This is a genomic window from Photorhabdus tasmaniensis (assembly GCF_011189505.1).
GTDB lineage: Bacteria > Pseudomonadota > Gammaproteobacteria > Enterobacterales > Enterobacteriaceae > Photorhabdus > Photorhabdus tasmaniensis.
The window spans coordinates 1-57,671 of the sequence record NZ_PUJU01000019.1 but is presented as its reverse complement, the minus strand read 5'-3'; the positions used below and the strand labels follow the sequence as shown (position 1 = coordinate 57,671).

Here is a 57,671-nt window from a genome sequence, read left to right as displayed (position 1 = left end):
ATGCCTTCAGACCGCAGACGGTCTGCCTCCGCAGCCTCCTCAAACACTCTTGGATTTAAGACAGGAATGGAGTTCAGTTTTATACCATTGAGATCATAGGCATATACTCGGTTCAGGTACATTGTCGTCAATTCGACACTCGACAACGCACCAGCCTCCATCGCTTGCTGCATCTGTTTGATGGTTGCTTCTTGCAGCGAAAAAATCCGCGTGTTGGATGCATCAGCAGTTGGCATGAATACCATGTTCATGAATAATGAGCCCATCACTACTAGTACGTTGTTAGGTATGCTCCCGGTGAACTTCCTTAACCAGAATAGCCATGCATTACATGTAATAGGTTGACCTGACTGAATGGCAGTTATACTTTCTAAATCCATAATTAATCTCCAATAATGGATAAACGTAAGGATTCGTTAATTTTTTAATAGATAAATAAGTTATGTTTTATTTAATTTATATAACCATTAGTTGTCTTTTTTTGCTAAGGGCACATACTTGATGATGCCGCGCACGATAAATTTCACCTATCCGCTCGATAAATGAAGCGACAATTGCATTTCATCTATTGAAAAATTTTCACACAACTAGCGCCATAAATTACGGCTGCAATTTACCCATTTTTCCTTTGAATCTGTAGCACGGTAACCAATTCTGCACAGTTAGACGGTATATTTTGCACTTATTAAACGGGGTTAACACTTCTATCATAATGCACAGTACAGAATAAAATGCCTAATTAGATGAAAATGATTGGAATACATGCAGCTATGATTTTAGCTGAACTTGTACCTACTTGGGTGACCGGGTAGGTCTACTCACCTTAGACCCCTTAAGGATTACGAAGAATGGCTCAATATTGTTAAGGATAAAGCGTTTCGGGCTGGCGTTCCTCTCAGGGCAGAACTGCTCGCGTTAGTTTATAATTCTGGTGACAATCTCGGTCTTGAAGCCGAAGCAGAAAGTTTGGGGTTCAATTCTTCACGTATTCATCCAGATATTTATATGAACGAACTTCTGGTCGGTATGCGTATGATTCACCAGGTTCTTCCTGCGATATTGAAGAAGCTGGAAATTGACAAAGAATTTGAACTGGATCCATCTGCTTTTCATATAGGATGATTCCGTTATTGAACACCAGTTCATCTGGCAGCCATCTAAAACCGGGATGTTTTGCCAGATGTATAACGAGTGTATAAGACAGAACTTTAACTGAAATAGCAATTATTCTTAAGTGCATCTTTCGTTATGAAAGCATACTGAAATCTGATGCCAGACAGCTGCGTATACAATTACACATGACTGTAAGAAAGTTTCGGTACAGTTAGAACGATTTTGCAGGCGAAGATGTATTGACATGCCCAGAATTCTCTTCTCAGTTAGCCACTAACACTTTATTAACGAATAATCCTACTCCTGCACAAAAGTCACAACGCCTGCGCACACGCCCAGGCGGAACTCCATGCCCACTGGAAATTGTAGCCACCAAGCCAGCCAGTGACGTCTACCACCTCACCGATAAAATAGAGTCCTTTTACCTGATTAGCCTCCATTGTTTTGGATGAAAGCTGATGAGTGTCCACGCCGCCCATCGTCACTTCAGCAGTACGATAGCCTTCAGTACCATTGGGTTGTACTTGCCATGATTGAAGATTTGTCATCAATTGTTTTTGCTGAACTGAGTTCAATTGCTTAAGAGAAACATCTGGGAGTTGACCGAGTGTTTGCAGACATTCTGTCAGCCTCTTCGGTAATAATTTTGCCAAGGTATTCTTTACGCTTTGGTTTGGGTGAGCACTCCGTTCTTTCTCCAGAAACGTTTCCAGATCAATATTTGGAAGTAAGTTAATACTCACAAACTCTCCCGGCTGCCAATAACTGGAAATTTGTAAAATTGCCGGGCCGGAAAGTCCTCGGTGGGTAAACAGGATATTTTCTTTGAATAGCGTACCATTTTCAGCGGTGGCAATGGCGGGAACGGACACACCGGAAAGCATATGAAGTTGCTCCAGTAATGGTTTATGCAGAGTAAAAGGCACGAGAGCGGCGCGGGTTGACAAGACTTTCAGGCCAAACTGTTCTGCAACCCGATAACCAAAAGGGGTTGCGCCAAGGCCTGGCATAGATAACCCACCGGAAGCGATGACTAGTGAGCGTGTACTTACTTCTTTTCCATTAACAGTGATAACGAAACCCAGCTCTTTTTTTTCTACGTGGTTAACTTCGCTACGCAGACGAACAGTGACCTGACCAGCCTCACACTCTTTTAGCAACATATCAACTATCTGTTGAGCTGAATCATCGCAAAAAAGCTGTCCCAGGGTTTTTTCGTAGTAAGCAATGCCATGGCTCTGGACCAGCTCAATAAAATCCCACTGTGTATAGCGGGCCAGGGCAGATTTGCAGAAATGGGGATTAGCGGAAAGATAAGCTGATGGCTCCGTGTACATATTAGTGAAGTTACAACGCCCACCGCCGGACATCAAAATCTTACGCCCGGTTTTTTTGCCATTGTCTAGAACCAGCACCCGTAAACCACGTTGTCCGGCTTGAGCTGCGCAAAACAGACCGGCTGCACCGGCACCCACAATAACTACATCAAATCTTTCCACTATTTCTCTCTTTATAACCGAATAATTTAGCGGGAACTTCCCTTAAAGTGTTGCATTTTTGATAATTTTGCGGGAAAAAGTTCCCGTATGACCTGAATTTGTCAGATAAACTTATTTTTTGTCTTAAAATTGTCAATTTTTTAAAAGATATGCAATTTTATGATATATAAGGAATATTCTCATTTCTTATTGTTATCTGGTTGTCATGAAATCAAAAAAAGTTCATATTTCACTTTCCCCGCTAGCATTTGTCACTGATAATGCGCCGCGTTCATGTCCAACTAACTGGCTTAACGTTTATGCTACATCTTTTTACTGGCCTGGATTTTCACACCAGCCTAATGTTAGTACTGGCACTGCTGTTTGTGCTGTTTTATGAAGCCATTAATGGCTTTCATGATACCGCGAATGCGGTAGCAACAGTTATTTATACCCGTGCTATGCGAGCACAGTTCGCAGTTGTCATGGCTGGGGTATTTAACTTTTTTGGTGTTCTTCTTGGTGGATTAAGTGTCGCCTACGCGATTGTACATTTACTCCCTACCGATCTTCTGCTCAATGTCAGTTCTGCTCATGGTCTTGCCATGGTGTTTTCCATGCTGCTGGCTGCCATTGTCTGGAATCTTGGTACCTGGTATTTCGGTTTACCTGCATCCAGTTCTCATACCCTGATTGGTTCCATTATTGGTATCGGCTTGACCAATGCCATCGTGACCAACTCTTCTGTGGTTGATGCACTGAATGTGCCGAAGATGATACAGATTTTCCTGTCGTTGATCCTCTCTCCTTTCATCGGATTGATCATTGCTGGGGCAATCGTGTTTCTGCTGCGCCGTTACTGGAGTAGCACCAAGAAACGCAAACGTATTCATCTGACACCCGCTGAACGTGAGAAGAAAGACGGTAAACGTAAACCACCTTTCTGGACGCGTACTGCGCTAATTTTGTCTGCGGTAGGAGTAAGTTTCTCTCATGGGGCGAATGATGGTCAGAAAGGCATTGGTTTAATTATGCTGGTGCTGATCGGCGTAGCTCCGGCGGGATTTGTCGTAAACATGAATGCTAATGGCTATGACATTGCCCGTACTTACGATGCAGTTACTCACCTGCAACAATATTATCAGCAGCATGGTACCGCGTTATCTCATGCCATTGAACTGACGCCATTGGTTGCTGTTGTTGAAGATGAGCCGGAAGGGCGATTCCATTGTGACAGTACTCGCGCTGTAGTTGTTCTTAATCAGACAGAAAGCATATTGAAGGGCATTCAGAGCTATAGTGGGCTGGATCCTGAACAGCGTAACAATATGCGCCGTATGTTGATGTGTATTGCCGATACTGCGGAATCTGTGGCTAAACTGCCGGAAACCAGTGCTGAAGATGCCCGTTTTCTGAATAAACTGCGTAAAGACTTATTGCATACTGTTGAGTATGCACCTGTCTGGATCATCATTGCGGTGGCACTGGCACTGTCCTTGGGAACTATGGTTGGCTGGCAACGCGTTGCGGTGACTATCGGCGAGAAGATTGGTAAGAAAGGTATGACCTACGCACAGGGTGTTTCAGCGCAGATGACTGCGGCTGTTTCAATTGGTGTTGCGAGTTATACCGGGATGCCGGTTTCGACTACACAGGTTCTTTCCTCTGCGGTAGCGGGGACGATGTTGGTTGATGGTGGTGGTGTTCAGGGTAAAACAATCAAGAACATCATGTTGGCTTGGATACTGACGCTACCGGTTTCAATTGGGTTATCTGGTATTTTTTACTGGTACGCTTTGAAACTGATTTAATTGTTTTGATGAAAAATTTGAAGGCGGTATGGGTTAACTATACCGCCTTCTTGTTTTAGTACCAAATCAACATAGAAATCAGACAAACAACAACTAATCCACTCAGCGCGCTCGTCAGAATAAATTGCCTTCTCAGCCGTTCACAGCGGAGCACCACTTCTGGATCATGATGATCCAGGTAACGTTGTGAATTGATATAGTGCACGAGCCTTATCTGCTTATTGAGCTGTCCATGAGCAGTAAAAAAACCGTTACCGTCTACTGATTGATAAAGCAAGGGATCGGACTGGCGAAGAATAGACAACAATGCCCGCAGTGAAGAGAAGTAGCGCATCATATTCATAATGCAGACAAGACACAGCGCCCAAAACAGTACAATTGAACTGAACATAATCCCCCTCCTTAGAATGGTTTAGCCAAAGCTGTCACAAAAGGAAAAAAATCAAAATTGCAGGCGGTGATGCCTTATATTTATTGTAGGAAAGATAGTCAGATAGTACAAAAAACCCTTCTTTGGAGCAAAGTTATTGTCTTTCTTTAGCGTGGCGGTTAAGTCGTGGTGATTGTAGTATATGAGCATTTTTGGGTGGAAGTGGAGAAGCATAATTATTACATTAAATACGCCTGAAAAAGGATTATTAACATAATCGATAATAAAGAAAAATTAATTAAGATTTCTCTTTAAAGGCAAATTTTTTAAAAATAGATTGCTGTCATTACTCATTATAGATTTTTTTGCGCGCCTATCCAAAACACAAAATCAACGGTATTTGTTGAATCAACTGTTAATGAGGTGATAGCAAAGCGAATGGCAAAGAAACAGCAAATGCAATGACTGCGTAAAAAATACACATATTTTTATGCTCTCCTAAGCGCTCTGGAGACGCAGCCAGCGCTACGGTCAATGAATCGGCTGATAACTCGCATTAAGACGTTTAGCCAATCTCTCAAGTTGCTTATCCAATGTCCAAAGTCTTGCTCCTGGCGTTATCAGGGTCGATGCCAGCAACGTAATATCAACCAAACCACATCCAAGCCCGTACAGTTTTTCGTTTTCAATAAACGCCATCACTTCGGCAATACTGGCCTGATGGCTCGGAGGTAAGAGACCTAGATCACCAAGTGTTCGCAGTCTTGGAGCCGGAGGGGTACCACAGGCTATCTCTGCCAATATCATTGGATGAATCAGAACCAGATCCCAGCTCAGCAACTGAATCAACCCGTCATTCCGGTTTTTGAAATGGTCAACCCAGACGGACGTATCAACCAAAATAGTCATTGTGCGGATGGCTCCTCGCGGCGGGGAATCATCTGCATTTCAGGCGATGCACCGCCGAGCGAAGCCAGCCTTTTTGCCGCCTGCACCCGAACAAACGTTTTCACCGCTTCCCGGAAAATATCAGCTTTGTCCATGCTAGGATCGGCCATTTCCAGCGCCTGTGCATACAGTACATCATCAATCGTGACAGTAGTTCGCATTTGATTACCTCATTGGTTCAGATATTGATGTAATATTGCATCAATATCTGAACCAATGCAAGAGCATAAATCATCGAGTGCAATTGCTGTTAACCTGTTGCCATTTTAGGTGATTTGGCAATAGCTTTTTGCAATGGATAAGCCACTGACCTACTGGTTTGCAAAATAGGATCCCATGCAAAAAACTCGATTTGAGCATGGAAAAACATAGATTGGAACATGGATTGGATAAGAAAGACTATAAACCCAAGGCTTGATTTTGTTCTCTATCAAGTGGAAGGAATAGCGATTGTGGTATATGTTGTTTGTTTGGTGAATGTTCTTTGCTTGCGATAAGTTGTGATCGAAACGCATCTTAAGGGCATTCTAAATAGGCATAAGATAGTGGCAATTTGCCCTGCCAACTCATTAATCGGCATTATGGAAGGAGCTCGCTTATGGCTTATGAACATATTCTTGTTGCGGTTGATTTATCCCCGGAAAGTCAGGTATTGGTACAAAAAGCTATTTCCATGGCAAAACCGTACAATGCCAAAGTTTCCCTGATCCATGTTGATGTTAACTATTCCGATCTCTACACCGGTTTGATTGATGTTAATCTCGGTGATATGCAGCAACGCATTACTGACGAGACTCGCAATGCGTTGAAAGATCTCTCCGCAGGGACAGATTATGGCATTCAGGAAACCCTGAGCGGTAGCGGTGATCTGGCTCAGGTATTAGTTGATGCGATTAAGAAATATGACATAGATCTGGTTGTTTGTGGTCATCATCAGGATTTTTGGAGCAAACTGATGTCTTCTGCCCGTCAGCTGATTAACACGGTTCATGTTGATATGCTGATCGTTCCTTTACGTAACGATGAATAGCCATAGACTGAAAATTTATTCGATAAAATCGCCTGCTTATGCAGGCGTTTTTTTTGATGAAATGGGGTGTTGTTTGGTTTATGCCCGATGCAATCAAGAAATTTTTTTTACCTTTCTATAAAAAAACTTCTTGAAAGATGAATATAAAACAGTGATATATTTAAAGGGCAAACACAACTTACCTCACATTTTCGACAAAAATAATTATTAGAGAATTGCTGAGGAGACATTACAACCAAAGTAGAAATAAGGAATAACTATGAGCTGTTTACTCTCTTTGTCTTCATTTCTTGGATCGATTCAACGCAGGGATGAATATCAACCAGAATATCTTCAGGCTGTCCGGGAAGTATTCACCTCTCTTTGGCCGTTCCTTGAACAAAATCAGAAATATCGTGAACAAAGTTTGCTGGAGCGTATGATAGAACCGGAAAGGGTTATCCAGTTTCGAGTTTGCTGGGTAGATGATCAAGGTAAGGTTCAAGTGAACCGTGCATGGCGAGTGCAGTTCAACTCAGCTATTGGTCCGTATAAAGGTGGTATGCGTTTTCATCCATCGGTGAATCTCTCTATTCTAAAATTCCTTGGCTTCGAACAAACCTTGAAAAATGCGCTGACGACTTTACCGATGGGTGGTGGTAAAGGGGGTTCAGATTTTGATCCCAAAGGAAAAAGTCAGGGTGAAGTGATGCGTTTCTGTCAGGCGTTAATGACAGAATTGTACCGCCATTTGGGGCCCGATACCGACGTTCCTGCGGGGGATATTGGTGTAGGTGGCCGTGAAGTGGCTTTTATGTCAGGTATGATGAAAAAGCTCTCTAATAACACCGCTTGTGTATTTACTGGCAAAGGTCTCTCTTTCGGTGGTAGTTTGATTCGTCCGGAAGCAACCGGTTATGGTCTGGTTTATTTCACCAATGCCATGCTAAAACGTCATGGTATGAGCTTTGACGGTATGCGGGTGTCGGTTTCCGGTGCAGGTAACGTCGCACAGTATACTATTGAGAAATGCATGGCGCTGGGGGCGAAAGTGATCACTGCTTCTGATTCCGGTGGCACAGTGGTTGATGAAGAAGGTTTCACGCTGGAGAAATTGGCTCACCTTGAAGAGATTAAAAATCAGCACTATGGTCGAGTGGAAGAGTATGCCAAAGAGCGGGGGCTGACGTTCCTGAAAGGGTTACAACCCTGGTCTGTGCCGGTTGATATCGCTTTGCCATGCGCTACTCAGAACGAGTTGGATTTGGATGCGGCTAAGGTCCTTATCAAGAATGGCGTTAAAGCCGTAGCTGAAGGGGCGAATATGCCAGCAACCATTTCAGCGACTGAAGCCTTTATTGAAGCAGGCGTGCTATTCGCACCAGGTAAAGCAGCCAACGCGGGCGGCGTGGCAACATCGGGTTTGGAAATGGCGCAAAACGCAGCACGTTTAGGCTGGAAGGCTGAGAAAGTGGATGCACGTTTGCATCACATTATGCTGGATATTCATCACGCCTGTGTTGAGTATGGTGGCGAGAGCAAACAGACCAATTATGTTCAGGGTGCGAATATTGCCGGATTTGTAAAAGTGGCTGACGCTATGCTCTCTCAGGGTATCTTGTAAATTAAAGTGATCAGCCGCAATATGCGGCTGATATTTTAACAAGGATAGATATCAAAACGGTGGTTTTTTGTGGTGATAGCCGCTGATGCAGCTATTCCAGCTAAAGGTTCTGCATAATCAGGTCGCTTTACCACGACACGGCGTTTTGCCAGAGCTCGTGCAGGGGATAGCAAATTATCAGCATCTTCATCGGCACCAACCAGAGACTGAAACACCCGCATCTCTTTCTTCACCAGTGCACTTTTCTGTTTATGTGGATACATAGGATCAAGATAAACCACATCAGGCTGCGGTGTAATATCGGTCAGTGCTGTGATGCTGGAGGCATGGAGTAATGTCATGCGTTCTCTCAGCCAGCCGCCGATTTCTTCATCCTGATAACCACGTTGAAGCCCATCATCCAGCAATGCTGCGACCACAGGATGGCGTTCCAGCATTCTTACATGACAACCCAGTGATGCCAGTACAAAGGCGTCACGTCCCAGACCTGCGGTAGCATCCACGACGGTTGGCAGATAATCTTTTTTGATTCCTACGGCTTTCGCAACGGCTTCACCTCGTCCGCCACCAAAGCGGCGGCGATGTGCCATGGTGCCTGAGATAAAATCCACATAGATGCCGCCTAGTTTGGGCTCATCCCTTTTGCGGAGTTCGAGATGTTGAGGTGTAAGAACCAATGCCATGACAGCACTTTCGTCATGCACCAGCCGCCAGCGTTTCGCCAGTTGAGATAAGGCGCTGCTATCAGCGCCTTGTTCACAGATTAAACAGATACCCACCCTGATTATCCCTTGATACCAGAACTACGCAGCATTGCATCCAGTTTGGGTTCACGGCCCCGGAAACGTTTGAACAGTTCCATTGGATCTTCAGAACCACCACGGGACAGAAGATTATCAAGGAAAGATTGCCCGGTTTCACGGTTGAAAATCCCTTCTTCTTCGAAGCGTGAAAAGGCATCAGCTGCCAGCACTTCAGCCCACAGATAGCTGTAGTAACCTGCGGCATAACCACCGGAGAAGATATGACTGAATGAGTGTGGGAAGCGGCCCCATTTAGGTGAAGGCACTACGGAAACCAATTTTTTCACTTTCTTTAAGGTTTGCATGATCTGAGCACCTTTTGCTGGATCATACTCAACATGCAAACGGAAATCGAACTGACCAAACTCAAGCTGACGTAGCATAGCCATTGCAGCTTGATAGTTTTTCGCTGCTAAAAGATTATCCAGCATAGATTGTGGCAGGGGCTCTTTAGTTTCATAGTGACCAGAAATAAATGCCAGTGCTTCTGGTTTCCAGCACCAATTTTCCATGAACTGGCTTGGCATCTCAACCGCATCCCATGGCACGCCATTAATACCGGAAACAGCAGCAGTTTCAATCTGGGTCAGCATCAGGTGCAGACAGTGACCGAACTCGTGGAACAGCGTGTTTACTTCACTGTGGGTGAACAGAGCTGGTTTACCACCAACAGGTTTGTTGAAGTTGCAGTTCAGATAAGCGACTGGTTTTTGCAGCTCGCCGTTGGAATGGCGCATCTTGCTGATACATTCATCCATCCAGGCACCGCCCCGTTTATGTTCGCGCGCATAGAGATCCATATAGAAACTGCCGTGCAGCTCATTTTTGTCATCATATAGATCGAAGAAACGGACATCTGGGTGCCAGGTTTCTACATCATGGCGCTCTTTGGCAGTAATGCCATAGATACGGCGAACAACTTCAAATAGTCCTTCAACAGCTCGCTGTTCAGGGAAATAAGGACGTAATTGTTCGTCATTAATAGAAAACTTATGCTGTTTTTGTTTTTCGGCATAATAAGCCATATCCCAAGCTTCCAGCTCGTGGGCGCAATGATGCCATTTCGCAAAACATGTTAACTCATCTACTTCTTCTTCACCTTGTGGATGAGCGCGTTTTGTCAAATCATTCAGAAAATCCAAAACTTCCTTAGGCGTTTTTGCCATTTTGGTTGCAAGAGATTGTTCAGCATAATTTTTGAAGCCAAGCAATTGGGCTTGCTCATGACGTAGTGCAAGGAGTTCAGCCATCACTTCGCTGTTATCCCATTTACCGGCATTTGGGCCTTGATCAGAAGCACGAGTTTGATAAGCGTGATAAATTTCCCGACGTAATTCACGATCTTCTGCATAGGTAATAACCGGCTGATAACTTGGCGCTTCCAAAGTCAGCAGCCAGCCTTTTTTTCCTCTCGCTTCTGCCTGAGCTTTAGCTGCGGCAATCGCACTTTCAGGCAGACCAGACAAATCTTCCACATCAGTAATTAACTTGGTCCAGCCCATAGTGGCATCAAGCACGTTATTGCTGAATTGAGAACTTAAATCTGACAAACGTGCGCTGATCTCGCCATAACGTTTCTGTTTCGCCTCAGGCAGACCGATACCTGACAGTTTAAAATCGCGCAATGAATTTTCGACAGCTTGGCGTTGAGGTTGAGAGAGTTTCTCAAACTCAGCACTCTCACGTAATGACTTATATGCTTGATACAGGCCCTTGTGTTGACCTAACCAGGTACTGAATTCAGACAGCAATGGTAAACTTTCTTCGTAGACTGCACGCAGCTCCGGACTGTTTTTAACTGAATTCAGATGATTGACTGGTGACCATGCACGTGACTGTTTATCATTTGCTTCAGCCAGTGGCTGACACAGATTGTCCCAGGTAAAAACGGTATTCTCGGCTAGGATCTTTTCGACAGTTTGGCGGTAATTTGCAATGACTTCTTTTACAGCAGGAACAACATGTTCTGGTTTAATAGAAGAAAATTTTGGTAAACCGGATGGAACGAGTAACGGATTAGTCATATAGGGTCCTGTTTGTGTTTGGGATACATGGCTGAATGAGCAGTGTATCGTAATGGGTATCGGCTAATAAGATGTAGGTAAAATTCGGCAAACTCAACGCGAATATCAAGTTTTTTAACAACAAAATTTAATGCTTTTTAGGAAATTGATGAATTGTTTCCGCAGATCGGTTCAGAAGCCTTACAGCACGCGCTATAATCGGCATGTTTTCATAATTCTTTCGTATTGATATGGAAGATCATCGTCCCCGGTGGGGCGGCTGGACTTCAAATCCAGATGGGGCCGCCAGTGGTCTCTGGCAGGTTCGACTCCTGTGATCTTCCGCCAAAGCTTGTCTGGGGTTATCTCACCAAATCTGTGGCAAGGATGTATAATAACGGGTATAGATTTTTACTATGCACTTTTGAGCTATATACAGATGCCGTTAACTAATTATCCAGAATACCGCATTAATAACTACGGAAGATGTTATTGATCTTCTGGAGCAGTTATCTGATAGATTTGCTAAAGATTTTCGATTTGGCCTAGGCCTTCTTTGGGAATATCGATATATTTGCGAAATAATGGCAAGTTTAGAAGGTATTAGTACATTAATTATCCACAAGGGAAAAGATGCAAAGATAGATCCTCCATCCTCCATCCTCCATCCTTTATTCTTGGTATAAATAGATTCCATGCATTGCGTAAAGAGATAAACCGTATCACCTCTCGCTATCAACGAGACGCACGTAAGGAAAAACAATTTCACATTTACCAAAATCTCCTACAATTTTTTGATAAAAACAAGACACTATTAAATCCAAAATATCGTTTTGATGGTGAAAAACTTATTTTAACCCGGTAACAACATGAAAAAAGAGGGTTTAACCCTCTTTGAACAGTAGATAATCTATTATTTTGTAATCAATTTAAATAAATAAAGAAAAAAGGGCTGTCCTAAATAATGATAAATTCTTCAAAATAACGCCAGAGCAGTATGCTGTTTTTAACAATAAAAATTATAATGATTAAACGGGTATTTAAGCGTTAACAGATCGCGAAAATAGCTTGTAAAAATAACGATATGAGTTGATTTTAGCGTTAAATCACATTAAAGGTATAAAAAGAGGCGTGATTTAAATAAAACCGTATAAAAGCAATGCTATTGGGTAGGGTAAAATAGTGTAAAGCAAGTTTAAGTGAGCGTATTTAATGTATCTTGGTGTTGTATAATAACACTGAAAGTAACCCAGTTCGTATTCGGTTAAATCGTGTGTTTGAGGATTTTGTTATTCTTATTTGTCCTTTTTTTACTGGGTATATAAGCATTAATATAGTACGGGCACGTCAACATAGCTCTGGCGTGGTTTCAGAGGAAAAGCAATCAATATGATGCAAGTACTGATTCTGTTTATATGCTGGTTTTTTGGTGCCAGAAGGAAGCAGGTTACTGATGAACTTCTGGTTGCCAGTTCTGGGAATCAGAGAAGGTTGGAGATATTCTTCCTTATTCCAACCCTAACTCTTTTAACTTCCGCGTAATGGTATTACGCCCCCAACCTAGTAGCCGTGCAGCATCCTGCTTATGTCCTTGGCTATGTTTAAGTGCACAGTTAAGTAAAGTACGTTCCAGCAATGGTAAGGCTTCAGATAGCAGATCCTGCTGACCATTTTCCAACGCATTTGTTGCCCAGTGAGCGAGTAGCTGCGGCCAGTTTTCCGGCATTGTTGTTGCCAATGTTGTCATGCTGGTTTCAGGGTGATGAGTTTCAAATAATTCAGGCGGCAAATCTTGTACTAATACTTCCTGACTCGCCGCCATCACAGTTAGCCAGCGGCAGATGTTTTCCAACTGGCGAACATTGCCCGGCCAGGGTAAGCGCATTAAAGCAATTTCTGCGTCAGGGTGGAGAATTTTTGCTTCTACCCCCAGCTCTTTGGCAGTTTGTTGCAGGAAATGACGGGTCAGACGAGGGATATCCTCCACTCTGTCACGCAGGGGGGGTAATTGCATACGAATAACATTCAGGCGGTGATACAGATCTTCACGGAATTGGCCTTTTTCTACCAGGCGTTCTATATCCTGGTGGGTTGCAGCAATAATCCGCACATCCACTTTCACGGGGGCATAGCCACCAACCCGGTAAAACTGGCCTTCGGCCAATACCCGTAACAGGCGGGTCTGAATGTCTAATGGCATATCGCCAATTTCATCAAGAAATAGCGAACCGCGATTGGCCTGTTCAAATCGGCCATGACGTACTTGATTGGCGCCAGTAAAAGCCCCTTTCTCATGACCAAACAGCTCTGATTCAATCAGATCTTTGGGAATCGCTGCCATATTAAGTGCAATAAATGGTTCATTTGCTCTTGGACTGTGGCGGTGCAGGGCATGGGCTACCAATTCTTTCCCTGTACCGGATTCGCCATTAATCAGCACACTGATCGAGGAACGGGAAAGGCGGCCAATAATGCGGTAAACATCTTGCATAGCAGGCGCTTCACCTATCATGTCGGAAACCGGTGTAACGACCTGTGGATTTTTAGCGGGTTGATTCTGTTCGCGGGAGTGGCTAAGTGCCCGTTCCAGCAGTGCGACGGCTTCATCAATATCAAAGGGTTTTGGTAAGTAATCAAAAGCGCCTTGTTGATAGGCACTGACTGCGGCATCCAGATCAGAATGGGCTGTCATAATAATGACCGGCAGCAACGGGTGACTTTGCTTGATATTGTTCAGCAGGTGCAAGCCGTTCATTCCCGGCATACGGATGTCAGAAATCAGGACATCCGGTGTGTTTTGGGCCAGCGCGGTCAGTACACTGTCAGCGTCTGCGAAACTGATGCATTCCATCCCCGCGCTACTTAGCGCCCGTTCAAGTACCCAGCGGATTGAGTTGTCATCATCCACGATCCAGATTTTTCCTCGTTGCATAGTTATCCTTTATTGCTTGATCGGTAAGTAGATAGAAAATTCTGTGTGCCCCGGCCAGCTGGTAAATTCTATTTTACCGGAGTGCTGATCTATTAAATTGCGGGCAATGGATAGACCAAGACCGGTTCCGCCTTCATGAGCACTGACCATCGGGTAGAACAGTGTGTCCTGAATCTGTGGCGGGATACCTGGCCCGTTGTCTTCCACATCTATTCTGGCAGCCAGACGATAGCGCTTACCATGCAGGGTGATTTGGAAAGCAGTCCGGGTGCGCAGGGTAATGGTGCCACCCTGTGTGCCCAGAGCTTGCAAGGCGTTACGGGTGATGTTCAGCAGCACCTGCTCAATCTGATCCGGGTAGTGAGCCAGTTCTGGCAGACTCGGATCGTAATCTTTTATCAGTGTGACGTTATCCGGCATCTCCAGCGAGACTAATTGATAGACTCGTTCAGCAACATAATGAATGCTTTGTTTAATTTGTTCGCCCGGATGTTGTGGGCCAAGTAATCTGTCTACCAGATGACGTAACCGGTCCGCCTGTTCAATAATCACCTGGGTGTATTCCTGCAAAGCAGGATCAGGCAGTGCTCTTGAAAGTAATTGTGCGGCTCCCCTCAGCCCGCCGAGGGGATTTTTGATTTCATGTGCCAGCCCCCGAACCAATTCCCGTGCCGCTATCTGCTGGGCTTGTTGTACCTGCTCTTGGCTTAACCGGCGTTGACTATCCATAGGCGCCAGTTCCAGCAAAATAAACTGCCCGGAAATGGGTTGGGCACTGAGCGACATAATATGAGAGCGGTTATTAACCACTAACGTCACTTCGTTGTCAGTAAAACTCTGACCACTGACTAAACTGGATCGCATTAGTTCTGTATCCAGTGAAAAGTAACTGAACAGCACCGGAAGAGGTGTACCTAATAGTTTACGGGCACTCTGAGCTAATAGTTGCAGCGCTGCATGGTTGGCATAGCGGATCACGAGATCGGTATCCAGCACCAGTACGCTGTTAATCAGTGAGTTTAATATTTGCCCGGTATCGGGTAGATTTTCCGTTTTCATTTACACTCCCGCCACATCCCCGCACCTTTTTGGTGCACTGTATCATATTCGAACGTAAAACCCAGTCAAAGTCTGAGCTCAGGGAGCAGGAAAAAGGCCCATCCGAAGATGGGCTAAAGGTTTCACGGCAACAAAAAATGATCAGCAGGAACGGCGCTGGTAATTACACACTGTAATACAGTTCAAACTCCAGTGGATGTGGTGTCAGGCGGACACGTTCCATTTCACTGTTTTTCAATTCAATATAAGCATCAATGGCGTCATCAGTGAAGACACTACCACGGGTCAGGAACTCACGGTCGGTATCCAATGCTGCCAGTGCTTCATCCAGAGAAGAAGCGACGGTTGGGATCTCTTTGGCTTCTTCCGGTGGCAGGTCATACAGGTTTTTATCCATCGCATCACCCGGATGGATTTTATTGATGATACCGTCAAGGCCAGCCATCAACTGAGCGGCAAAGGCCAAATAAGGGTTAGCTGCCGGGTCAGGGAAACGTATTTCAATACGGCGGGCTTTGGTGCTGGCGACAACCGGAATACGGATGGATGCAGAACGGTTACGGGCAGAGTAGGCCAGCATAACCGGTGCTTCATAGCCGGGAACCAGACGTTTATAGGAGTTGGTTGTCGGGTTGGTAAATGCGTTCAATGCACGGGCATGTTTGATAATACCGCCGATGTAGAACAACGCCAGTTCGGACAGACCACCGTATTTGTCACCGGCAAACAGGTTGGTGCCGTTTTTGGACAGGGACATATGACAGTGCATGCCGGAGCCGTTATCACCAACCAGTGGTTTTGGCATGAAGGTGGCGGTTTTGCCAAAATTGTGCGCCACATTATGTACGACGTATTTGTAAATCTGGGTTTCGTCAGCCTTTTTGGTCATGGTGTTGAAGCGAGTAGCAATTTCATTTTGACCAGCAGTGCCAACTTCATGATGGTGAGCTTCCACAACCAGTCCCATTGCTTCCATCGTCAGGCACATGGCTGAACGTAAATCCTGAGAAGAATCAACCGGAGGCAGCGGGGCGTAACCGCCTTTTACCGCAGGTCGGTGGCCTTTGTTACCGCCTTCGTATCGAGTTCCAGAGTTCCATGCTGCTTCAATATCATCAATATGGTAGTAGGAACCGGACATAGAACTGCCGAAACGTATGTCGTCAAACAGGAAAAACTCAGGTTCAGGCCCACACAGGACGGTATCTGCAATGCTGCTTGAGCGCAAAAAATCTTCAGCGCGTTTGCAGATGGAGCGTGGATCGCGTTCATAGCCTTGCATGGTGCCGGGTTCCAGAATGTCACAACGGAGGATCAGAGTGGCATCATCAAAGAACGGATCAAGCATCGCTGTACTTGAGTCTGGCATCAGCACCATGTCGGATTCGTTAATACCTTTCCAACCGTGAATTGAAGAGCCATCGAACATTTTGCCATCTTCAAAGAAGTCCGCATTAACCTGATGAGCCGGAATGGTCATATGTTGTTCTTTGCCTTTGGTATCAGTGAAACGCAAATCGATAAACTTCACCTGATGCTCTTCAATCATGGTTAAAACATGTTCAGCGGACATACTCGGTTTCTCCTGGTTTGTGTCGGTCTTGGTAAAATGGTTTTAGATTAAGACTTAAAGAAAACACAATTACATTGTTTTACCTTAACAAGGCTATTTACGCGTTTGCAAACTTATAGTTGTGAAAAACAATCTTATTAGATGAGAAAAACAATTGCGAAAAGCGTGCCAACTTTCTGACACCTTGCAATATACTGTGTTATGGGTATCCCTATGATGAGATGCCTTAATATTCAGGAAGATTGCACTATATTGGTGCGATTATGTTACTATCCTGCACCCTGTCGGTGCATTTTTATCAATAGTGCATCTTTTATAGGCGTGAAAGGGATCACAATTCCATTGGTATCAAGTTGTTAAGAACAGATTCTTGTGATCCTGTTTAGTCCCTCGACCAATGTGTGTACAATAGCGCGCTATTTCTAAATGCCTGAGGCAAAGTTTGTGATCGAAAAATTGCGTAATATCGCCATTATCGCGCATGTTGACCATGGTAAAACTACCTTGGTTGACAAGCTGCTGCAACAATCCGGTACTTTCGGTGACCGTGCGACAGCAACAGAACGTGTGATGGACTCCAATGATCTGGAGAAAGAGCGTGGAATTACTATCCTCGCAAAAAATACCGCCATTAAATGGAATGACTACCGTATTAATATCGTAGACACTCCGGGACATGCTGATTTCGGCGGTGAAGTAGAACGTGTTATGTCTATGGTTGACAGCGTACTGTTGCTAGTCGATGCCATGGATGGGCCTATGCCTCAGACCCGTTTTGTAACGCAGAAAGCGTTTGCTCATGGTTTAAAACCTATTGTCGTTATCAACAAAGTTGACCGTCCTGGCGCACGTCCTGATTGGGTTGTCGATCAGGTGTTTGACCTGTTTGTAAACCTGGGTGCGACTGACGAGCAACTGGACTTCCCAATTATCTATGCATCTGCACTGATGGGCATTGCCGGTACTGAGCATACTGATATGGCCGAAGATATGACTCCGTTATATCAGGCGATTGTCGATCATGTAGAGCCACCGAAAGTTGATCTTAATGGTTCATTCCAGATGCAGATTTCTCAGCTGGATTACAACAACTATGTTGGTGTTATCGGTATTGGTCGTATCAAGCGTGGTACGGTTAAACCAAACCAGAACGTCACGATTATTGATAGTGAAGGTAAAACCCGGAACGGCAAAATTGGTAAAGTTCTGGGCCATTTGGGCCTGGAGCGTATTGAGAGTGAGCAAGCGGAAGCGGGTGACATCGTTGCGATTACCGGTTTGGGCGAGCTGAATATCTCCGATACCCTGTGTGACATCAATGCAGTTGAAGCACTGCCGCCACTGGCTGTTGATGAGCCGACGGTAAGCATGTTCTTCTGTGTTAACACCTCTCCTTTCTGTGGTCGTGAAGGTAAATATGTCACTTCACGTCAGATCCTTGAGCGCCTGAAGAAAGAGCTGGTTCACAACGTCGCACTGCGTGTCGACGAAACCGAAGATCCAGATGCGTTCTGTGTTTCTGGCCGTGGTGAACTGCATTTATCTGTGCTGATTGAGAACATGCGTCGTGAAGGTTTTGAACTGGCGGTATCCCGTCCGAAAGTTATCTTCCGTGAGATCGAAGGCCGCAAACAAGAGCCATTCGAGCAGGTGACTCTGGATATTGAAGAGCAGCATCAGGGTAATGTGATGCAGGCGCTGGGTGAGCGTAAAGCTGATCTGCGTGATATGTTGCCAGACGGTAAAGGCCGTGTGCGCCTTGATTACATCATTCCAAGCCGTGGTTTGATTGGCTTTCGGACTGAGTTCCTGACCATGACCTCGGGTACTGGCCTGTTGTATGCAACATTCAGCCACTATGATGATATTCGTGTGGGTGAAATCGGTCGCCGTCAGAACGGTGTCATGATTTCCAATGGTCAGGGTAAAGCGGTTGCTTATGCGCTTTACAGCTTGCAGGATCGTGGTAAGTTGTTCCTCGGTCATGGTGCGGAAGTGTATGAAGGCCAGGTAATCGGCATTCACTCCCGTTCCAATGACTTGACAGTTAACTGCCTGACAGGTAAGAAACTGACAAACGTCCGTGCGTCTGGTACTGACGAAGCGACAACCTTGTCTCCACATATTAAGAAAACCCTGGAACAGGCTCTGGAGTTTATTGATGATGACGAGCTGGTAGAAGTGACTCCTGTGTCGATTCGCCTGCGTAAACGCCATCTGACAGAAAACGACCGTCGTCGTGCGCATCGCAGTAAAGAGGCGTAATCTTTCCTGCCATGCAAATGCTTAGGGCGCCAATGGCGCCCTAAGTTTTTTGGGATTTATTTATTCAGTTAAATATATCTGAGATTATTTACCCAGCAATTGATAATACGTTGGGTTGTCATCACATTGCCCGCCGCCACACTCCAAAATGGTAGAGATCAAATTTGCGGTAATTAATACGACAAATATGCCAATAATAATCTGACCGAAAACAGACTTGCTTTCCTTTTCTTCGGTCTTTTTCTCCAGGCTTTTCAATATCAGCATGACTGATATGGCAATAATGGCAATAATGGAGCAAAGGAGGGCCCAAGTATAAAAATGCAGACCAAAAAGGGCAGAACCATAGCCAATATCGCCGGGTGTTATGTGTAAAAACACTTGTCGGATTGCAATAATTCCGGTCACGATACTGCCGATAAGCGCGATGCCATAGTGTGCGCTTTTTATACCAAAACGGAGATTAAACAGGAAACCAAATCCTATCATAATCATGCCTGTTCGCTGTAGCAAACATAATGGGCAAGGGAGTTCGGAAAGGACCAGTTGATAATAGAAGGCAACGGTAAGCGCGGCACTGATACCAAGTAACCCAATGATGTTGAATATTATGCCGTAGTTGATCGTCTGTTTTGCTGCTAATACCTGATTCATCAAATTGTCTCCTGTTAAAAAGATAGATTTAGCGAATCAGTCGCATGATGAATAAACCAGGCTATGGTTGTCACCAAGAGAAGACCCCATAGAGCATAGCTAGTTTTATTCTTTCCAACCAAGGTGGTTATGACCGCAAATAATGCGATCAAAAACGGTAAAAACATGTACATGGTTCACTCTCCTATAATGTTAAAAACATTCAAACCCTTCACCTGAGCAGATAGTCTTCTTCAGGGGAGGAATTCATAATACCAAGCTTGATACTGCTTGCTTTGATATAAGCGATCAATCATCCAAAGACCGGTTGACCATAAAGAAACACTTTGATGCCATTAATCAGGTCAACTATCTGTTGGTCTATTCGTACCGTGCTGCAAATAATAATTGTAGTCAATTTTTATTGTATTTGCCATCACTTGGGATAATGAGTGTAATTCCATTTGAAGGGGCTGTTTATGCTTTAATGAGCTGTTTTTTATTTAATAGTTAAGCAGGCAATGATTATGGGAGGTGAATTGCATCCCTGCTTTAAGGTTTTCCCATTTATTATCATTATTGATGGTGTTGTATTTAAACGGCTCAATTTATCCAATTTTCTACAATTAACCCATCTACGCGGTTGAATTCCTTTTCATTGTTAGTGACTACAATGAGTCCTGAACTTCTGGCGTGGCTTGCAATATGTAAGTCATTAATACCTATTGGATTGCCTTTCTTCTCAAGGCTTGCACGAATAGCGCCGTAGTGATAAGCCGCCTTTTCATCGTAAGTGACTACTGTGAGGCGGGATATAAAATCTTCAACAGTTTTTAAATTTTTTTCAGGAAAAACGCTTTTTTCTGCTCCGTGGATCAGTTCGGCAAGTGTAATATTTGACACAACCATACGTCCTGCATTGATATTAAATTTTTCTAATACCTCAACAGGGCGACGTTTAATGACATAGATAGCGATATTAGTGTCTAACATATACTTAAACATTAAAACGCCTCACGTTCTGACTGGTGTTGAGATGCCCTTTCAGGTAGGAAATCATCGGTTGGGCGTTCATCACTCATGAAGAAACTATCCCAGACATTTTCTATCGGGGAAATGATTCTTTCTTTACCGATTGCTCTGACCGTAACGTTTTTAACATTATCAGGGAATCTAACATCAGCGGGTATCCTGACATTTTGTGTGCGGTTGCTTATGAAAACTTTACTTGAGTACATATTTTTATTACCTCAGTCATATTGAATTAAAATAATTATAATCTGATTTATGTATATAGCAATGCTATATTGCATAAAATGGTGGTAAATTCTTCTTGGTAAAAAATTCCTTTAGCATCAATTCCCTTCGAGAGCTATGAGTAGCTGATAGATAGTATTTTTCTCTTGAGAAGGCTGAAATACGAGTGGTGGTTGGCTTTTAATCGACTTGGGCCATTTATACCTTGTGGCGAATACTTGATAACGGGAATAAAAACCCCTCGATGTTTTACCGTGAGGGGCTGTTATTGATATTTAATGTTTTCTTTAGTTTTTACTCATTTAATGCTTCGGCTTCTGTATTATCAGAAGCTGATTTAGAGCGGACTTTCGCAAAGAAGACAATCGTTACAATCACCATTGCCGCCAGGCCGATAATGACAGAGATATTCCAATCCAGGGCAAAACCTTCTGGCGCGAATGCTAGATAGGTGAAGCATACTGCGGTCATAAACATGGCCGGCAGGGTGGTGATCCAGTGGAATTTATCGCGGCGCAGCAGCCATGCTGATGCAGCCCACAACATAACCATTGCTGTGGTTTGGTTCGCCCAACCGAAGTAGCGCCAGATAATATTAAAATCGGTTTTGGTAATCAGATAACCGACAATAAACATGGGCACACTTAATAACAGACGCTTGGTCATTTCTTGCTGAGAAATATTCAGAAATTCAGCAATGATAAGGCGGGCAGAACGGAATGCCGTATCGCCGGAAGTAATTGGCAGGATCACTACACCCAGGATGGCCAGAATACCGCCAACCGTGCCCAGCAGCGAAGTGGAAACTTCATGAACCACCAGAGAGACAGTACCCTGATCAATCACCGCCTGTAGTGCGTTAGTGTCTTCATAGAAGCTCAGACCCAGCGTACACCAGATCAGCGCGATAATACCTTCACCAATCATTGTACCATAGAACACAAAGCGGCCATTTTTCTCATTCTGCATACAACGCGCCATCAGCGGGGACTGAGTCGCGTGGAAACCAGAAATCGCGCCACAGGCAATCGTGACGAACAACAGCGGCCAAACAGGCAGGTCTTTCGGGTGAAAATTAGTGGTGAAATCCAATCCTTGTGAGTAGAAAGGCTTATCGCTCATAGCCAAACCAACCATTAGCGCAACAGACATAAACAGCAACAACGCACCAAATAGTGGATAGAGACGACCGATGATTTTATCAATCGGGACCAGTGTCGCGAGAATATAGTAAGCAAAGATAACGCCAACCCAGATGGCAACGCTATCCCAGCCTATAGCCTCTTTTAGTAAGTTGTTCAGTAAGCCTGCCGGACTCAGCACAAATACCACACCAACCAGCATCAGCAGAATGACAGCAAAGATATTCATGAAATGTTTCATGGCCTTGCCCAGCTCATTACCGACGATGACGGGTACTGACGCTCCCCGTGCACGAACACTGAGCATACCCGAGAAATAATCGTGTACTGCGCCAGCAAAAATACAGCCGAATACAATCCACAGCATAGCAAGTGGACCATAGAGAGCACCAAGAATCGGGCCAAAAATAGGACCAACACCGGCAATATTAAGTAACTGAATTAACCAAACTTTTGGTGTGGACATCGCAACATAGTCAACACCATCTGCCATCGAAATCGCGGGGGTTTTTCTTTCCGGTCGAATGGTGAATATCTTTTCGACAATTTTGCCGTATATGAAATATCCAGCCAGAAGAAGCCCAATACAAAGGAGAAACCACAACATAAAATAACACCTTACTCTATTTTTTTGATCTGGAGGCTACTTTATCGTTTCATAAGAAAAATACCGTGAAGTAATTCGCTTTTTACTTTTTCGTACTGTTTTCTAATTAAAAATACGATTAAAGTAAAAAGTTATTAATTAACCAGGAGGTGGTCATGCTATATATCTTCGATATGGGTAATGTGATTATTGATATTGATTTTAAAAGAGTTTTAGCTGTCTGGAGTAATTTGAGCGGCACACCTCTTGCGACATTGACTAAAAGTTTCTCAATGGGAGAAACGTTTGAAAAACATGAGCGTGGTCAAATTACTGATCTGGAATTCGCTGATACGTTATGCCAGGAAATGAATATTTCACTCAGTTTTGAGCAGTTTACTGTCGGATGGCACGCTATTTTTATTGATATTCGGCCTGAAATCATTCAGATAATGAATAAATTACGTGAAGCAGGGCATCGGGTTGTGGTGCTATCCAACACAAACCGTCTGCACCTGGATTACTGGCCGCATCATTACCCAGAAATTGCGGCATCGGCTGATTACCTCTACCTGTCCCAAGATTTGGCAATGCGTAAACCTGAACCTGATATTTTCAAATATGTTCTTGAAGCAGAAGGTTTCTCACCGGATCAGGCGGTATTTTTTGATGATGTGCTGGAAAATGTGGAGGCGGCCAGTGTATCAGGAATCAATAGTATTCATGTCATTGACCGGCAGACAGTGCCGGATTATTTCAAAACAATCGGTTTTTCTGAATAGAATTAGTCATTGAATGGAGAATCGGAGATAGTGCGTTGATGCTCATCTCCGGTAAGGAAAAATATGATTGCGTTAATCCAGCGGGTAACACAGGCAAATGTTGTTGTTGAGAACGAAATGGTCGGGGCAATTGGTCTTGGTCTGCTGGTATTGTTGGGCGTTGAAAAAGAAGATGATCAACAAAAGGCAAAACGGTTATGTGAGAAAGTGATAGGGTATCGGATATTCAGTGATGAGCAGGATAAAATGAATCTGAATGTCCAACAGGTTGGTGGCAGTTTATTGGTTGTTTCCCAGTTTACGTTGGCTGCTGATACTCAAAAGGGAATGCGCCCTGGTTTTTCTGGTGGCGCAAGTCCGGATAAGGCTGATGAGTTATATCGCTATTTTGTTGAACGATGTCGCCAAAGTGGTGTAAAAACAGAAATCGGGCGGTTTGCTGCCGATATGAAAGTCAGTCTGACAAACGATGGGCCAGTCACTTTCTGGTTGCAGGTATAGCCACGAAAAGCAGCCAGTTAAAGCACAATTACCCCCGATTACACATCATTATCAAAAGAAAGGGGCAGTTTCTATGTATCATCTGCGAGTACCTGAAACAGAACAAGAACTGGAAGCATATTATCGATTTCGTTGGGAGATGTTGCGTAAGCCACTGCATCAGCCTGTAGGCTCTGAGAAAGATGGTTATGACACCATGGCTCACCACCAGATGGTGGTGGATGAGAAAGGTAACCCGGTGGCGGTAGGGCGTTTGTATATCAACGCAGATAGCGAAGGGGCCATCCGCTTTCTGGCAGTACATCCTCATGTGCAAGGCAAAGGGCTAGGAAAACTGATCGCAATGGCTCTGGAGTCCGTTGCTCGTCAGGAAGGGGTTAAACGGGTGGTATGCAGTGCCCGTGAATACGCGGTAGATTTTTTCAGTAAACTGGGGTTCGAAAATCGCGGGCCAATTACTAGCCCGCAGACAACCCCGATTCGCCATTTTCTGATGATCAAACCTGTTGCGACACTTGATGATATTCTTCACCGGCCGGATTGGTGCAATGAACTGCAAAAAGCCTGGTACAGACATATTCCCCTCAGTGAAAAAATGGGGGTACGGATCTCTCAATATACCGGCCAGAGTTTTATTACCACGATGCCGGAAGCAGGGAATCAAAATCCTCACCAAACTCTCTTTGCGGGTAGCCTGTTCTCACTGGCAACGCTGACCGGTTGGGGGTTGATTTGGTTGTTGTTACAAGAACGCCAATTGGGGGGTGATATTATTCTGGCTGATGCTGATATCCGTTACAAAAAGCCTGTTATTGGCAGGCCAAAATCTGTTGCGGATCTTAAAAATATGAGCGGCGATTTGGCTCGCCTTGCTCAGGGCAGTAAAGCGAGAGTGAAGTTGGAAGTGACTGTTAGCGGTGATCATGGGCTAGGTGCCGTGTTTACCGGCACCTATATGGTACTGCCAAATGCTTACACGGCGATAGCTTGATAAGAAGCACGTTGCAGGAACAGGATATTTTCGTTTTGGTCTTAAATGCGGTAGCGAGAGCTGTTCAGGATAACAATTTGGATATGTCTAGTTTTGTCCGCTTGGTATTAACCAGAGTAACAAAGGAACGCCACATTCCTAATGCCACAACGCAGGCGGCGATCCGTGAGCTGGAAAGTGGTGGTGGTACAAGTGTAGGTACTGTAGATGAATTTTGGGATGAAATTTTTAAATAAAATATGCTCAAAACTATTTAAACTGTGATCTCATCCCAAATAGCCCAATTTTTGGGCTATTTGGTGTGATTGGTTGTTTACACGGCTATAGCTTAGTAATTGAGCAGGTTTCACAGTTTATGGTAGATATCTGCCCTTTATCGATAGTTTGAATTTCTTTGCCTGATTGTTTATCAGTAGCTTCAAGTGTGCCACTGATGGAACTTCTCACGTCGTCAGCAGAAAGATCTCCTTGTACCCGCAGAGTGAAATTGCCTTTGCCCTGTAATTTCAACGGAACCCAGCCCCATTGATGCAAAATAGCTAAATCCGCATCCATGCCCTGAAAACTTAAAGAGAATGGTTTCTGTATCTGTTGATCTACTGTGCCTTTAATTTTCAGTAACCCATCATCAACAGAGGCATCTAATTGGTCGAGGATGAGTTTATTTCCCTCTGTGTGTAATTTAAGGTAAGGGCGGTTTAATTCAACTTTGTTGAATGTTGCGCTGGTGGCACTCAGATTTGAAGAACCGCTCCAAATCCCCCATCTTCCATCTTTCAGTAATTCCACATTATGAACATAACCATTAAGAGCGGTAAGCTGGAATGGAAAATCGGGATTGATATCAATCAACAGGCTGTTATTGATTGTCAACCCGTTAATGGAAAAGCCGGATATCCACTCAGGCAATGATTGTTTCAGTAACTGATGCCAGTTTTGCGGCAAGGTATAAGTTAAACCAGCAACCGTTGCATTTGCGATTTTGAACTGTTTTGTTTGGTGGTTCCATTGCGCTTTAATGTGGAATAATCCCTTTTCCCAGCGGGCAGTAAGATTGGAAATATTGAGTTCATTTCCGGCAAGAAGAAGGTGACCAATAGCGTCGGTGACATAAAGATCATTTAGCGTCGTATCCATGACGTTGAAATCAATAATTCCTTCTTTCTCTTGCCAGTTCCCGTTAACCAAACCGACATTCTTTACTGAGGCATCCAGATAGTTAGCAGACCAGCTTTTACCTTCTAGTTTGGCATTAGTGAGGCTCAGATCTTTAATGTTCACTGCGGGTAGTTTACTGGCTTTCAGCCATAATTCTTCAAGTGTCATTGAAGTCTGCCAACGAATATCACTGATAAGTAAGTTATCCCACTGCCAGCGCCCATCGGGTAGACGTTGCCCATTCCCGGATACCGAACCGTGTGCCAATGTTGCACCAAATGAATTGATAATCAGTGTATTCTGTTGGCTATTCCCTTGCATAATCACCTTTTCAAGAGAAATATCATTTAAGTTCAGCTTATCGGCACTGAACTGAAATTTCCCACTCCCTGCCAATCCATCTGATTGAGGGTTCCAGGGAGTGATCCCGCCGGTAATATTTTGCCCTTGGATCGGCCAGTCTGCATTTTCTGACTGAATAGACATTTGATTGAGTTGCAGGATATTGGCGCTAAAAGGTAAAGATTTTTGCTGACCTTTTATCGCTAATTGGCCCTGTTGCAATAACAGACGGTGGAAATGACGCGGGGAAGTGAGTTGCTGCCAACTGAAATCGAATGCCACAACCTGAGCTTCTAAGGTAAAAGAGAGTTGTTTATGACTAAGGGCGATATTGGTGAATGTCAGGGTACGGGGTTGTGACCAGCGATGTTCGATATTGCCAATCTGAACTTGATAATCACTGTTATTACTGAGCCATTGACTCAATTCGCGAGCGCCCCAACTTGTCTGAATAACGACATAAAGAGTGACTCCTGTCAGTATTAGCAGTAATGACAGAGTAACCAGCAATTTCCCTAACCATCTCATCATCAGACTCCAGTTTAATCAGCTTATTACCTCCTTTTATGCCGTAATTTTTGCGTTCACTCAAGAGATGGTGAATAAAAATTATGAGCGAGGAGAAATTATTATTTGTAACACTTGCATAATTGAACGATAAAACCACAATACCAATAAATAACTATATTAGTTGTGAATTTTAATAATTTTCAGATATTAATTTTTACTTAATTGTATCTTTCGGCTCTCATGCTAAGTTGTTTTTTATTAAGGTGTTATTGGGCTTGTATGAATTGTTAATAGTTATATTGTGTGATTAATATAATTATTAAATCTCTATTTTATTGTGTGGAAATATAGCTAATAACATCTGGATGAATTAATGTGTTAATGGATGGTTATAAGTGGAATAATGATATTTTCGTAATTCCCTCTATTCCTTTCTCCGTTTGGCTGATTCTTGAAATAAGACTTCATAGTTCACTTTCACCCATCTTCCAGCAAATAAATAACGTAAGGAATCTATTATGTCAGAAAGCATGAAACAAAAATTGTCGAATGAAAGCAGTATCCGTATGACCAGTCCACTTACTGGAAAGGAGTTCCTGGATGGACTAAACGATGGCCGGGAAGTCTGGGCTTATGGTGAACGTATCCACGATATCGCCCGCCATCCTGCCTTTCAAAATCCAGCCCGCGCTGTTGCGAAACTCTACGACGCTTTGCATGATCCCGTTCATCGTGACGTACTGACTACGGCTACAGATACCGGTAGTTGTGGTGTAACCCATCCTTTTTTCCGTATACCGCGCTCACAGCAGGATTTAATTGCTGATCGTGATGCTATCGCCGCGTGGGCTCGGATGAATTATGGTTGGTTGGGTAGAAGCCCTGACTATAAGGCCGCATTTCTTACCTCACTAGGCGTAAACCCGGAGTTTTATGGTGAGTTTGCTGATAATGCAAAGAACTGGTATGCCCGCTCACAGGAAAACGTGTTTTACTGGAATCATTCGATTATTAACCCGCCGGTAGATCGTCATTTACCCCCTGATGAAATTGGTGATGTTTGTATTCATGTTGAAAAAGAGTGTGATGATGGATTAATTGTCAGCGGCGCGAAAGTTGTTGCTACGGGGTCGGCGATCAGTCACTACAACTTTATTGGTCATTACGGCTTACCGATAAAGAAACGGGAATTTGCGTTGGTTTGTACCTTACCGATGAATGCGCCAGGTCTGAAATTAATTTGTCGTCCCTCTTACGCACTGGCGGCTGATAAAATAGGCAGTCCTTTTGATTATCCACTCTCTTCCCGATTTGATGAGAACGATACGATTATTATTATGGATAAAGTGAAGGTTCCTTGGGAGAACGTATTTATCTATGGAGATGTCAATAAAGTCTCGTTATTTTTTTCTGAATCGGGTTATTTTCATCGGGCTATGCTGCATGGCGTGACTCGTCTGGCGGTTAAACTTGATTTTCTTTGTGGATTAATTATTAAGGGTGTTGAAGTCACGGGTACGAAGGATTTTCGGGGCGTACAGACACGGGTTGGTGAAGTATTGGCATGGCGTAATATGTTTTGGGCTCTCAGTGATGCGATGATTAAATCTCCAGAGCCTTGGGGTAAGGATGCTCTATTACCTCGATACGAGTATGGAATGGCTTATCGTTGGTTTATGACGCTGGGTTACCCGCGGGTAAAAGAAATTATCGAACAGGATTTAGGGAGTGCCTTGATTTATGTTAACTCTCATGCCAGCGATTTTTCCAACCCGGAACTGTCTCCCTATCTGGATAAATACGTGCGTGGCTCCAATGGTTACAGCGCTGTTGAGCGAGTCAAGCTCATGAAACTGATTTGGGACTCGATCGGGACGGAATTCGCGGGCAGGCATGAATTATACGAGCGCAATTATTCCGGCAACCATGAAACTGTCAGAATAGATGTGTTACTGGCTGCCCAAGCCTCTGGCTTGGCGGATAGATGTAAGGGTTTTGCTGAACAGTGTATGAGTGAATACGATCTTGATGGTTGGATCGGTGACGATTTTATTTGGCCTTCCAGCCGCTAGAATATAAATCATCATCACGCACGATGATGAAATAAACGTGCGTGATGAGCTTGCTCACAAATTCTGTTACCTTACATGATTCACCCTGGTCACATTTTTATATGTTTTAACTTGTGTTTGTCGCCGATTTTTTTTCTAATCCAGCGTTGCCTGCTTTTTGGCGTTTTCTAAAGGATGAGTTTAACGTCGTAATAACTTACATAACTTTAACAATATAGCTGGGGTACATAGATGTATCATCTTGATGTTTATGGCACGCTCGTTGCGTCCGCATTAGTACTATTACTTGGGCGTAAACTTGTACAATCAGTCCCATTCCTTGAAAAATACACCATTCCTGAACCTGTTGCGGGTGGCCTGTTAGTTGCTCTTCTACTTTTAATACTTAAGCAAACGACCGGTTGGGAAATCAGCTTTGATTTGTCTCTTAAAGATCCTTTGATGTTAACTTTCTTTGCCACTATTGGCCTGAATGCGAATCTTTCCAGCTTGCGAGCGGGTGGTAAGGTACTTTTCACTTTTGTCTTTATCGTTGTTGGCTTGTTGTTGGTTCAAAACACCGTGGGTATTGTGCTGGCTGGACTGCTGGGGCTGGATCCATTAATGGGCTTGCTGGCGGGTTCTATTACGCTGTCGGGTGGTCATGGTACTGGCGTGGCTTGGGGTAAACTGTTCGTTGAGCGTTATGGTTTTGAAAATGCGTCAGAAGTGGCTATGGCCTGTGCGACGTTTGGTTTGGTGCTGGGTGGTCTGATTGGTGGCCCGGTCGCGCGTTTCCTGGTGAGAAATACAAAAACCCCAGGATTGAAGGCAGATGATACCGAAGTGCCGACGGCGTTTGAAAAACCTTATACCGGCCGGATGATTACACCGCTGGTTATGCTGGAAACTATCGCATTGATCTCTATCTGTCTGATGGCAGGTAATTTTGTGTCTGAGCTTATGCAAGGTACATGGTTTGAATTACCGACATTCGTCTGTGTATTATTTATCGGGGTTATCCTCAGTAACAGCTTGTCAGCGTTAGGTTTTTACCGGGTATTTGACCGGGCGGTTTCTGTGTTGGGTAACGTCAGTCTTTCGTTGTTCCTGGCAATGGCGTTGATGAGCCTGAAATTGTGGCAGATGGCATCTCTGGCATTGCCAATGTTAACCATTCTTGCGATACAGGCAGTTGTCATGGCGTTGTATGCAATTTTTGTTACCTATCGTGTGATGGGGAAAAACTATGATGCAGCGGTTCTGGCTGCGGGTCATTGTGGTTTTGGCCTGGGGGCGACACCGACTGCCATTGCAAATATGCAGGCGATTACCGACCGTTTCGGTCCCTCTCATGTGGCGTTTCTGGTAGTACCAATGGTAGGGGCGTTCTTTATCGATATCGTTAATGCGATTGTGATTAAACTCTATCTCTTGTTGCCAGTATTCCCGGCTGTGGCGGGGTAAGTTAGAAAGATACTGCGCCAGCTATTGAGTTGGTGCAGTATTGTTGTTGTGTTTCAGCTTTTCCTGTTCCTTATCTACGATGTACCTGAAGTGATTTACTCTGACATGGAGTTGCTCCGTAACGAACACTTTGTTACATTGTTCCTTGTGGCGCAACGAGGAGCGGTAAGGAATGATAAAGAGTTTCAGGCATAAGGGGCTGCGCCAGTTTTTTGAAAAAGGTGTTTCTGTTGGAATTAACCCCCAGCATGTAAACAAACTCCGCCAACGACTTGCTGTTATTAACGATGCAGAGGATGTAGGGGAAATCAATTTTCCTGGATACAACTTACATCCTTTGACGGGAGATAGGAAAGGGCAGTGGGCAATTACTGTTTCAGGAAACTGGCGTATTACATTCGAATTTATCGACGGTGATGCGTATATCGTTAACTATGAGGATTATCACTAATGAAAATGTTCAATCCCCCTCATCCAGGCGAAATTATTGCTGATTCTTTGGAAGAGCTAGGCTTGGGAATTCGTGATCTTGCGCGGGCATTAAATGTTGCTCCGTCTACGGCTCAACGTTTAGTGTCGTGTAAAGCGGCAGTCACGCCAGAAATGGCGGTAAAGTTATCTAAAGTACTTGGTAGTTCTCCACGGTTGTGGTTGAAATTGCAAGAATCTTATAGCCTTGATAAAGCAGAAAAGACGGTTGATATTTCTAAATTGACTCCGTTATTTAAACCCCATTTGTCTCATGTCTAATATTTAGACATATATATGCAGGGGTTATTACCTAATACATATATGTATTAATATTGGAGTCGTTCACTGATGAAGTGAACTTCTCTAATAATCCGACATTTCGCACCCCATTCAGGAATAAAAAGACTCATATAATTGACCCAATATTTTCAACAATGCATTCTGGTATGGCTGCATTCCCGTCACCATCCGGTGTTAGTTCCTTCGAAGGTTAAAACCATTAAACTGCACATCATTATCCAGTCCGTTGAGGATCATCGCGAGGAAGGCATCCCCATGAGAGACGGTATGCTCCGAGTGTTTTGGGATAATGGAATCAATGATGCGAGGCAACCGAACTTCATGACAAAAAGCAGCGATAATACCCAAATGATCAAGACGTTTAATGACAGGCGCTGGCGTGGACATATTGACTTTCCGGCAAATAAAAGTAACAGATTAAAACTGGAGACTGCCGTCAATCTCATCAACCCAATAAATCCACAAAATATGCGAAAGATCACACTATTTTTAAATCAGGAATGAGGTGCAGAATGACGGTTATATTTATACTAAATAATCTATCTCTTCGATAAATAAAGTACTTTGGCCTTTAGCTAAGGATAAAAAAATGAAAGATGACACTTTATATAACCCTATTGCACATCTTTACGAGAGCTTTTCAGATGCTGCTGACCATATCCAAGTAGAAATCAGAACTATCTTCAATTTGGCAGGAGATATACACGGAAAATCAGTGTTAGATTTAGCCTGTGGATATGGTCTCTTTAGTCGAGAATACAAAAATCGTGGTGCGTCAAAAGTCATTGGAGTCGATATATCAGATAACATGATAGCAATTGCGAAAAGCAAATCACAACAATACGGTGACGATATCGAATTTCACGTAAGAGATGTCTGCAAGATGGAGTCATTTGGCGAATTTGACATAGTGAATGCAGCCTGGTTATTCTGCCATGCAGAATCTATTGAAGACCTTGAAACTATGTTCCGTGTCATTGCCGCTCATCTCAAGCCTTCCGGCAAACTAATTGCGTATACCTTTGAACCTGATTATCGATTAGAGAAAGGGAATTATGAAAATTATTGTATAAAAATTCTGAGTGAAGAGCCCGTGAAAGACACAACTCTCCTGAGAGCAGAATTTCTTACCACACCACCCAGCCCTTTCACTATGTATCGTTGGAGTCGTGAACAATATCAAACAGCGATCCAAAAGGCGGGGTTCAAACAATTTAGCTGGCAAAAACCAATGCTGTTAAAAAGCGATATTGAGGATTATCCCCTAGGTTTTTGGGATGATTATCAACGAAATTGCCTTGATACTGCTCTTGTTTGTCAGCTTTAACAAGATAATCCCCGAGATCCTCTGTTTTTCCTACACAAATCCCCCGATGAAAATCGAGGGATTTTTTTGAATTTCCCTCGTCCCGCTAAAATTTTTAGCCTGCTCTTATTCTCTCTAGAGGGTATATTTTTTCGTATGGTTTCTGTTTTATCATTCCGTGTATTCAAAATCGTAAAATAAGGTAGACAACGATGAAGCTTTTCAACGCTTTGGGATTTCACTGGGATCGGTCTGCTGTTCCTCTTATTGTTCCGATTCATTCTATTGAACGGGTATGTTTCCGTTTTCACCGGATGTTGCCAGAATTCGTTTGGGATGCCAGCGTGCTTGAAGGCAATCCTTTTACTTTCCCAGAAGTGAAGACATTATTGGACGGTGTAACCGTCGGTGGCAGGAAAGTTTCTGATCAGGAACAAGTACTGAATCTCGCAGAAAGTTCCAGGCGACTGTTATTTATGGTGAAAAAAGGTCAATTTGAGTTGACCAAAGCTACATTTACTGAACTTCACCGCATAGTTGCCCGCAACGAAGCCTTGGAATGGGGACGGTTCCGTGGAGAAGGGCAAGAGGAGAATTACACTCCAGATGTCAGTTTGGGTGAGTATGGTCGGCATACTCCGTTACCTACTGTACCCGGCGCGCCAGAATTGAACCGCATTTTTCAAGCCGGTATGGCTGCATTGGATGAGTGTCAGCCTTTTGAAAAAGGGGCTGCATTCTTCCTTTTCGGTGCGCTACAGCAATTCTTCTTTGACGGTAATAAACGTACTTCCCGTTTCATGATGAACGGTATTTTGATGTCAAATGGCATCGATGCAATCAGTGTACCTGCGGCAAAACTACATGAGTTCAACGAAAAGATGGTGCGCTTCTACTTGAGCAAAGATGCTTCTGAGATGATGGCGTTCCTTGTGGATTGTCACCCGGAAGCAGAGCAAATTCGTGCGGTGAATACACGAAATTAGCGATCACTGCGCCTGGCCTGTTTGGGATTCGTCCCGATATGTTTTCAATCATGTATTACCATAATGTGTACTTCGGTAACTAGCGTTCAATCCATGTTCTTTCCCCAAGGGGAGGATGTCAAGTGTAATTCATTTACCAGCGATTCTATACTCCACTTATAGCAAAAAATTTTTATTGCATTACAAATGTCATGCAATAGAATGCAATACAAATGTCATTACAGGAGATAACGTTATGAGTACTATTCAGATCAGAGTTGATGAAGAACTTAAAAAAAGTGCGTATCAGACATTTGAGAAACTGAACTTATCGCCATCCGATGCGCTGCGTCTCTTTCTGCGCTATGTTGTAGAGCATGAAAAGCTGCCGTTCGCTGAAGTTTCCGTTATGGTGGCAGATCATGATGAAGATGCAGACATCTTAGCAGTGGTGCGTGACCGTCTTAAAAATCCCGCTAGACGTATCAGGGTAAACCTTGATGATATTTAATATCGACTTCGACGAACGAGCCCTGAAAGAGTGGTACAAACTGGATCAAAGCATACGCGACCAGTTTAAAAAGAAGCTACGGAAGTTACAGAACAATCCCTATATTGAGTCAGCTAGATTACACGGTGATCTGGCTGGCTGCTTTAAAATTAAGCTCCGTTCTTCAGGCTTTCGTCTAGTTTACCAAGTGATAGAAGAAGAGATCGTAATATGGGTGATTGCTGTTGGTAAACGGGAAGATGCGAAAACTTATGAGATAGCGTGTAAACGAATTGTATAATAAATATACCACAATGAAATTGTCCCGATGCTGGGTGATAAGATTGAGGGCTTCGGTCTGACAATGCAGAGCATCCTAGCGTGATGATATTCCAATTACCGACACTGGCAGGCAAAAAACTCAGGGATATCCGCCGCAAAAACAACCACGATGAGGTGCTGGATTTCACCTGTCGGCGTGGCCGATTCGAATTTCGGGTTATCCGGCGCAGCCTGGCGAGACGGTTTTTGCCTTCAATCTCCTTTCTCAAGGTAGCCAAAAATGTTGATGTCTGGTTGTTGCCGATATTGGGCGCGATTATTCATCATGCCGGGTCGGAAATTGATCTAAAGTTTAAATCAACCAATTAAATCCCTGAAACTATTGATCACCTTTAATCTTAATCACTGGCGTTAACGTTTTGACGCGTGAATTTTTATCTGACAGCAGAGCAATCGGCATTATTACCCGTGAATCATAATCGTCTAATAGGTCACTCTGAATGTCGATAATGAAAGGGTATTGCGCCCTCGATTTAGGGATTTATTGCGGTAAACGGCGTACTGAGCTATCAAATAACCCCGTATTCATCATCATCGGTAAATAGCCCTGCACTACGCTCAAATTCATTGAAAGCGTCGATACCGGCTTTGTTTTCAGCTTTCCATTGCTGTCTTCTTTTCTCACGAACAACATCGGACAACATTTTATCTAGTGTTGCTGATAAGTTGATCCCTAAATCACGGGCTTCATCTACCACCTCATTCTATTTGGAATATTAGCTCTCCCGTCTTGTTATTACCAAAATTACTTTTCAAATAAAAATTAAAAGACAATAACTTCATGAAATAATTTGCAATGTAAATCCTAAAAAAACCAAAACAACTCACTTTTTTATAAACAGAAAAGATATTACGCCCTCATGGTAATTTTTATTCTTTGCTTTACAGCCAATCATTACAAAATCATGTTATATATTTAAGTTACATGTTTACGTATTAATAAAATTAGCCATAAAGATATATATCCCCGCTAAATTCTGTCGCTCAAGTCTCATAATTTTAATTTTTACTCTTTATCGATAGAAATAATCTGAGAATAACTGCCGAAAAATCAATTTAGCATTAACCTATAGTTATCAGCCAATAAAATTTTTCTATTATATTATTAACCAAATGTTGGGACTAAACACCTAGTCTGGAAATATCTTTATCAGTCAAGCAGAAAAACAAGTATTAGGGGCGAAAGTAAATAGCTCAGGAATGGAATCTCCATTCCTGATTATGGCGATTTAATTGGGTCCAGCTCTCATTTATTTATCTTGATGAGATATATTAGTGCCGCTATCTTGTACATGATCATTAAAAACAATAATAAAACTGTTATGAGAAGCAGAATATGATTTTTCAGTATCTCGCTGTATTACTGACAATATAAAACCATGCGTATCGGATAGATCCCACACCTTTACATCTTCACAATCAATATCTAAATATTCTTCTTTACCCTCTTCCCCATATTTACTAACCGAAACTTTAATTGGTTCACTTGAGAGATTTTTAACATAAATCATAAATCCTCCACTATATCAATAACGAATATTTGTATTTAATTCAATGGTATAATAACGGAAATTAAATTAATAAAACCAGTGAAATAATAAAAATTTTTTAGACAGATTGTGCCGAATATAAATAATTTATCTGTTCGCCATTATTCTCAATCTTGTCATTATAAATAATTATGTAGCCATCTGATCTAATTGAATACAACCATGTGACATTATCCTTGAATGCTACTGACATTAAAAAACCGAGCTCATCTGATCTACCCCATTATAGATTTATATCTATTCCCGTTTTAACCTTCTAGCATAACGTTGCGCTAATACCGCACACACCACTAACTGAATTTTAGCAAAATCCACCTTATATCCCCGCCCGCACTGGATGAGGGTTTACGGCGGATTTTGCTAAATTCTTCTGCTTAAATCTGGTAGATTCACCTGATTTTATTTATTCTTATAATTCGGCTTTTCATTCCTCAATAAATAATACATTATCAATTAAACGGAATAATTCAAAGAAAGCTCTGTAGCAGAGCATCTTAATAATTGGATAAAACCAGATATCCCTATTTTTGGCGGTGTTGAGAAACGAAAAACCCGCTCTGATATATTCTCAATCACGCATTACCATAATGTGTGCGTTCCGGTAACCAGCGTTCAATTAGGGCGATGGCATGTTCCGGGTAATGCTGGTGAATATGTCGGGCAATACGCTGTACTTCCGGCAACATACTCTGATCTCTTAGTAAATCAGCAACCTTAAATTCGGCATTCCCTGTCTGACGTGTTCCCAATAATTCACCGGGACCACGAATTTCCAGATCTTTTTGTGCGATAACAAAACCATCATTACTGTCTCTAAGCACTTGCAGGCGTATTCTTGCGGTACTGCTTAAGGGAGTTTTGTAAAGTAAAACACAATGAGAAGCGATAGCCCCACGGCCAACTCGTCCGCGTAATTGATGCAATTGCGCCAGTCCAAGCCGTTCCGGGTTATCAATAATCATCAAACTGGCATTCGGCACATCCACACCCACTTCAATAACCGTTGTTGCGACCAGAAGCTGTAGTTCTCCATGTTTGAAAGCTTCCATTATTTCCTGCTTTTCTGCGGCCTTCATTCGGCCATGTACCAATCCGACTTTCAGTGCCGGTAAAGCAAGAGTGAGCTCTTCACTGGTGGCTTGTGCCGCTTGAGCTTCCAGCACCTCAGAATCTTCAATCAGCGTACAGACCCAATAGACTTGTCTATTTTCATCAAGACAGGCGTTTTTGATCCGTTTGATCACCTCTTCACGACGTGTATCCGGGATTGCAACCGTTGTGACCGGCGTTCTCCCCGGTGGCAGTTCATCAATAACAGAAGTATCAAGATCCGCGTAAGCGGTCATTGCCAGAGTACGGGGAATCGGGGTTGCCGTCATAATCAGTTGGTGGGGATGAAAGCCTTGCTCACGCCCTTTTTCCCACAAAGCCAGACGTTGATGAACACCAAACCGATGTTGCTCATCAATAATCACCAGCGCCAGACCGGAAAATTTAACCTGTTCCTGAAACATGGCATGTGTGCCAACAATCATAGCGACCTGCCCATTGGCAATGGCTTCTTGTTGTTTCTGACGTGCTTTCCCTTTTTGTTTACCCGCCAGCCAGCCGATCTGAATCCCCAAAGGTTCCAGCCATTGCCGGAATGTATTTGTATGCTGTTCTGCCAGCAATTCAGTCGGTGCCATCAGGGCAACTTGTTTGCCATGTGCAATGGCCCGCAACGCAGCCAACGCGGCAACCAGCGTTTTTCCTGAACCAACATCTCCCTGAATCAATCGCATCATCGGAACATCTTTTGCCAGATCTTGCTCAATTTCTGCTACAACCCGTTGTTGCGCGTGAGTTGGCGTAAATGGCAGACGGTTGAGGAATTGCTGTTTTAACTCGTTTTCAGCCGGTAGCGATTGAGCGTGATGGCGTTGTGCGCCAGCTCTGACTGCCAACATACTCAGATGATGAGCGAGAAGTTCTTCCAGAATGAGGCGGTGATGAGCCGGGTGTTTGCCTGTTTCCAGCTCCGCCAGCGCAATATCTGGTGGTGGGCGGTGCAGAGTATGCAATGCTTGTGACAGGCTGATCATGGAACGGCTTAACGCTCTCGGCAGGAGTTCGTTGATCGCACAGGTATCAAGCAATTTCAGAGCCTGATCAATCAGCTTGCGAAGAGCTGCCTGACGAACACCTTCCGTTGTGGGATAAATAGGCGTTAATGTTTCCTGAAGCTGTACGTTTCCAGCATGATTTTGGATTTTATACTCAGGATGGATAATTTCCGCGCCATGAATACCTTTTTTGATTTCACCGTAGGCAACAACCTGTTTCCCTTTTGCCAGATTGTTTTTTATTGCTGCGGTGAAGTTAAAAAAACGCAGTGTAAGCACACCGGTACCATCACTGATTTGGCAAGTCATCATTCGGCGGCGGCCAAAAACAACATTGGTATGGAGGATTTCACCTGTGACTGTGGCATGGATACCCGGTAAAAGATCATTAATCGTATAAAGGCGTGTTTGGTCTTCATAACGAAGCGGGAAGTGCAGCAGTAGATCCTGCAAATTAATCAGTCCCATTTTTGCCAGTTTAGCTGCCTGACTTGCCCCGACGCCATGCAGGGATGTTAAAGGGATAGCATCAAGCAGTTGGCCTTTCATACGATTTTTTTCTCCATTGATTGTGTGGCAGTCCATCCTGTTTTACCGGGCACGATTGGGCCCGGTTCATTATCCATAATAATACAGACGGGTTTAACGTAATCAACGGAATATTCCCCCCAATAACGGGGTAAAAATCATACTGATATGCCGTGGTAAGCTCCTGTAACAGTCAAGGTCATATATTCTTGTATATCAATTAAATTCAACAGCGTGATCTCATAGTGATAAAAAAATAATCAAAAAAAGGTGTTTAAATTCTACCTCTCATCTGTATAACCCTCTGTAGCCCCAGTGAACAACATGCCATTTGGGCAAATTAATGGCGTGCATTTTATCCCCGGGTTTTGTCTGTTCTTGGTTTATGTCTCGGAATTGAGGGCGGGTTTGTCAGGGGATATATAGCTGGGTTGTGCTATCAATATTTGGGAGAAATAATCATGGGCCAAAGAAAATATCTGACTCAGTCAGAAGTGGAAAGCCTGTTGGAAATGGCGAAAGTCGGCGCTAATCCAGAGCGGAACTACTGTTTGGTGTATATGAGTTTTATCCACGGCTTTCGCGTCAGCGAAGCCAGACATTTACGGTTATCTGATATGGAGTTGAAAGAACGATGCCTGTATATCCGGCGGCTAAAAGGCGGATTTTGTACTAACCATCCTCTGTTGCTCCGTGAGGTCCGGGCGATTAAGGCGTGGCTCAAAGTGCGCAAAACTTTCTTGGGGGCAGATAGTGATTGGTTGTTCTTGTCACGTTCTGGGAAGCCGCTTACGCGCCAGCGGATTTACCAGATTATTAGTCGATTAGGGCAATTGGCGAATATTGCCGTCGTTTCGCATCCGCATATGTTGCGCCATGCCTGTGGTTTTGCCCTTGCGGACCGGGGAGTGGATACCCGGCTGATACAAGATTACCTTGGACATAAAAACATTCGTCACACTGTACGTTATACAGCGAGTAATGTTGAACGTTTTCAAGGAGTTTGGGGTGTGAAAGGTAAGCGTTGATCGTTACATTTAGGACCATTTTGACAATCCAGATAGACTTGTCATGAAACTATACTGAAAATTTTCTAATAAAAAAAGATACAGAATTGTATATCTTTGTAAAGCATTATGTATCTACCCTGACCGAACAAAAATAACTCAATTCGTCTGCTTTTAACACATGCAAATCCCAATCTCTTAGGCTCCTTGCTTGAAATTGTTGCTCTTATTTTTCGGAGACAACAACAAAATATCCTTAAATTTTGATGATTACCGTTAAGTTGTTTCGGTAATGCTGTATTTTCATACTAAAATACCAAAGTTTATCTCAATTGTCAAAATGGTCCTAAGTGACAAATTTATGTACAGCTAAGTGTTGCTGTTTATCAGCAAATGGTATGTAAAGTTAAGTCTGATTTTTAATCTATAGTTAAGAGAGATTAATGAAATGAAAAAGATATTAAAGATAAGCGTCGTGGCGGCGTTGGTTTTGGGTGCAGTTTCGACTGCTAATGCGGCGAAGAATGCTGTGGTAACAATTTCTGGCATGGTTTTGGCTGCGACGTGTGATGTCACTACCCCTGGTTCAGGCGGTAGGGTGGATACAGGGAACTATCAGAAAACAGCATTTAAACCTTCGAAAGATCATTTTCCAGAAGCAGGTATTGGGGTTTATGTACCTGAGAGTGAAAGACATTTTTCTATTGCTCTTGCTAATTGTGATGAGGAAAACAAGGAGGCAGATAAGGTTAAGTTGTACGTGACAGGCAATACGCTTAGTAATTCGGGTGGTTATATCTTTAATGCTGAGAAAGATAAAGAGGCAGGTATAGCACTAACTTATAAAGAGGGTGGGGCCGTAAAGACTGTTAAAGCCGAAAGTACAATCCCTGTGCACGTTGCTGCTGTGGCAAAACCGACTGATAAACTCAAGGTCAATGATAGTGCAGTGGATTTCACTGCGTATATGGTAGCAAAGGCCGAACCTACAGCAAGTCAGACGATTGACGTGCCCATTACCTTCTCCTATGCATATAACTAGTTGTTTGTAGTCTTGGCCTGAGGAGCACCTCCTTGGGCTTCCTTTAATGAAAAATCACAGTTAGTTGAATGGTGTCTTTTATAGGCAACGACTGGTTGAGTTCAGGCATGAGAAAAAAGTAATGATCAATAAACTCCGGCTTCCTAACATCGTAGTAAAAAGCCTTGTCCTGGGCATATTTTTGTTTGCGTCACAGAGCTGGGCTGAAGGCGGATTTGGCATCAACGCGACACGCATTATTTTTTTACAGGATAAAGCTGAAGCAACAGTCTCGGTGCGTAATACGACAACTAATATCCCTTACTTGGTGACGGCTAAAGTCAGCACCACCGTTGATGGCAAGGGTAAAACACCATTTTATGTCTCACCACCTTTGTTCCGTTTGGACCCTCAAGGGACCAATACGTTGCGCATCTTGGGTGATACCAGCCAGTTACCGACCGACCGGGAGAGTGTCTTTTATTTTAATGCTACTGCCATTCCCGGTAGTAATGCTCCGGGCCGGCGCTTTGAAAGCGCTCAGGTTAACGGTAGGCTGGCCTATGCCATCGGCAATACCATCAAACTATTTTATCGGCCAACGGGATTAGTGGGAACGCCAGAGCAGGCATACAAAGCACTGCGCTTCACTCATGCTCCTGGTGGCGTTCAAGTCAGTAATAATTTTCCTTATCACATCAGCTTTACGCAGATCAAAGTTGCTGGTGTACCTGTGAAGTTTTCTGATAGTCATCCGCAAATGCTGGCACCTTTTAGTACCCATGTTTACCCCGCTCAAAATAATCAGAACAAAAAGAAAGTGGAATGGGCGGTGATTAACGATCTCGGTGGAGGAGATAATTTCAATGGCACAATCCAATAAAATCGGTATCTCAATGATTCTGTATGTACGCAGGTACCTGAGTTACATCGGTATGGCGGGGGTTTTGTGGCTTTTTGCTACTCCTTTGTGGGCGAAGAATTCTGCCAATGCCAAGTTTAAGGCCACAATCACCCAAGGGACGTGTGATGTCTCTGCGAGCGACAGCAATATCGAACTCGGTACTGTGCAATTTAAAGACGTAGAATCAGGCAAAATCAACAAGGAAGCCTATCTGACGCTGAAAAATTGCACTGCTGTGGTCAATAAAGACAGTATTACTCCCACGATCACCGTTACCGGCGATCACGTTGATACGGATGAAACGCTGTTTCGTAATCGTGATAAACAAAGCCCGGCAATGGGCGTTACTGTGCAATTGAAGACACTCAATGGCGGGGAGTGGTCCTCGGATTTGAAGAACGGAGTCCCGTTTCACTTGGCTAACAAAGGCACAATCGTAAATGACCGCGCTCCTTCTGTTTCTGTGCCAGTCAAGTTTTCACTGATGTGTGCTCAAGTCGCCGGTAAACAGGCAGCTGACTGCAAAAAGACAGGCAAAATTAGCGCAACGATGACATTCACGTTTGATTATCGCTGATGTTATCGGCATTGCAGTGCGATATCTGTTAACAGAAAGAATCATAGAATTAATTTGAGGCAAGTACGATGTTTGGGACAGGACAAGAAAAAAATAGGCTAAATAACCCGTTAGTCTGTCTGATCAAGGGCAGATATGCGGTAATGCGCTGCTTCTGCTGTTCTATCTTGGTTCTATTGTTTCTGGTGAGCAATGGGGCGGCGGCTAAGGTGTATTCTCCCACAAACACGAGTGGAGTGGATGTGGAGCTTACTGCTTCGATTATTCCAGATCCTTGTGATATAGAGATAAGTGGCGGAGGTACCTTGGATTTTGGTTCGTTGTCGGCAGCGAGCTTTGCAAAGCCAGGGGATATATTAAGCCCTCATAAGCTTCAATTGAAGTTGACTAATTGTGGCTATCCGAATGCCAATACTTTCAGTATTCCCGAGATATTTGTGGAAGGTACTACCATCAACAACACACTAAACATGTTCCGTGATTCTGATGGCCCTGATAGTTCTGAGGGGTTTGGATTTGTTCTCATGTATTCAGCCATGTCGGATGATGGGGGGGACGAGATTAATTGGGATAACTTAATACCCGCTGTAATTCCTACATCGCTAGACGATCTTGGTATTGAAATTGATGACCAGCAGGCGGAAGTTCCTCTAGTGGTAGCGATTGCCAGGGAGCGGCAGGGTGATGTTATTCGACCTGGTCAATTACATGCGAGTGTCACTTTTACATTTCTCTATCGGTGAGGGTGATTTATCACGGAGGATACCAAGTGGGAAATGAGAGATAAGGGGCGTTGGATGAAAATGAATAATAAAAAATTTATGAGCAGTTGTTTCATAGGGTATCGCAATCGGACGAAGTATTTGTTGCTCGTCATGATGATGGTCGGGTTGAGTGTCAATCTGGTTCTGCCGGTGCAAGCTGCCATTGACCCGCGTGACCCGCAAGACAAAACAGCTCATTACACATTGAACGGTTTTCTGTTGCCTCCGACTTGTGTGCTGTCAGTGAATGGCGTGTCCGATGGTAACTATCCTATAAACTACGAAAAACCTTACAGGGCCAGTCAGTTCAAGGATGGTGCATCTCTGGAAGAAACGAGAAGAACGTTAACATTCACTCTGTCGGGTTGTAATCAGGCACCTCTCAAAGGGGACGGTTCTCAAATTAGAAAGCAACCGACTCTGCTCGTATGGGGTGATAGGGACCCTGATAGTAACGATTCTTACCTTTTCTGGGCGTGGGGTGCTACTGACTCTAAGTGGATAGGAGTTCGGCTGAGCAAAGAGGGGGGGGCTAACTCGGGATTAGTCAAGGCGCAGTCTCTGTTGGACCCGGTACGCTTCGACTTTGAACCGAACCGTGATAAGAACGATGGTCAAACCATGACATTTTCCGTGGTTCTGGCCGGTGATAAAGGACATCGAGCGGTCGGAGGATACCTAGATATTAAGATACATTTTGAGTTTGAGTATTCGTGATAATTAAATTCAGGTATGCCTGATAACTGTTGCCAGAAGTGAAGTGGAAGGTATGAATATAAAAGCGTGGATAATGGGATTATTGGGGCTATGGGCAATGATGGCGTTACCGGCTCATGCGGGTCTGATGCTAGGACAGACGCGGCTGGTTTATCATCAAAGTGACAAAGTACAAAGTATCTCGTTGCAGAATTCGGGTGATGGAGCGTATCTGATACAAGCGGCAGTGACCTCATGGGATGATACCAAGACTCGGTCATCGGCGTTTACTGTGCTGCCCCCCTTATTTCGTCTAGAGGGTAACAGCGCGAATGTGATGCGCGTTATCCGTACCGGTGGTGATTTCCCGGCTGATCGTGAGTCACTGTTTCGTCTTCGCATCAATGCGATTCCTGCGGGGGTAGCTCCCCGTGAGTCTGATGGGCAACAGGATAAGGTTGATGCATCTTTGTCTATCTCGCTAGGTATGAACATTAAATTTATTTACCGGCCAGATAATCTACCGATGACACCGAGACAGGCGTATTCCCGGCTGACATTTACGCGAACCAGCAATACCGTCGTGGTGGTTAATCCGACGCCGTATTACCAAACGTTTTCCTGGCTGAACCTGGCGGGTGAAAGCATAAACCTGAATAAAGCGCCATCCATGTTAGCGCCTTTTGGTCAGGTGACTTATTCCCTGTCAGGCTTGGCAGGGAAGGCAGGTAAAGCGGCTGATAAGGTGACGTGGGCGATGATGACCGATTTCGGGGGAGAAAGTCAGCCGCAGAACGGTGTATTGCAGAGCCACTAAGTCATGTTTTGGACTGAGTCATATTTTTGGGATGAAGAAACACTACATGGCATGAATGGGATGCCTCAATGAAACAGATATATACAGCTGTGTTGTGTACTTTGTTAATGATCTTGCCTGTATCGCGACTGAAGGCAGAGCTACAGGGGATGTTTATAGATGAGCCGCGTGTGATCTACCTTGAGTCATCCAGCAACGGTGCCATGTCGACTTTCAGTAATAACAGTGACGATAACTACCTTATTCAGTCAATGGTACGGGAAATGGATCCAAAGAGCGGTTTACCGACAGCGGTTAATGCACCGTTTATCGTTATTCCTCCTCTGGGCAAGGTGAATGCGCACAGTAGCCAAGTACTGAAAATCCTTCGCACTGGTGGGGATTTTCCAAAAGATCGGGAGTCGGTGTTCTTTCTGAATGTGCGTCTGTTGCCTGCCGAGAAGGAACATTTTACGCCAAATAACCTTATCCAGATGAAAATGGTCATGGTTTTGGCGGTGAAGTTGTTCTATCGCCCGAAAGGATTACCAAAAGAGGGGGTTACTGGAGCAGTGAAGCAGTTACAGGTATCGGTCAAGGGAAATACTGTGACTCTAACGAATCCGTCTCCATTCTGGATAACGTTGCAGACTTTAAAGGTGAATTCGTTTGCTGTGCCTGTTGGGAGTTTGTTCAGTATGGTGCCGCCATTGAGTCAGCAGAGCTGGTCACTGCCATCGGGTCAAACACTACCGGGCAGTCATGTCACCGTATTGTGGCGAGCTATCGATGAATTTGGTTTAAATACCGGTGAAGAGAGCAGGTCCGTTGTTGTCTCTGGCAGCAATTAGCCAATAGTGAGTGGCGTTGCAGATATCAGCAGAAGATAGGTGAGCAACGGACCTATTATTAAATAATAGAGATGGCAATTAAGAATGAAAGTAATAATTCCGGCAATAAGCCGTCGTTCAGAACGTCGGTCTATTTGTCGTATAAATCCAGGTATTTCCACCGCGATGGCCTTGTCAAAATGTGGAATAGGATTGTGCCTTTCTCCGGTTTTTTACCGGATGATGCTGGTATTACTGGCGGGTTGGCATACTCAGGTAACAGCGCGTGACTATTTTGATCCTGCTTTATTGGAGTTTGGTCAAAGTTCAGGACAAACGGTGGATTTATCACAGTTTGAAACTGCGGGTGGTCAGGCACCGGGAACTTACCGAGTTGACATCTATATTAATGGTACTTTCTTTGATTCACGCGATGTTACGTTCCAGCATAATGGTACTGGTAGTAACGTGCTGGTTCCCGTACTTACCCCGAATTTATTGGAGGCGGCGGGTGTCAATGTGAATAGTATTCCGGCATTAAAAGCATTGCCGGCGGATAAGCCAATGGGGAGTCCATTAAGCAAATTCATTCCTCAGGCCACGGCTCATCTGGATTTCTCTCAGATGAAGTTGAGCTTGAGTGTTCCTCAGATAGCGATGAAACCTTTGGAGAATGGTCTGGTTGATCCAAAGTTATGGCAAGAGGGGATCCCGGCTTTTTTATTGAATTACAATATTAATGGCAATCAGAACCGACGCTCACAATTTGGTAATAAACAGACGAGTCAGAGTCTGTTCGGTAGCTTTAATTCCGGGTTGAATTTGGGGGCTTGGCGTCTTCGTAATACTGCCACCTATTCTTATAGTTCTCAGACTTATAATTGGTATGACTCATTTAATGATGCAGCGAAGAAAACGACACAATCCCAGCAAAGGTGGAACTTCTTACAAACCTATTTGCAGCGTGATGTAGTCGCGTTACGCAGTGATCTGACGATAGGGGATACCTCGACTGGCTACGTGGCGGGTCAGGTATTTGATGGTTTTCCTTATCGAGGTATTGGACTTGCCACCAGTGATTCCATGACACCCGGTAGTCAGAGTGGTTTTGCACCGATTATTAGCGGGATAGCTAAATCCAATGCACAGATTACGGTGACACAAAATGGCAGCGTGATTTACCAAACCAACGTCGCGCCAGGCCCATTTCGTATCACCGATCTGGTGGGGAGCAGTACCGGCGGTGACTTACAGGTCACGATAACCGAGGCAGATGGTACTCATCATGGGTTCAGTCAAGCCTATTCTAGTTTGCCTATGATGTTGCGACAGGGGCAATTTAAGTACGAAGTGGCAGCCGGGCGCTATCATTCGGGGGGATACAACAATCGTAAGCCGGTGTTTGGCATGGCTTCGATGATTTACGGTCTGCCTGGCAACGTCACACTATACGGTGGTGGTTTGGTGGCGCAATCGTACCAGTCTGCGGCGCTGGGAGCTGGGCTTTCCCTTGGTATGATGGGGGCGTTATCTGCGGATGTCACGACGGCTCGAACCCGGTTGCAAAATGCGACTAACTTCCTGCGCGGGGAGTCTTACCGTGCTAAATATTCGAAAAGTATGCTGACCACTGGCACGACAGTGGATTTAACCGCGTACCGCTATTCCACCCGTAATTATCTAAGTTTTTCGGATGCGAATACCCAAGGCTACAGTGTTTGGGGAGAAGTCCCCTCTTGGATGTCTGAACGGCGGCGTAGCAGTTGGCAAACGAGACTCAGCCAGTCATTGCCCGGTAATTATTCCCTGTGGCTCAGTGGTCGGCGGGATAACTACTGGGGCAGCTCTAAAACCAATACCACGCTGTCGATGGGATTGAATGGTTCTTTCTACCGTGTGGGTTGGGGGCTTAATTACAGCATTGATCGCATGAGAGGTAATGGTGATTGGCCTGAGAACCGTCAAATTTCGTTGAACGTGAATGTTCCTCTGAGCTTGTTTGGTTCCTATGCGGCCCTGAATAATGCGTATGCTAATTATAATTTCTTCCGTGATAGTTCCGGGCGCAGTAATAGCCAGCTAGGGTTGGGTGGCTCAGTACTGGATGACAATAGTCTGTCCTGGGGCGTATCACAAAGCCAGGCTAATCAAGGACAAGGAAACAGTGGATCCGTGTCGATGGGATACAATGGCTCTTTCGGGCAAGCGAGCTTGGGATACAACTACGATTCACAAGGGGGACGTAGTGTGAACTATGGGTTTAGCGGAGGACTGATTGCTCATCAGTATGGTGTCACCTTGGCATCGCGTATTGGCGATGCTGCTGTGTTAGTGCGAACAGCGGGGGTTGGAGGTGTGCGTGTGATGAACTCCAACTTAGCTACGACTAATCGCTGGGGGTATGCGGTTATGCCATATGCCAGGACGTACAGCCGTAACAGTATCAGCTTAGACCCGTCATCGCTGCCTGAAGGGGCGAATATGGAGCAAGGCAGCAAGAACGTATTCCCGACTAAGGGGGCTGTTGTGGTCGTGGATTACCCCGTACGTATTGGGCAGCAATTGCTGATGAATCTAACCTATCACGGTAAACCTGTACCGTTTGGAGCAATGGCGGGGCTGAAAGGGGAGGCAGATACAAATCTGGCGGCGATAGTGGGAGATGGTGGGCAAGTGTACCTGAGTGGTATGCCGTCTAAGGGGGTACTGAAAGTGAAGTGGAGTAATGCACCGGATAGCCAGTGTGAGGTGACATTTAACCTGGGAGCACCTCCGGTGAAGAAGAAAGGCGATAAGAGTTGGAGTCCAATGAGGCAACTGAACGAAACCTGTCGTTAAAAAGGGATGCTGTATGGTGACAATCTGCACGAGCAATCCAGTGCAGAACACAATAACCAAAAGAAGAGGGATCCCGGAAAGGTGGATGTATTCCGGCTGAGACGGGATGATGGCAACGAATGAGAAGTTTTAACAGGACAATTGGGGAGTAATCCTTGGTTGGGTATCGCATGAATATGAATGAAATGTTTATTAACAGGATAGTGCAGGCGGTTGGTCGGATGGTAGCTTATTGTTGCCAGTGGCCGACATGGGCAGGCGTGATATGCCTATCTGTGGGTATCTTTTCTTCCTCCTCGGTACTTGCTACACAAGTAGAATACTGGAACGCAGCGGCAGTCAGTGATGCGCTTGGGCCTCGGCAAGCAGTGCCGTGGAATCGCTCTGTCATCACCTATCCAGCATCGGGGAAAGCAAACTTGGGCGCAAATATTGTGTTTCCCAATGTATCATCAATGTTGTGGCAGGGAGACCCCAAAATGACGATGGAGAACGCTAAGTTTCGGCTCGTATCTAAGGGGAAAATCTTTGACGATTTGCAAATTAGCTCGGGTACATACAACTGTAAAATTAAAGCCAGCTTTAAGGATAATCGTCCAGGAACAGCGGAAAAGCGCTTTTTGCTGGATATGATGAATAATGCGGGTCTGAATCAAACTGAATACGCATCTCTTGAGGTAAACAATGGCGATACTAAGGTTGATGAAGATGTAAAAAATGCGGCACTGCAAGATTTCAAATTCGATGTTTCTTGTAGTGGGGACAATTTTTCATGGCAGCGACATCCCGATCAGAAGATCAAATTCGACACGAGTCCTAATGGTGATCTTATAGGATTTCAGGTTAAGACCTCGAGTGAGAACGATTTTGTGGTTTGGCAACGACCACTAGGTAGTCTCCCTGAGATCAAAGACCCTACAGTAATATTGCAGCCACCAAATTGTTATTTTCCGGTAGCTTATGACAGGCGACTTCACTTTGGTGAGGTTTTGCAAATAAACGGATACCCAGGCGGTCAGCGCAAACTCAAGGACATAGACTTTACTATACCAGTTTTCTGCCTTGTCAACGAAGGAGAAAATACAGGTGGCACTGTAATTGTGGTGGCATCTTCCCACTATATAATGCCAGGTACTCAGAATCAAATGTTGCGGGTGATGCATAATACACCAGAGAGTAAAGAGATTGATAATGAAGCGTTGGGGGTAAAGCTTAATCTATCTAGCGTGGGCGTCGAAAGACCTCTTGAGAGTAATCCGGTTAGTTTCAGTGCTGATCTTGACCCTAAATTTAGTTGTATGGGAAATATTGTTGTGGGTAAAGGTAATACAACTCAGACAATGGATAAGCAAATCACATTTGGCAATGGTAGTACCGATGTAGACACGGGGGGTTTTGTGTGCCTTCAAGTGGAGAACCCTTCTTTTTCACTTACACCACCTAAACCACCTAAACGAGAAATTACGCGGTTTAACCTCAATTTCACTGGAAGCCTCTGGCAACTCCGGGGATTGAAGCCTTCGGATTATGGTTATTTCCAGACGAATTTTGACATGACGTTGGTAAGGCCATAGCGCCTGCGGTGAGCGTTATTTTTACACAAATCATTAAATATGGTGGGCGGATTAGCCTATAGGTATTTCATTTCAGATAAATCACAGTATTTCATTTCTCATGTGATAACGGGTAGACCAGTTAGTCACCGGGGGAGAGTAAAATGACAATCAATGTTAATGATTCAATGCTGCTTCAAATAAGCGGCAGTCAGACCGATTTGCTTGGAAGTCAGACTATTACGGGTAAACAAAGTAATCATGGGGATTTTCGTCTGCCTGCCTGCTTGTCTCATTTGAATGATACACCGTTGTACATGGCGGTCGCGTATTGGGGATTATTGAAGGGACGCGGGTTTACCAAAAGTGAAATCAGCCAGGTGTTCCGAGTGACAGAACGCCGGGCAACAGATGTGATGAATTATATCTACAATGAGCGACGTGATGTGATTGCCTGTGAAAAAATCTTCTTTCGTGAGAAGCGGAGATATCGCCGGCTGATGCTGATTGTTACGGCAGTCGTTGAACCTATGCCCCAGAAGGGTCAGGTAACGAAAACGGTGAAGTCGACGCGCTCCCGGACATCATCACAAATTAATCGCATGCGCATTTGGTTTTTGCAGCGGGCTTGTGTTCCGTTTATCTCCTGAGTCGTATCACACATGTGGCTGTTTGGTGGGTCATGATGGAAGATGAGTTTTTATCGATTCTGTATGTGATGCCTTATGGGATGCTGATAAGCCGGGTAGTACTGATTATCGGTATTGTATTGCTGGTTGTTTGTGGATTTTTATTGGGCAACAAAATTCGTTGCTCGCTGTATCCCCGTATGCTGTTAGCGTATTGGTGCCGGACATGGATCTTGCCACTGTTGTTTATCGCTATCGGGTTGGTATTGATGTTTGGTGTGGGTGGCGGGGGTTGGTTAGACCGCATACTGGATGAGGTTGATTCAGCATTGATTGGTCTGTTCTTTGATAACCGGGATGACGTGCCGCTGGTGCCGTCATTGCCGGTTGAGTCTTGTGGGTCGGCGGTGGATAGCGATTTGGCTGTTCACCTGCTGATTTGCATGGGCTATCCGGTTTAGTTTCTGTTACGGCTGACTCGCATCACATCCGGCATAATTCGGATTTTGCGCATAATATTCGCTAACTGAATACGGTCTTTGGTGGTCAGCCGGATAAAAGCGCAGTAAACACGACCATCTTTCTCTTCTGTATTCATACCTTGAATACTGGAATTGGCTGCGTTAATGGCGGCAGTCAGATTTGCCAACGCCCCTTGGTGGTTAAACATATCCACTTTTATTTCGGCGGTGAAATCGTTATTGATCTCTTTATCCCATTCAACGGCCATAAATTTTTCGGGTTCTTTCTGATAGCCTCGAATATTACGGCAGGATTCATGGTGGATAACCAACCCTTTGCCGGGGCTGATATGAGCGATAATGGGGTCTCCGGGGATGGGGCGGCAGCATTTGGCAAACGTAATCAGCACACCGTCAGCGCCTTTGATGGGCAATTTACGCGCTCCGCTGTTATGACTACGGGTGCTTGCGGTATTTTCCTGTGCGCCTGACAGATTGCGGGCGACGACGATACTCATGGTATTGCCAAGCCCGATTTCAGCCAGCAGATCATCGATTGTTGAGAGTTTCATTCTCGTCAACTCTTTATTGATATTTTCCTGTGGAATATCAACCAGCTTTTTCCCATTACCTAACGCGTGATTTAACAAACGGCGGCCTAGCCCAATGGAGTCTTCCCGCTTAAGGTTTTTCAACAACTGACGAATTTTTGCACGGGCTTTTGAACTGACGACAAAATTCAGCCAGGCAGCATTTGGACGAGCACCCGGTGCGGTGATAATTTCCACGGTTTGGCCGCTGGTCAGCGATTGGGACAAGGGGTATGGTTGGCGATCCACTCGTGAACCCACGCAGGCGTGACCAATATCGGTGTGTACGGCGTAGGCAAAATCAACTGGGGTGGCGCCGGCGGGTAATTCCACAATGCGCCCTTTCGGGGTAAAAACGTAAATCTCATCAGGAAACAGATCAGATTTAACGCTTTCGATAAATTCAAAAGAGCTGCCGGCACTTTGCTGTAGTTCCAGCAGGCTTTGCATCCAGCGGTGAGCACGAACTTGCGCGGCTGTGCCGGATTCCCCCTGTTCTTTTTCTTTGTAAGCCCAGTGTGCGGCAACCCCCATTTCAGCCATTTGATCCATATCTTCGGTGCGGATCTGGACTTCAACGGGCACGCCGTGCGGGCCAATCAGGGATGTGTGCAAAGATTGATAACCGTTGGCCTTGGGGATGGCAATGTAATCTTTTACTCTGCCCGGGCGGGGCTTATACAGGCTGTGCATCTGCCCCAAAACCCGATAGCAGATATCAACATTATTAACGATGACCCGAAATGCATAGATATCCATAATAGAATGGAAACGTTGCTCTTTGAGGTGCATTTTCCGGTAGATAGAATAGAGATGTTTTTCCCTGCCACTGACTTTGCACTCAATACTGGCTTCGGCCAGCCGGCCTGCAATTTCAGACAGAATTTTCTGGATCATCTCCTTACGGTTACCCCGGGCTGCTTTTACCACCTCTTTGATAACCCGGTAGCGGTTAGGGTGAAGGGCCTCAAACCCTAATTCTTCTAACTCCGTTTTCAGATGATGAATCCCCAGACGGTGGGCTAAGGGGCTGTAGATCTCTAACGTTTCTCGGGCGATACGACGGCGTTTATCTGGACGTAACGCCCCGAGAGTACGCATATTATGGGTACGGTCTGCTAGTTTGATCAAAATGACGCGGATATCTTGCACCATCGCCATGATCATTTTGCGGAAGTTTTCTGCTTGTGCCTCTTTTTTATCGCGGAAATTCAGCTTATCAAGCTTGGACACCCCCTCAACTAACCCAGCGACCACAGGGCCAAAAGGTTGTGCGATATCCTGAAAGGTGGCGGGTGTGTCTTCAATAACATCATGCAACAACGCGGCCATCAGTGTCTCATGGTCGAGACGCATCTCGGCCAGAATACAGGCAACCGCGACAGGGTGCGTAATGTAGGGTTCACCACTGGTACGGGTTTGCCCTTCATGGGCATCCCGTGCAACAGAATAAGCCTGCTTGAGGAGTTCAATTTGACTCCCAGGCAGGTATTTTTGGATAAGCAGATTCAGGCTTTCGAACAGATACAAGGCAGACCTACCGTAGATTAACGACGACTTTCCGCGATAGCGGAAACCGCCTGCATTTCTGCTGCTTCCTGCTCTTGTTGTTCCTGGCGCTCACGGACATCCAGGATTTTACCGTTAATCAGCCCCTCTTCCACTTCACGCAGAGCGAGAACGGTCACTTTATCGTTCTCTTCTGCAACCAGCGGATCTTTACCGCCTGTTTGCAGTTGACGTGCTCGACGAGCAGCGACCAACACCAGGTCAAAACGGTTACCAATTTTTTCTACAGCGTCTTGAACAGTTACGCGTGCCATATGTGTGCGACTCCACAGGTAAAGAAATGACTGGGCATAATACTGAAATTGGGTTCAGTCTGCCAATAATTTGCTGATTAAAGCCTCATGCCGTTGCGCCTGGCGCTCCCGATGCAGGCGTTCTGAACGGATAATGGTGTGCAGATCGGCCAATGCAGTATCGAAAGCATCATTAACGATTAAATAATCATACTCGTTATAGTGAACCATTTCTGCAACAGCCTGCTCCATGCGTTTTTCAATAATGTCTTCACTGTCCTGACCCCGACCGCGCAGACGGCGGCAAAGTTCTTCTTTTGACGGTGGCAGGATAAAAATACTGCGGGCAGAGGGCATTTGTTTGCGGATCTGCTGCGCCCCTTGCCAATCGATATCAAGAAAGACATCAACGCCACTGGCAAGGGTTTCTTCAATCACTTTCTGGGATGTACCGTAATAATTACCGAAAACACGGGCGTGTTCCAGAAATTCGTGATTATCGATCATTTGGCAAAAGGCTGCTTCAGTGATAAAGAAATAGTGTTCACCATGATTTTCACCGGGACGCATTGCGCGCGTGGTATGGGAAACAGAAACCTGAGTATCGTACAAAGGTTGTGTTTTTAATAAAGCCTGAATCAGACTTGATTTACCCGCCCCGCTTGGCGCAGAGACAATATATAATGTGCCTTGGATCATGATGATATCTTGGTTGGTTGGATAACAATGTATACTTTTATCTTTCAGGTTGCTGCTTTCACTTACCGCTACGCTGCAACTTGAAATCTATTGGGTATAAATATAAAGCAGAATAAAATTCTTATAACAGTATACACGTACCGGCTCATACGTGTCGCGTTACCGATGTATTTCCGTAGAAATTTTCTTGGGGAAAGGCGGCTAATGGATATTTTGTATCGCCGCTTGTTTGGTTTTACCTGTCGGAATTTATCGGCTGAATTTCTAACACGCCCTATTCAACCGGGGATTGTTCCCCGGCTGCCTGATTAAAGATGACCATTTGTTGCCATCACTCCCTTCCGGGTAAATTACCTTTACGCTTAGGGGGCCACTTGCTGCTGGTTATCACTGTTTTTTGCGTGAGGTTGCACTACGGCTGGATCTTTAAAATTGGGATTTAAACCATCTGGTGGGCTCCAGAAAACAACGTTATAGATCAAATATTTGGGATCTTTGGCACCTTGCATTTCAATTGATGGCACCCCATTCGCCCAGTCACTTTCGAATTTGACTTTCTCTTCAGGTTTCCGCTGCCATGAAAAACCTGTTCCCTTACAGGATACAGAGTAATACAGATCTACGAGTTTGGACTCCATCACGTTACTATCCCCTTTGAAAAAGTGGATATCCTTATTTACAACGACTGCATCTGTAAACAGTGTTACCTTGGCTTTTCCTGCTGCCTTGTCTCTGCGGTAGGCTGTCATCTCACAGGTGTACTTTCCTGTAACGACGTGCGGAACAATGAAGAGATGGTGTTGCGCTTTAACCCACAGCACAAGATCTTTTAACACGGTGGGATACTCTGTTTCTGGAAACGCAATATCGTACTTTGCTGGAAAAACACCTATTAAGTTTCTTGTCCCTGCTGGCGGATAACGCACTGGCTTACCGTTATTGTTTTCCCCATCCAATACCGGCATCCCGAGGGCAATAATGGCTCGATAGGGAACCCAGTCTACGACTTCAGCTTGATATGCAAGAACCGGGGTAGAGAAAAGCACACTGACAGAGAGACCCACTCCCCCCACCCATATCGGCCACCGGCGACAATGTGCCGTTATCCGGCCAATATTCTGTTTCACCCCGCTGATGAACATGTTGCCAACGTTCATTAAATATTCAGATGGGGATGACCCCCCGATTGTGAGATTAAAAGTTTTCATTGATTGCTATAATCCCGTCCCGGTCAGATTACATCTACCTTTCAGAGATTCTCCTTATTTCCAGTTATTATTTTCTGCATCGGTTATCCCATGCAGATCTTCACTACACAGTTTCTTTCATCCAAGATTGCCTCTGGAACCATTGGCTCGCGCTTGTGTTTGGTTATTGCTACATCCGGTGTAATGGCTGGGCATCGTTCAGACATGTGCTGTTGTGCCCGCTTTAATCGCGACTCTTGGCAAAAGACTGTACTTAATGGGTGAACTAATCGTATTTGACATACGTTTTAGTCTTCCCAGAATTCCTGCCGCCTCAAGGCGGCTATTTGGGTCTTCAATTATACGGCCATGCTGCAATAATAGGGCGGTTGTTCCACCGTATAGAAACAGTAGCAGTATTCTTAATCGGGTTATTTCCTCCAGCTAGTTTATGCCATAAAACTTATCCCCTGCGGGTTAAGCTGATTTTTTATTGCTATGAAGACATAAATAAGAATAGCTATCTTTTTTAAAAAAGCTAATAGAAAAAAGTTATCAGTTGATAACTTTAGGTTAATGCCAAATCGACTTTCTGGTAGTGGTTTTCGAGTTATTCTCTACAGATACATGATAAGGGTAATAATAATGAGGTTTGTACAGAAGAATTTAGAGAAGATGTACATCTTTTTGGTTATTATTACGCGAACGCGTAAGTTAATTCACTAATCATTAATTGCAGCGCTGGAAATAGGGAGTTGTTAAATTTTTATCGTCATGTTCATTCGAGGGGGTTATAAAAATTCAGTTATTTTTGGTTGTTATAGGATTTATGTTCCAAACTATTTCGTAAAGTGATTGTCTTTTTATATTCCGCAAAAAGTTGATGTTGGTAATAACTGAGGTCGGGTGCGCTAATATTTTGAATGAATAGGCGATAGGCTGAGTGATTATATTCAGCTCAGCCATTGGTTAATGGTTCACAATAACAAAATAATACTTAATAGATTAACTAATCGTATCGCCATGCAACTTGATTTTGCGTTAAACCAGCAGCATACCGTATGTATAATAGAATATTAATTAGCTTGAATTCTGGTTCTGGTACTACCGCCGTACTTATCCTGTGGGAGGGCTTCCTCCTCTGCGACGGTAATGACACTACTGAGGCAGAAATTAAAAAAATCATAATTGATGAATCACAGAAGTTAACGTTGTTTTCCGAACTGCTTCGCAAAGTTATTATCTTTTCCTAGGACGGAATCTTTTTATCCCCTATTTTGCTGTTATGCATGGATAGCTAGGGAGCAACGGATACTTAATTTATTGATATTGATTCTGTTTATTGTTTTCAATTTCCGTAGAAATTTTCTTGGGGAAAGGTGGCTAATGGATATTTTGTATCGCCGCTTGTTTGGTTTTACCCGTTGGAATTTATCGGCTGAATTTCTAACACGCCCTATTCAACCGGGGATTGTTCCCCGGCTGCCTGATTAAAGATGACCATTTGTTACCATCACCCCCCCTCCCGGGTAAATTACCTTTACGCTTAGGGGGCCACTTTCTGCTGGTTATCACTGTTTTCTGCATGAGGTCGCACTATGGCTGGATCTTTAAAATTGGGATCTAAACCATCTGGTGGACTCCAGAAAACAACGTCATAGATATAATTGTTGGGATCTTTGCAGCCTCTCATTCTAATTGATGGCACCGCATTCTTCCAGTTACTTTCGAATTTGACTTTCTCTTCAGGTTTCCGCTGCCATGAAAAACCCGTTCCCTTACAGGATACAGAGTAATACAGTTCTTCTAGTCTGGACTCCATCACGATACTATCCCCTTCGAACCAGTGGATATTCCTATCTGCAACGACTGCATCTGTAAAAAGTGTTGCCTTGGCTTCTCCTGCTGGCCTGTTTCCTTTGCGGTAGGCCACCATCTCACAGTTGTACTTTCCTGTAACGACGTGCGGAACAATGAAGAGATGGTTTTGCGCTCTAACCCACAGTAGAAGATCTTTTAATACGATGGAGGGATATGTTTCTGGAAACTTAAGATTGGACTTTGGTGGAAAAACACCTACTAAGTTTTTTGTCCCTTTTGGCGGATAACGAATTGGCTTACCGTTATTGTTTTCCCCATCCAATACCGGCAGCCCGAGGGCATTAATGGCTCGTGGGGGAACCCAGTCTATGACTTCAACTGTATATGCGAGAACCGGGGTAGAGAAAAGTACACTGACAGAGAGACCCACTCCCCCCACCCATATCGGCCACCGGCGACAATGTGCCGTTATCCGGCCAATATTCGGTTTCACTCCGCTGATGAATATGTTGCCAGCGTTCATTAAATATTCTGATGGGGATGATCCCCCGATTGTGAGATTAAAAATTTTCATTGATTGCTGTAATCCCGTCCCGGTCAGATTACATCTACCTTTCAGAGATTCTCCTTATTTCCAGTTATTATTTTCTGCATCGGTTATCCCGCGCAGATCTTCACTACACAGTTTCTTTCATCCAAGATTGCCTCTGGAACCATTGGCTCGCGCTTGTGTTTGGTTATTGCTACATCCGGTGTAATGGCTGGGCATCGTTCAGACATGTGCTGTTATGCCAGCTTTAATCGCGACTCTTGGCAAAAGACTGTACTTAATGGGTGAACTAATCGTATTTGACATACGTTTTAGTCTTCCCAGAATTCCTGCCGCCTCAAGGCGGCTATTTGGTAGGGTGAGATCGCGAACGTTATTTAATCAAAATCGTTCAGTTTGACCCACGGAGCTACTTATGATCTCATACTCCTTTTTTCAGGAGTGCCCCCATGAATATCGACGCTTTTTCTCAGTATTTCGG

General features: G+C 44.3%; 54 protein-coding genes, 1 tRNA gene and 2 pseudogenes (1 of these 57 running past the window's edge). 31 read left to right on the top strand and 26 right to left on the bottom strand.

Translation table 11 applies throughout. The features are described 5' to 3' along the window. Window positions 1–380, bottom strand: the start of a protein-coding gene (locus tag C5471_RS11045; protein WP_207627297.1) for an amidase. It extends 1,906 nt beyond the left edge of the window; the window shows 380 of its 2,286 coding nt (coding positions 1–380); the start codon lies at window positions 378–380; its stop codon lies beyond the left edge, outside the window. 454 nt (window positions 381–834) lie between these two features. Between C5471_RS11045 and C5471_RS24330 the strand changes: the two are divergent. After that, window positions 835–1,122, top strand: a pseudogene (locus tag C5471_RS24330) (XRE family transcriptional regulator); the annotation flags it as partial. Window positions 1,123–1,427: 305 nt separating this feature from the next. On the opposite strand, the gene C5471_RS11035 reads toward C5471_RS24330, so the two are convergent. Further along, the gene (locus C5471_RS11035; RefSeq protein WP_133814487.1) at window positions 1,428–2,612 is read right to left on the bottom strand and encodes an aminoacetone oxidase family FAD-binding enzyme; all 1,185 of its coding nucleotides are present in this window, start codon (window positions 2,610–2,612) and stop codon (window positions 1,428–1,430) included. A 299-nt stretch (window positions 2,613–2,911) separates the two neighbouring features. Between C5471_RS11035 and pitA the strand changes: the two genes are divergently transcribed. After that, complete coding sequence (gene pitA, locus C5471_RS11030) at window positions 2,912–4,402, top strand: inorganic phosphate transporter PitA (protein WP_133814486.1); 1,491 nt, start codon at window positions 2,912–2,914, stop codon at window positions 4,400–4,402. Window positions 4,403–4,457: 55 nt separating this feature from the next. On the opposite strand, the gene uspB is transcribed toward pitA, so the two are convergent. The 3 genes from uspB to C5471_RS11015 all read right to left on the bottom strand — a co-directional run bounded on the left by uspB (window position 4,458) and on the right by C5471_RS11015 (window position 5,881). Further along, entirely contained in the window at window positions 4,458–4,793 is a 336-nt protein-coding gene (gene uspB, locus C5471_RS11025; protein ID WP_133814485.1) for a universal stress protein UspB, read from the bottom strand. A 510-nt stretch (window positions 4,794–5,303) separates the two neighbouring features. Continuing rightward, a complete protein-coding gene (locus C5471_RS11020; protein WP_133814484.1) occupies window positions 5,304–5,681 on the bottom strand; it encodes a type II toxin-antitoxin system VapC family toxin in 378 nt (125 codons plus the stop codon). After that, window positions 5,678–5,881, bottom strand: a complete 204-nt coding sequence (locus C5471_RS11015) for a type II toxin-antitoxin system VapB family antitoxin (RefSeq protein WP_133814483.1) — start codon at window positions 5,879–5,881, stop codon at window positions 5,678–5,680. Before C5471_RS11015 ends, C5471_RS11020 begins: the two co-directional genes overlap by 4 nt. Before the next feature lie 437 nt (window positions 5,882–6,318). On the opposite strand from C5471_RS11015, the gene uspA reads away from it, so the two are divergent. Further along, entirely contained in the window at window positions 6,319–6,750 is a 432-nt protein-coding gene (gene uspA / locus C5471_RS11010; RefSeq protein WP_133814482.1) for a universal stress protein UspA, read from the top strand. A gap of 259 nt (window positions 6,751–7,009) precedes the next feature. Next, on the top strand, window positions 7,010–8,353 hold the full coding sequence (gdhA, locus tag C5471_RS11005) for an NADP-specific glutamate dehydrogenase (RefSeq protein WP_133814481.1): 1,344 nt from the start codon (window positions 7,010–7,012) through the stop codon (window positions 8,351–8,353). Window positions 8,354–8,388: 35 nt separating this feature from the next. Here the strand turns inward: gdhA and rsmJ are convergent, their stop codons facing one another. Continuing rightward, window positions 8,389–9,132: a 16S rRNA (guanine(1516)-N(2))-methyltransferase RsmJ gene (gene rsmJ, locus C5471_RS11000; RefSeq protein ID WP_166295858.1), complete on the bottom strand. Its 744-nt coding sequence runs from the start codon at window positions 9,130–9,132 to the stop codon at window positions 8,389–8,391. Between the two features lie 5 nt (window positions 9,133–9,137). Beyond that, window positions 9,138–11,180, bottom strand: a complete 2,043-nt coding sequence (prlC, locus tag C5471_RS10995; RefSeq protein ID WP_133814479.1) for an oligopeptidase A — start codon at window positions 11,178–11,180, stop codon at window positions 9,138–9,140. A gap of 232 nt (window positions 11,181–11,412) precedes the next feature. Between prlC and C5471_RS10990 the strand changes: the two genes are divergently transcribed. Next, a tRNA-Sec gene (locus C5471_RS10990) sits at window positions 11,413–11,507 on the top strand. Window positions 11,508–12,666: 1,159 nt separating this feature from the next. Here the strand turns inward: C5471_RS10990 and glnG are convergent. The 3 genes from glnG to glnA all read right to left on the bottom strand — a co-directional run bounded on the left by glnG (window position 12,667) and on the right by glnA (window position 16,723). Further along, window positions 12,667–14,091, bottom strand: a complete 1,425-nt coding sequence (gene glnG, locus C5471_RS10985; RefSeq protein WP_133814477.1) for a nitrogen regulation protein NR(I) — start codon at window positions 14,089–14,091, stop codon at window positions 12,667–12,669. 9 nt (window positions 14,092–14,100) lie between these two features. After that, window positions 14,101–15,150, bottom strand: a complete 1,050-nt coding sequence (gene glnL, locus C5471_RS10980) for a nitrogen regulation protein NR(II) (RefSeq protein WP_133814476.1) — start codon at window positions 15,148–15,150, stop codon at window positions 14,101–14,103. 163 nt (window positions 15,151–15,313) lie between these two features. Beyond that, window positions 15,314–16,723 carry a glutamate--ammonia ligase gene (gene glnA / locus C5471_RS10975; RefSeq protein ID WP_133814475.1) on the bottom strand — a complete coding sequence of 470 codons (1,410 nt, stop codon included), beginning with the start codon at window positions 16,721–16,723 and terminating at the stop codon, window positions 15,314–15,316. Between the two features lie 426 nt (window positions 16,724–17,149). Here glnA and typA point away from each other — a divergent pair, with 426 nt between their 5' ends. Further along, window positions 17,150–18,988, top strand: coding sequence for a ribosome-dependent GTPase TypA (typA, locus tag C5471_RS10970; protein WP_133814474.1), 1,839 nt, complete (start codon window positions 17,150–17,152; stop codon window positions 18,986–18,988). Window positions 18,989–19,072: 84 nt separating this feature from the next. Here the strand turns inward: typA and C5471_RS10965 are convergent, their stop codons facing one another. The 5 genes from C5471_RS10965 to C5471_RS10950 form a co-directional block, all read right to left on the bottom strand. Further along, on the bottom strand, window positions 19,073–19,642 hold the full coding sequence (locus C5471_RS10965; protein ID WP_133814473.1) for a disulfide bond formation protein B: 570 nt from the start codon (window positions 19,640–19,642) through the stop codon (window positions 19,073–19,075). A gap of 14 nt (window positions 19,643–19,656) precedes the next feature. Further along, the gene (locus C5471_RS24325; RefSeq protein WP_036833676.1) at window positions 19,657–19,809 is read right to left on the bottom strand and encodes a DUF5993 family protein; all 153 of its coding nucleotides are present in this window, start codon (window positions 19,807–19,809) and stop codon (window positions 19,657–19,659) included. Between the two features lie 415 nt (window positions 19,810–20,224). After that, complete coding sequence (gene vapC / locus C5471_RS10960) at window positions 20,225–20,626, bottom strand: type II toxin-antitoxin system tRNA(fMet)-specific endonuclease VapC (RefSeq protein WP_133814472.1); 402 nt, start codon at window positions 20,624–20,626, stop codon at window positions 20,225–20,227. Next, window positions 20,626–20,859: a type II toxin-antitoxin system VapB family antitoxin gene (gene vapB, locus C5471_RS10955; protein ID WP_133814471.1), complete on the bottom strand. Its 234-nt coding sequence runs from the start codon at window positions 20,857–20,859 to the stop codon at window positions 20,626–20,628. Before vapB ends, vapC begins: the two co-directional genes overlap by 1 nt. 313 nt (window positions 20,860–21,172) lie before the next feature. Beyond that, window positions 21,173–22,627, bottom strand: a complete 1,455-nt coding sequence (locus C5471_RS10950; protein WP_133814470.1) for a carbon starvation CstA family protein — start codon at window positions 22,625–22,627, stop codon at window positions 21,173–21,175. A 155-nt stretch (window positions 22,628–22,782) separates the two neighbouring features. Between C5471_RS10950 and yihX the strand changes: the two genes are divergently transcribed. The 4 genes from yihX to C5471_RS10930 all read left to right on the top strand — a co-directional run bounded on the left by yihX (window position 22,783) and on the right by C5471_RS10930 (window position 25,116). Then, complete coding sequence (yihX, locus tag C5471_RS10945) at window positions 22,783–23,388, top strand: glucose-1-phosphatase (protein WP_133814469.1); 606 nt, start codon at window positions 22,783–22,785, stop codon at window positions 23,386–23,388. Window positions 23,389–23,451: 63 nt separating this feature from the next. Continuing rightward, window positions 23,452–23,889 carry a D-aminoacyl-tRNA deacylase gene (gene dtd / locus C5471_RS10940; protein ID WP_133814468.1) on the top strand — a complete coding sequence of 146 codons (438 nt, stop codon included), beginning with the start codon at window positions 23,452–23,454 and terminating at the stop codon, window positions 23,887–23,889. A 73-nt stretch (window positions 23,890–23,962) separates the two neighbouring features. Beyond that, entirely contained in the window at window positions 23,963–24,880 is a 918-nt protein-coding gene (gene fabY, locus C5471_RS10935; protein WP_133814467.1) for a fatty acid biosynthesis protein FabY, read from the top strand. Then, a complete protein-coding gene (locus C5471_RS10930) occupies window positions 24,877–25,116 on the top strand; it encodes a hypothetical protein (RefSeq protein WP_133814466.1) in 240 nt (79 codons plus the stop codon). The genes fabY and C5471_RS10930 overlap by 4 nt, the downstream gene beginning before the upstream one ends. 85 nt (window positions 25,117–25,201) lie before the next feature. Here the strand turns inward: C5471_RS10930 and C5471_RS10925 are convergent, their stop codons facing one another. Then, window positions 25,202–26,911 carry an AsmA family protein gene (locus C5471_RS10925; RefSeq protein ID WP_242688661.1) on the bottom strand — a complete coding sequence of 570 codons (1,710 nt, stop codon included), beginning with the start codon at window positions 26,909–26,911 and terminating at the stop codon, window positions 25,202–25,204. 545 nt (window positions 26,912–27,456) lie between these two features. Between C5471_RS10925 and C5471_RS10920 the strand changes: the two genes are divergently transcribed. From C5471_RS10920 to C5471_RS10905, 4 genes are all read left to right on the top strand, one after another. After that, entirely contained in the window at window positions 27,457–28,962 is a 1,506-nt protein-coding gene (locus tag C5471_RS10920) for a 4-hydroxyphenylacetate 3-hydroxylase family protein (protein ID WP_387466146.1), read from the top strand. 231 nt (window positions 28,963–29,193) lie between these two features. Next, window positions 29,194–30,408: a sodium/glutamate symporter gene (gene gltS / locus C5471_RS10915; RefSeq protein ID WP_133814464.1), complete on the top strand. Its 1,215-nt coding sequence runs from the start codon at window positions 29,194–29,196 to the stop codon at window positions 30,406–30,408. A 172-nt stretch (window positions 30,409–30,580) separates the two neighbouring features. Then, a complete protein-coding gene (locus tag C5471_RS10910; RefSeq protein ID WP_133814463.1) occupies window positions 30,581–30,859 on the top strand; it encodes a type II toxin-antitoxin system RelE/ParE family toxin in 279 nt (92 codons plus the stop codon). Further along, window positions 30,859–31,158 (top strand): HigA family addiction module antitoxin, encoded by a 300-nt coding sequence (locus C5471_RS10905; RefSeq protein ID WP_133814462.1) that lies wholly within the window; start codon window positions 30,859–30,861, stop codon window positions 31,156–31,158. The genes C5471_RS10910 and C5471_RS10905 overlap by 1 nt, the downstream gene beginning before the upstream one ends. Window positions 31,159–31,398: 240 nt before the next feature. On the opposite strand, the pseudogene C5471_RS10900 reads toward C5471_RS10905, so the two are convergent. Then, a pseudogene (locus tag C5471_RS10900) lies at window positions 31,399–31,566 on the bottom strand (DUF4277 domain-containing protein); the annotation flags it as partial. 202 nt (window positions 31,567–31,768) lie between these two features. Here C5471_RS10900 and C5471_RS10895 point away from each other — a divergent pair. The 5 genes from C5471_RS10895 to C5471_RS10875 all read left to right on the top strand — a co-directional run bounded on the left by C5471_RS10895 (window position 31,769) and on the right by C5471_RS10875 (window position 34,591). Next, window positions 31,769–32,506, top strand: a complete 738-nt coding sequence (locus C5471_RS10895; protein WP_133814461.1) for a class I SAM-dependent DNA methyltransferase — start codon at window positions 31,769–31,771, stop codon at window positions 32,504–32,506. Between the two features lie 191 nt (window positions 32,507–32,697). Beyond that, entirely contained in the window at window positions 32,698–33,471 is a 774-nt protein-coding gene (locus tag C5471_RS10890; protein WP_133814460.1) for a Fic family protein, read from the top strand. Between the two features lie 235 nt (window positions 33,472–33,706). Beyond that, window positions 33,707–33,961 (top strand): type II toxin-antitoxin system RelB/DinJ family antitoxin, encoded by a 255-nt coding sequence (locus tag C5471_RS10885; protein WP_133814459.1) that lies wholly within the window; start codon window positions 33,707–33,709, stop codon window positions 33,959–33,961. Continuing rightward, a complete protein-coding gene (locus C5471_RS10880; protein WP_133814458.1) occupies window positions 33,951–34,241 on the top strand; it encodes a type II toxin-antitoxin system RelE family toxin in 291 nt (96 codons plus the stop codon). Before C5471_RS10885 ends, C5471_RS10880 begins: the two co-directional genes overlap by 11 nt. An 80-nt stretch (window positions 34,242–34,321) precedes the next feature. Further along, window positions 34,322–34,591 (top strand): hypothetical protein, encoded by a 270-nt coding sequence (locus C5471_RS10875; RefSeq protein WP_133814457.1) that lies wholly within the window; start codon window positions 34,322–34,324, stop codon window positions 34,589–34,591. A gap of 10 nt (window positions 34,592–34,601) precedes the next feature. On the opposite strand, the gene C5471_RS25295 is transcribed toward C5471_RS10875, so the two are convergent. From C5471_RS25295 to recG, 4 genes are all read right to left on the bottom strand, one after another. Further along, a complete protein-coding gene (locus tag C5471_RS25295; protein ID WP_133814703.1) occupies window positions 34,602–34,763 on the bottom strand; it encodes a CcdB family protein in 162 nt (53 codons plus the stop codon). Between the two features lie 28 nt (window positions 34,764–34,791). Beyond that, the gene (locus tag C5471_RS10865; protein WP_133814456.1) at window positions 34,792–34,980 is read right to left on the bottom strand and encodes a type II toxin-antitoxin system CcdA family antitoxin; all 189 of its coding nucleotides are present in this window, start codon (window positions 34,978–34,980) and stop codon (window positions 34,792–34,794) included. A gap of 552 nt (window positions 34,981–35,532) precedes the next feature. Next, complete coding sequence (locus C5471_RS10860) at window positions 35,533–35,793, bottom strand: hypothetical protein (RefSeq protein ID WP_133814455.1); 261 nt, start codon at window positions 35,791–35,793, stop codon at window positions 35,533–35,535. A 611-nt stretch (window positions 35,794–36,404) separates the two neighbouring features. Then, a complete protein-coding gene (gene recG, locus C5471_RS10855) occupies window positions 36,405–38,486 on the bottom strand; it encodes an ATP-dependent DNA helicase RecG (RefSeq protein WP_133814454.1) in 2,082 nt (693 codons plus the stop codon). A gap of 440 nt (window positions 38,487–38,926) precedes the next feature. On the opposite strand from recG, the gene C5471_RS10850 reads away from it, so the two are divergent. From C5471_RS10850 to C5471_RS10795, 12 genes are all read left to right on the top strand, one after another. Beyond that, complete coding sequence (locus C5471_RS10850; protein ID WP_133814453.1) at window positions 38,927–39,493, top strand: tyrosine-type DNA invertase; 567 nt, start codon at window positions 38,927–38,929, stop codon at window positions 39,491–39,493. Window positions 39,494–39,920: 427 nt separating this feature from the next. Then, entirely contained in the window at window positions 39,921–40,514 is a 594-nt protein-coding gene (locus tag C5471_RS10845) for a fimbrial protein (RefSeq protein ID WP_133814452.1), read from the top strand. 121 nt (window positions 40,515–40,635) lie between these two features. Then, the gene (locus tag C5471_RS10840; RefSeq protein WP_133814451.1) at window positions 40,636–41,376 is read left to right on the top strand and encodes a fimbrial biogenesis chaperone; all 741 of its coding nucleotides are present in this window, start codon (window positions 40,636–40,638) and stop codon (window positions 41,374–41,376) included. After that, window positions 41,360–41,974 carry a fimbrial protein gene (locus C5471_RS10835; RefSeq protein WP_242688659.1) on the top strand — a complete coding sequence of 205 codons (615 nt, stop codon included), beginning with the start codon at window positions 41,360–41,362 and terminating at the stop codon, window positions 41,972–41,974. Before C5471_RS10840 ends, C5471_RS10835 begins: the two co-directional genes overlap by 17 nt. 68 nt (window positions 41,975–42,042) lie before the next feature. Continuing rightward, the gene (locus C5471_RS10830; RefSeq protein WP_133814450.1) at window positions 42,043–42,717 is read left to right on the top strand and encodes a fimbrial protein; all 675 of its coding nucleotides are present in this window, start codon (window positions 42,043–42,045) and stop codon (window positions 42,715–42,717) included. 33 nt (window positions 42,718–42,750) lie between these two features. Next, window positions 42,751–43,455 (top strand): hypothetical protein, encoded by a 705-nt coding sequence (locus C5471_RS10825; RefSeq protein ID WP_133814449.1) that lies wholly within the window; start codon window positions 42,751–42,753, stop codon window positions 43,453–43,455. A 52-nt stretch (window positions 43,456–43,507) separates the two neighbouring features. Continuing rightward, window positions 43,508–44,251, top strand: a complete 744-nt coding sequence (locus C5471_RS10820) for a fimbrial biogenesis chaperone (RefSeq protein ID WP_242688657.1) — start codon at window positions 43,508–43,510, stop codon at window positions 44,249–44,251. 68 nt (window positions 44,252–44,319) lie between these two features. Next, entirely contained in the window at window positions 44,320–45,081 is a 762-nt protein-coding gene (locus C5471_RS10815) for a fimbrial biogenesis chaperone (RefSeq protein WP_133814448.1), read from the top strand. 84 nt (window positions 45,082–45,165) lie between these two features. Further along, window positions 45,166–47,898, top strand: a complete 2,733-nt coding sequence (locus C5471_RS10810; protein ID WP_242688656.1) for a fimbria/pilus outer membrane usher protein — start codon at window positions 45,166–45,168, stop codon at window positions 47,896–47,898. A 170-nt stretch (window positions 47,899–48,068) separates the two neighbouring features. Further along, window positions 48,069–49,472 (top strand): hypothetical protein, encoded by a 1,404-nt coding sequence (locus C5471_RS10805; protein WP_133814447.1) that lies wholly within the window; start codon window positions 48,069–48,071, stop codon window positions 49,470–49,472. A 143-nt stretch (window positions 49,473–49,615) separates the two neighbouring features. After that, on the top strand, window positions 49,616–50,101 hold the full coding sequence (locus tag C5471_RS10800; protein WP_133814446.1) for a CaiF/GrlA family transcriptional regulator: 486 nt from the start codon (window positions 49,616–49,618) through the stop codon (window positions 50,099–50,101). A gap of 32 nt (window positions 50,102–50,133) precedes the next feature. After that, window positions 50,134–50,541: a hypothetical protein gene (locus C5471_RS10795; protein WP_133814445.1), complete on the top strand. Its 408-nt coding sequence runs from the start codon at window positions 50,134–50,136 to the stop codon at window positions 50,539–50,541. Here C5471_RS10795 and spoT read toward each other — a convergent pair. From spoT to C5471_RS10770, 5 genes are all read right to left on the bottom strand, one after another. Then, the gene (gene spoT / locus C5471_RS10790; RefSeq protein WP_133814444.1) at window positions 50,538–52,661 is read right to left on the bottom strand and encodes a bifunctional GTP diphosphokinase/guanosine-3',5'-bis pyrophosphate 3'-pyrophosphohydrolase; all 2,124 of its coding nucleotides are present in this window, start codon (window positions 52,659–52,661) and stop codon (window positions 50,538–50,540) included. The genes C5471_RS10795 and spoT overlap by 4 nt on opposite strands. Window positions 52,662–52,678: 17 nt before the next feature. Continuing rightward, on the bottom strand, window positions 52,679–52,954 hold the full coding sequence (gene rpoZ, locus C5471_RS10785; RefSeq protein ID WP_133814443.1) for a DNA-directed RNA polymerase subunit omega: 276 nt from the start codon (window positions 52,952–52,954) through the stop codon (window positions 52,679–52,681). Window positions 52,955–53,008: 54 nt separating this feature from the next. Further along, window positions 53,009–53,632 (bottom strand): guanylate kinase, encoded by a 624-nt coding sequence (gene gmk, locus C5471_RS10780; protein ID WP_133814442.1) that lies wholly within the window; start codon window positions 53,630–53,632, stop codon window positions 53,009–53,011. Between the two features lie 362 nt (window positions 53,633–53,994). Next, window positions 53,995–54,789 carry a hypothetical protein gene (locus C5471_RS10775; RefSeq protein WP_166295855.1) on the bottom strand — a complete coding sequence of 265 codons (795 nt, stop codon included), beginning with the start codon at window positions 54,787–54,789 and terminating at the stop codon, window positions 53,995–53,997. 1,576 nt (window positions 54,790–56,365) lie between these two features. Next, window positions 56,366–57,163 carry a hypothetical protein gene (locus C5471_RS10770; protein WP_133814440.1) on the bottom strand — a complete coding sequence of 266 codons (798 nt, stop codon included), beginning with the start codon at window positions 57,161–57,163 and terminating at the stop codon, window positions 56,366–56,368. Window positions 57,164–57,671 lie beyond the last annotated feature (508 nt).

What these genes read in the sequence shown, in the direction of transcription:
- pitA (WP_133814486.1), top strand. Translation starts at nt 2,912, where the DNA reads ATGCTACATCTTTTTACTGGCCTGGATTTTCACACCAGCCTAATGTTA.
- uspB (WP_133814485.1), bottom strand. Translation starts at nt 4,793, where the DNA reads ATGTTCAGTTCAATTGTACTGTTTTGGGCGCTGTGTCTTGTCTGCATT.
- C5471_RS11020 (WP_133814484.1), bottom strand. Translation starts at nt 5,681, where the DNA reads ATGACTATTTTGGTTGATACGTCCGTCTGGGTTGACCATTTCAAAAAC.
- C5471_RS11015 (WP_133814483.1), bottom strand. Translation starts at nt 5,881, where the DNA reads ATGCGAACTACTGTCACGATTGATGATGTACTGTATGCACAGGCGCTG.
- uspA (WP_133814482.1), top strand. Translation starts at nt 6,319, where the DNA reads ATGGCTTATGAACATATTCTTGTTGCGGTTGATTTATCCCCGGAAAGT.
- gdhA (WP_133814481.1), top strand. Translation starts at nt 7,010, where the DNA reads ATGAGCTGTTTACTCTCTTTGTCTTCATTTCTTGGATCGATTCAACGC.
- prlC (WP_133814479.1), bottom strand. Translation starts at nt 11,180, where the DNA reads ATGACTAATCCGTTACTCGTTCCATCCGGTTTACCAAAATTTTCTTCT.
- glnG (WP_133814477.1), bottom strand. Translation starts at nt 14,091, where the DNA reads ATGCAACGAGGAAAAATCTGGATCGTGGATGATGACAACTCAATCCGC.
- glnL (WP_133814476.1), bottom strand. Translation starts at nt 15,150, where the DNA reads ATGAAAACGGAAAATCTACCCGATACCGGGCAAATATTAAACTCACTG.
- glnA (WP_133814475.1), bottom strand. Translation starts at nt 16,723, where the DNA reads ATGTCCGCTGAACATGTTTTAACCATGATTGAAGAGCATCAGGTGAAG.
- typA (WP_133814474.1), top strand. Translation starts at nt 17,150, where the DNA reads ATGCCTGAGGCAAAGTTTGTGATCGAAAAATTGCGTAATATCGCCATT.
- C5471_RS10965 (WP_133814473.1), bottom strand. Translation starts at nt 19,642, where the DNA reads ATGAATCAGGTATTAGCAGCAAAACAGACGATCAACTACGGCATAATA.
- C5471_RS24325 (WP_036833676.1), bottom strand. Translation starts at nt 19,809, where the DNA reads ATGTTTTTACCGTTTTTGATCGCATTATTTGCGGTCATAACCACCTTG.
- vapC (WP_133814472.1), bottom strand. Translation starts at nt 20,626, where the DNA reads ATGTTTAAGTATATGTTAGACACTAATATCGCTATCTATGTCATTAAA.
- vapB (WP_133814471.1), bottom strand. Translation starts at nt 20,859, where the DNA reads ATGTACTCAAGTAAAGTTTTCATAAGCAACCGCACACAAAATGTCAGG.
- C5471_RS10950 (WP_133814470.1), bottom strand. Translation starts at nt 22,627, where the DNA reads ATGTTGTGGTTTCTCCTTTGTATTGGGCTTCTTCTGGCTGGATATTTC.
- yihX (WP_133814469.1), top strand. Translation starts at nt 22,783, where the DNA reads ATGCTATATATCTTCGATATGGGTAATGTGATTATTGATATTGATTTT.
- dtd (WP_133814468.1), top strand. Translation starts at nt 23,452, where the DNA reads ATGATTGCGTTAATCCAGCGGGTAACACAGGCAAATGTTGTTGTTGAG.
- fabY (WP_133814467.1), top strand. Translation starts at nt 23,963, where the DNA reads ATGTATCATCTGCGAGTACCTGAAACAGAACAAGAACTGGAAGCATAT.
- C5471_RS10925 (WP_242688661.1), bottom strand. Translation starts at nt 26,911, where the DNA reads ATGATGAGATGGTTAGGGAAATTGCTGGTTACTCTGTCATTACTGCTA.
- C5471_RS10920 (WP_387466146.1), top strand. Translation starts at nt 27,457, where the DNA reads ATGACCAGTCCACTTACTGGAAAGGAGTTCCTGGATGGACTAAACGAT.
- gltS (WP_133814464.1), top strand. Translation starts at nt 29,194, where the DNA reads ATGTATCATCTTGATGTTTATGGCACGCTCGTTGCGTCCGCATTAGTA.
- C5471_RS10910 (WP_133814463.1), top strand. Translation starts at nt 30,581, where the DNA reads ATGATAAAGAGTTTCAGGCATAAGGGGCTGCGCCAGTTTTTTGAAAAA.
- C5471_RS10905 (WP_133814462.1), top strand. Translation starts at nt 30,859, where the DNA reads ATGAAAATGTTCAATCCCCCTCATCCAGGCGAAATTATTGCTGATTCT.
- C5471_RS10895 (WP_133814461.1), top strand. Translation starts at nt 31,769, where the DNA reads ATGAAAGATGACACTTTATATAACCCTATTGCACATCTTTACGAGAGC.
- C5471_RS10890 (WP_133814460.1), top strand. Translation starts at nt 32,698, where the DNA reads ATGAAGCTTTTCAACGCTTTGGGATTTCACTGGGATCGGTCTGCTGTT.
- C5471_RS10885 (WP_133814459.1), top strand. Translation starts at nt 33,707, where the DNA reads ATGAGTACTATTCAGATCAGAGTTGATGAAGAACTTAAAAAAAGTGCG.
- C5471_RS10880 (WP_133814458.1), top strand. Translation starts at nt 33,951, where the DNA reads ATGATATTTAATATCGACTTCGACGAACGAGCCCTGAAAGAGTGGTAC.
- C5471_RS10860 (WP_133814455.1), bottom strand. Translation starts at nt 35,793, where the DNA reads ATGATTTATGTTAAAAATCTCTCAAGTGAACCAATTAAAGTTTCGGTT.
- recG (WP_133814454.1), bottom strand. Translation starts at nt 38,486, where the DNA reads ATGAAAGGCCAACTGCTTGATGCTATCCCTTTAACATCCCTGCATGGC.
- C5471_RS10850 (WP_133814453.1), top strand. Translation starts at nt 38,927, where the DNA reads ATGGGCCAAAGAAAATATCTGACTCAGTCAGAAGTGGAAAGCCTGTTG.
- C5471_RS10845 (WP_133814452.1), top strand. Translation starts at nt 39,921, where the DNA reads ATGAAAAAGATATTAAAGATAAGCGTCGTGGCGGCGTTGGTTTTGGGT.
- C5471_RS10840 (WP_133814451.1), top strand. Translation starts at nt 40,636, where the DNA reads ATGATCAATAAACTCCGGCTTCCTAACATCGTAGTAAAAAGCCTTGTC.
- C5471_RS10835 (WP_242688659.1), top strand. Translation starts at nt 41,360, where the DNA reads ATGGCACAATCCAATAAAATCGGTATCTCAATGATTCTGTATGTACGC.
- C5471_RS10830 (WP_133814450.1), top strand. Translation starts at nt 42,043, where the DNA reads ATGTTTGGGACAGGACAAGAAAAAAATAGGCTAAATAACCCGTTAGTC.
- C5471_RS10825 (WP_133814449.1), top strand. Translation starts at nt 42,751, where the DNA reads ATGAGAGATAAGGGGCGTTGGATGAAAATGAATAATAAAAAATTTATG.
- C5471_RS10820 (WP_242688657.1), top strand. Translation starts at nt 43,508, where the DNA reads ATGAATATAAAAGCGTGGATAATGGGATTATTGGGGCTATGGGCAATG.
- C5471_RS10815 (WP_133814448.1), top strand. Translation starts at nt 44,320, where the DNA reads ATGAAACAGATATATACAGCTGTGTTGTGTACTTTGTTAATGATCTTG.
- C5471_RS10810 (WP_242688656.1), top strand. Translation starts at nt 45,166, where the DNA reads ATGAAAGTAATAATTCCGGCAATAAGCCGTCGTTCAGAACGTCGGTCT.
- C5471_RS10805 (WP_133814447.1), top strand. Translation starts at nt 48,069, where the DNA reads ATGAATATGAATGAAATGTTTATTAACAGGATAGTGCAGGCGGTTGGT.
- C5471_RS10800 (WP_133814446.1), top strand. Translation starts at nt 49,616, where the DNA reads ATGACAATCAATGTTAATGATTCAATGCTGCTTCAAATAAGCGGCAGT.
- C5471_RS10795 (WP_133814445.1), top strand. Translation starts at nt 50,134, where the DNA reads ATGATGGAAGATGAGTTTTTATCGATTCTGTATGTGATGCCTTATGGG.
- rpoZ (WP_133814443.1), bottom strand. Translation starts at nt 52,954, where the DNA reads ATGGCACGCGTAACTGTTCAAGACGCTGTAGAAAAAATTGGTAACCGT.
- gmk (WP_133814442.1), bottom strand. Translation starts at nt 53,632, where the DNA reads ATGATCCAAGGCACATTATATATTGTCTCTGCGCCAAGCGGGGCGGGT.
- C5471_RS10775 (WP_166295855.1), bottom strand. Translation starts at nt 54,789, where the DNA reads ATGAACGTTGGCAACATGTTCATCAGCGGGGTGAAACAGAATATTGGC.
- C5471_RS10770 (WP_133814440.1), bottom strand. Translation starts at nt 57,163, where the DNA reads ATGAACGCTGGCAACATATTCATCAGCGGAGTGAAACCGAATATTGGC.